The 56,290-nt window shown below is 44.2% G+C and carries 45 protein-coding genes and 1 pseudogene (1 of these 46 cut by a window edge); 32 read left to right on the top strand and 14 right to left on the bottom strand.

What is annotated here, in order from left to right; all coding sequences use genetic code 11:
- The coding region (locus CWO08_RS24355; RefSeq protein ID WP_181360037.1) for a tetratricopeptide repeat protein at positions 1-699 on the bottom strand (699 nt) is incomplete at its 3' end.
- Positions 700-1,158: 459 nt separating this feature from the next.
- Positions 1,159-1,503, bottom strand: a complete 345-nt coding sequence (locus tag CWO08_RS07560) for a multidrug efflux SMR transporter (protein ID WP_108020188.1) — start codon at positions 1,501-1,503, stop codon at positions 1,159-1,161.
- A 322-nt stretch (positions 1,504-1,825) separates the two neighbouring features.
- Here CWO08_RS07560 and CWO08_RS07555 point away from each other — a divergent pair, with 322 nt between their 5' ends.
- From CWO08_RS07555 to CWO08_RS07535, 5 genes are all read left to right on the top strand, one after another.
- Positions 1,826-2,974, top strand: coding sequence for an S-(hydroxymethyl)glutathione dehydrogenase/class III alcohol dehydrogenase (locus CWO08_RS07555; RefSeq protein ID WP_108020187.1), 1,149 nt, complete (start codon positions 1,826-1,828; stop codon positions 2,972-2,974).
- Between the two features lie 156 nt (positions 2,975-3,130).
- Complete coding sequence (gene fghA / locus CWO08_RS07550; RefSeq protein ID WP_102530133.1) at positions 3,131-3,970, top strand: S-formylglutathione hydrolase; 840 nt, start codon at positions 3,131-3,133, stop codon at positions 3,968-3,970.
- Positions 3,971-4,119: 149 nt separating this feature from the next.
- The gene (locus tag CWO08_RS07545; protein WP_048658977.1) at positions 4,120-4,452 is read left to right on the top strand and encodes a multidrug efflux SMR transporter; all 333 of its coding nucleotides are present in this window, start codon (positions 4,120-4,122) and stop codon (positions 4,450-4,452) included.
- A gap of 145 nt (positions 4,453-4,597) precedes the next feature.
- The gene (locus CWO08_RS07540; protein WP_048663815.1) at positions 4,598-4,999 is read left to right on the top strand and encodes a hypothetical protein; all 402 of its coding nucleotides are present in this window, start codon (positions 4,598-4,600) and stop codon (positions 4,997-4,999) included.
- Positions 5,000-5,181: 182 nt separating this feature from the next.
- Positions 5,182-5,919: an NUDIX domain-containing protein gene (locus CWO08_RS07535; RefSeq protein ID WP_102530510.1), complete on the top strand. Its 738-nt coding sequence runs from the start codon at positions 5,182-5,184 to the stop codon at positions 5,917-5,919.
- Between the two features lie 130 nt (positions 5,920-6,049).
- Here CWO08_RS07535 and CWO08_RS07530 read toward each other — a convergent pair whose 3' ends face one another.
- Positions 6,050-7,570 carry an aldehyde dehydrogenase family protein gene (locus CWO08_RS07530; RefSeq protein ID WP_108020186.1) on the bottom strand — a complete coding sequence of 507 codons (1,521 nt, stop codon included), beginning with the start codon at positions 7,568-7,570 and terminating at the stop codon, positions 6,050-6,052.
- A gap of 326 nt (positions 7,571-7,896) precedes the next feature.
- On the opposite strand from CWO08_RS07530, the gene CWO08_RS07525 reads away from it, so the two are divergent.
- The 3 genes from CWO08_RS07525 to CWO08_RS07515 all read left to right on the top strand — a co-directional run bounded on the left by CWO08_RS07525 (position 7,897) and on the right by CWO08_RS07515 (position 13,783).
- The gene (locus tag CWO08_RS07525) at positions 7,897-9,684 is read left to right on the top strand and encodes a sigma-54-dependent Fis family transcriptional regulator (protein ID WP_108020185.1); all 1,788 of its coding nucleotides are present in this window, start codon (positions 7,897-7,899) and stop codon (positions 9,682-9,684) included.
- A gap of 112 nt (positions 9,685-9,796) precedes the next feature.
- Positions 9,797-11,290, top strand: a complete 1,494-nt coding sequence (locus CWO08_RS07520; protein WP_108020184.1) for a cryptochrome/deoxyribodipyrimidine photo-lyase family protein — start codon at positions 9,797-9,799, stop codon at positions 11,288-11,290.
- 378 nt (positions 11,291-11,668) lie between these two features.
- Positions 11,669-13,783, top strand: a complete 2,115-nt coding sequence (locus CWO08_RS07515; protein WP_108020183.1) for a methyl-accepting chemotaxis protein — start codon at positions 11,669-11,671, stop codon at positions 13,781-13,783.
- 101 nt (positions 13,784-13,884) lie between these two features.
- Here CWO08_RS07515 and CWO08_RS07510 read toward each other — a convergent pair whose 3' ends face one another.
- Positions 13,885-14,736: a LysR family transcriptional regulator gene (locus CWO08_RS07510; protein ID WP_102478518.1), complete on the bottom strand. Its 852-nt coding sequence runs from the start codon at positions 14,734-14,736 to the stop codon at positions 13,885-13,887.
- Between the two features lie 98 nt (positions 14,737-14,834).
- On the opposite strand from CWO08_RS07510, the gene CWO08_RS07505 reads away from it, so the two are divergent.
- A complete protein-coding gene (locus CWO08_RS07505) occupies positions 14,835-15,482 on the top strand; it encodes a glutathione S-transferase family protein (protein ID WP_102478519.1) in 648 nt (215 codons plus the stop codon).
- Between the two features lie 71 nt (positions 15,483-15,553).
- Here the strand turns inward: CWO08_RS07505 and CWO08_RS07500 are convergent, their stop codons facing one another.
- A complete protein-coding gene (locus CWO08_RS07500) occupies positions 15,554-15,787 on the bottom strand; it encodes a helix-turn-helix transcriptional regulator (protein WP_061033049.1) in 234 nt (77 codons plus the stop codon).
- 10 nt (positions 15,788-15,797) lie between these two features.
- A complete protein-coding gene (locus CWO08_RS07495) occupies positions 15,798-16,346 on the bottom strand; it encodes a DUF2975 domain-containing protein (RefSeq protein WP_102478520.1) in 549 nt (182 codons plus the stop codon).
- Positions 16,347-16,578: 232 nt separating this feature from the next.
- On the opposite strand from CWO08_RS07495, the gene CWO08_RS07490 reads away from it, so the two are divergent.
- Entirely contained in the window at positions 16,579-18,021 is a 1,443-nt protein-coding gene (locus CWO08_RS07490) for an N-acylglucosamine 2-epimerase (RefSeq protein WP_102478521.1), read from the top strand.
- Between the two features lie 68 nt (positions 18,022-18,089).
- On the opposite strand, the gene CWO08_RS07485 is transcribed toward CWO08_RS07490, so the two are convergent.
- Positions 18,090-18,497: a hypothetical protein gene (locus tag CWO08_RS07485; RefSeq protein ID WP_061015626.1), complete on the bottom strand. Its 408-nt coding sequence runs from the start codon at positions 18,495-18,497 to the stop codon at positions 18,090-18,092.
- A gap of 385 nt (positions 18,498-18,882) precedes the next feature.
- Between CWO08_RS07485 and CWO08_RS07480 the strand changes: the two genes are divergently transcribed.
- The 5 genes from CWO08_RS07480 (at position 18,883) to CWO08_RS07460 (ending at position 25,427) form a co-directional block, all read left to right on the top strand.
- The gene (locus tag CWO08_RS07480; RefSeq protein ID WP_108020182.1) at positions 18,883-20,724 is read left to right on the top strand and encodes a carotenoid oxygenase family protein; all 1,842 of its coding nucleotides are present in this window, start codon (positions 18,883-18,885) and stop codon (positions 20,722-20,724) included.
- Positions 20,725-20,786: 62 nt separating this feature from the next.
- Positions 20,787-22,400, top strand: a complete 1,614-nt coding sequence (locus CWO08_RS07475) for an FAD-binding protein (protein WP_102433424.1) — start codon at positions 20,787-20,789, stop codon at positions 22,398-22,400.
- Positions 22,401-22,480: 80 nt separating this feature from the next.
- Positions 22,481-23,551: a hypothetical protein gene (locus CWO08_RS07470; RefSeq protein ID WP_102433425.1), complete on the top strand. Its 1,071-nt coding sequence runs from the start codon at positions 22,481-22,483 to the stop codon at positions 23,549-23,551.
- Between the two features lie 240 nt (positions 23,552-23,791).
- On the top strand, positions 23,792-24,493 hold the full coding sequence (locus CWO08_RS07465) for a flavin reductase family protein (protein ID WP_102433426.1): 702 nt from the start codon (positions 23,792-23,794) through the stop codon (positions 24,491-24,493).
- A 136-nt stretch (positions 24,494-24,629) separates the two neighbouring features.
- A complete protein-coding gene (locus CWO08_RS07460; RefSeq protein ID WP_108020181.1) occupies positions 24,630-25,427 on the top strand; it encodes a CLCA_X family protein in 798 nt (265 codons plus the stop codon).
- On the opposite strand, the gene CWO08_RS24185 is transcribed toward CWO08_RS07460, so the two are convergent.
- The 4 genes from CWO08_RS24185 to CWO08_RS07435 form a co-directional block, all read right to left on the bottom strand.
- The gene (locus CWO08_RS24185) at positions 25,348-25,854 is read right to left on the bottom strand and encodes a hypothetical protein (protein ID WP_258185280.1); all 507 of its coding nucleotides are present in this window, start codon (positions 25,852-25,854) and stop codon (positions 25,348-25,350) included. The genes CWO08_RS07460 and CWO08_RS24185 overlap by 80 nt on opposite strands.
- A 701-nt stretch (positions 25,855-26,555) precedes the next feature.
- Positions 26,556-27,203, bottom strand: coding sequence for an RHS repeat-associated core domain-containing protein (locus tag CWO08_RS24180; protein ID WP_258185279.1), 648 nt, complete (start codon positions 27,201-27,203; stop codon positions 26,556-26,558).
- Positions 27,127-30,153, bottom strand: coding sequence for an RHS repeat protein (locus tag CWO08_RS24175; protein ID WP_258185278.1), 3,027 nt, complete (start codon positions 30,151-30,153; stop codon positions 27,127-27,129). Before CWO08_RS24175 ends, CWO08_RS24180 begins: the two co-directional genes overlap by 77 nt.
- Positions 30,154-30,173: 20 nt before the next feature.
- Positions 30,174-37,190 (bottom strand): LamG domain-containing protein, encoded by a 7,017-nt coding sequence (locus tag CWO08_RS07435; RefSeq protein ID WP_146161754.1) that lies wholly within the window; start codon positions 37,188-37,190, stop codon positions 30,174-30,176.
- Positions 37,191-37,453: 263 nt separating this feature from the next.
- Between CWO08_RS07435 and CWO08_RS07430 the strand changes: the two genes are divergently transcribed.
- Positions 37,454-37,777 (top strand): DUF4144 domain-containing protein, encoded by a 324-nt coding sequence (locus CWO08_RS07430; RefSeq protein WP_102478899.1) that lies wholly within the window; start codon positions 37,454-37,456, stop codon positions 37,775-37,777.
- A 108-nt stretch (positions 37,778-37,885) separates the two neighbouring features.
- Here the strand turns inward: CWO08_RS07430 and CWO08_RS07425 are convergent, their stop codons facing one another.
- Complete coding sequence (locus CWO08_RS07425; RefSeq protein ID WP_010432780.1) at positions 37,886-39,214, bottom strand: anaerobic C4-dicarboxylate transporter; 1,329 nt, start codon at positions 39,212-39,214, stop codon at positions 37,886-37,888.
- Positions 39,215-39,625: 411 nt separating this feature from the next.
- Between CWO08_RS07425 and CWO08_RS07420 the strand changes: the two genes are divergently transcribed.
- The 16 genes and pseudogenes from CWO08_RS07420 (at position 39,626) to CWO08_RS07345 (ending at position 55,244) form a co-directional block, all read left to right on the top strand.
- Positions 39,626-40,285: an HAD family phosphatase gene (locus CWO08_RS07420; RefSeq protein WP_108020179.1), complete on the top strand. Its 660-nt coding sequence runs from the start codon at positions 39,626-39,628 to the stop codon at positions 40,283-40,285.
- Between the two features lie 211 nt (positions 40,286-40,496).
- Complete coding sequence (locus CWO08_RS07415; RefSeq protein WP_108020178.1) at positions 40,497-41,123, top strand: HD domain-containing protein; 627 nt, start codon at positions 40,497-40,499, stop codon at positions 41,121-41,123.
- Between the two features lie 42 nt (positions 41,124-41,165).
- A complete protein-coding gene (locus CWO08_RS07410) occupies positions 41,166-41,663 on the top strand; it encodes a GNAT family N-acetyltransferase (RefSeq protein WP_108020177.1) in 498 nt (165 codons plus the stop codon).
- Between the two features lie 97 nt (positions 41,664-41,760).
- Positions 41,761-42,447 (top strand): DNA-3-methyladenine glycosylase I, encoded by a 687-nt coding sequence (locus CWO08_RS07405; RefSeq protein ID WP_108020176.1) that lies wholly within the window; start codon positions 41,761-41,763, stop codon positions 42,445-42,447.
- A 194-nt stretch (positions 42,448-42,641) separates the two neighbouring features.
- Complete coding sequence (locus CWO08_RS07400; protein ID WP_048669449.1) at positions 42,642-43,376, top strand: GntR family transcriptional regulator; 735 nt, start codon at positions 42,642-42,644, stop codon at positions 43,374-43,376.
- A 478-nt stretch (positions 43,377-43,854) separates the two neighbouring features.
- On the top strand, positions 43,855-45,300 hold the full coding sequence (xdhA, locus tag CWO08_RS07395; protein ID WP_108020175.1) for a xanthine dehydrogenase small subunit: 1,446 nt from the start codon (positions 43,855-43,857) through the stop codon (positions 45,298-45,300).
- Entirely contained in the window at positions 45,293-47,683 is a 2,391-nt protein-coding gene (gene xdhB / locus CWO08_RS07390) for a xanthine dehydrogenase molybdopterin binding subunit (protein ID WP_108020174.1), read from the top strand. Before xdhA ends, xdhB begins: the two co-directional genes overlap by 8 nt.
- A 47-nt stretch (positions 47,684-47,730) precedes the next feature.
- Complete coding sequence (gene xdhC / locus CWO08_RS07385) at positions 47,731-48,612, top strand: xanthine dehydrogenase accessory protein XdhC (RefSeq protein ID WP_017630713.1); 882 nt, start codon at positions 47,731-47,733, stop codon at positions 48,610-48,612.
- A gap of 59 nt (positions 48,613-48,671) precedes the next feature.
- Positions 48,672-50,006 carry a guanine deaminase gene (gene guaD, locus CWO08_RS07380; protein WP_108020173.1) on the top strand — a complete coding sequence of 445 codons (1,335 nt, stop codon included), beginning with the start codon at positions 48,672-48,674 and terminating at the stop codon, positions 50,004-50,006.
- Between the two features lie 366 nt (positions 50,007-50,372).
- Positions 50,373-50,729: a hypothetical protein gene (locus CWO08_RS07375; RefSeq protein ID WP_108020172.1), complete on the top strand. Its 357-nt coding sequence runs from the start codon at positions 50,373-50,375 to the stop codon at positions 50,727-50,729.
- A gap of 269 nt (positions 50,730-50,998) precedes the next feature.
- The gene (locus CWO08_RS07370) at positions 50,999-52,120 is read left to right on the top strand and encodes a histidine decarboxylase (RefSeq protein WP_108020171.1); all 1,122 of its coding nucleotides are present in this window, start codon (positions 50,999-51,001) and stop codon (positions 52,118-52,120) included.
- Positions 52,121-52,130: 10 nt separating this feature from the next.
- Positions 52,131-52,523 carry a hypothetical protein gene (locus CWO08_RS07365; protein WP_004737501.1) on the top strand — a complete coding sequence of 131 codons (393 nt, stop codon included), beginning with the start codon at positions 52,131-52,133 and terminating at the stop codon, positions 52,521-52,523.
- A gap of 23 nt (positions 52,524-52,546) precedes the next feature.
- Positions 52,547-52,816: pseudogene (locus CWO08_RS07360) on the top strand (amidohydrolase family protein); the annotation flags it as partial.
- A gap of 287 nt (positions 52,817-53,103) precedes the next feature.
- Positions 53,104-53,985, top strand: a complete 882-nt coding sequence (locus CWO08_RS07355; RefSeq protein WP_108020170.1) for an AEC family transporter — start codon at positions 53,104-53,106, stop codon at positions 53,983-53,985.
- 241 nt (positions 53,986-54,226) lie between these two features.
- Entirely contained in the window at positions 54,227-54,754 is a 528-nt protein-coding gene (locus tag CWO08_RS07350) for a hypothetical protein (protein ID WP_108020169.1), read from the top strand.
- Positions 54,755-54,806: 52 nt separating this feature from the next.
- Positions 54,807-55,244 carry a DUF3299 domain-containing protein gene (locus CWO08_RS07345; protein ID WP_219909161.1) on the top strand — a complete coding sequence of 146 codons (438 nt, stop codon included), beginning with the start codon at positions 54,807-54,809 and terminating at the stop codon, positions 55,242-55,244.
- Positions 55,245-55,359: 115 nt separating this feature from the next.
- Here CWO08_RS07345 and CWO08_RS07340 read toward each other — a convergent pair whose 3' ends face one another.
- Both CWO08_RS07340 and CWO08_RS07335 read right to left on the bottom strand, forming a co-directional pair.
- Positions 55,360-55,794 (bottom strand): META domain-containing protein, encoded by a 435-nt coding sequence (locus CWO08_RS07340; protein WP_017105036.1) that lies wholly within the window; start codon positions 55,792-55,794, stop codon positions 55,360-55,362.
- Positions 55,795-55,816: 22 nt separating this feature from the next.
- On the bottom strand, positions 55,817-56,290 hold the 3' portion of the coding sequence (locus tag CWO08_RS07335) for a hypothetical protein (RefSeq protein WP_107898645.1). It continues 279 nt past the right edge of the window; the window shows 474 of its 753 coding nt (coding positions 280-753); its start codon lies beyond the right edge, outside the window; it ends in the stop codon at positions 55,817-55,819.

Here is a 56,290-nt window from a genome sequence, read left to right as displayed (position 1 = left end):
TTCTTCGTACATAACGCCTAGATTGTTTTGAGCTAGCGCAAGTCCTAGTTCAATGGCTTTTCTATACCAAGACACCGCTTCTTTATCATCTTGAGAGGCACCTCTGCCCTCTGCGTACATAACACCTAGATTATTTTGAGCTAGCGTATGTCCTTGCTCAGCGGCCTTTCTAAACCACAACACCGCTTCTTCATAATCTTGAATTACACCCACACCTCGCTCGTAAGATACTCCAAGATTATATTGAGCATCCATAGCACCCTGCTCAATAGCTTTTCTATACCAAGACACCGCTTCTTCATAATTTTGAGAAACACCTCGGCCTTCTGCGTACATGGTGCCTAGATTGTTTTGAGCTAGCGCGTGTCCTCGCTCTGCGGCCTTTCGATACCAAGACACCGCCTCTTTGTCATCTTGAGAGACACCTCGGCCTTCTCTGTACATAACGCCTAAATTGTTTTCAGCATCAACAGAACCCTGCTGAATGGCTTTTCTGAACCATGACACCGCTTCTTTGTCATCTTGAGAGACACCTCTGCCTTCTGCGTACATAACACCTAGATTGTTTTGAGCTAGCACATGCCCTTGCTCGGCGGCCTTTCTATACAAAGACACCGCCTCTTTGTCATCTTGAGAAACACCTCGGCCTTTTTCGTACATTAAGCTAATAGAAACTATTAAGAAAATTAAAATTCGCATCTCTGACTCTGTTGTATAAGTAATAATTATTATTTATGTGTGTAACTTGTGATTTCCACAAAATCTATGACAAGTAGTAGCAAAGTCGCTATAGCGACCTTTAAATAGCAAGTAATAAGATAATGCGATCTTCTCTTTGTGACTTTTTATAAAATCAATAAGTTAGAAGAAAGTCAATCGAGTGAATTGCTTATTGTTGCATATGTTGAATGTTTACTGCGTATGAGTGAATTCTAGTCGGGAAAGGCTCGTCGCTAAATTGTGTAGAGTATTCAATCTGTCAAATAAACGGGCAGGGATGTGACAGTAGAGAATCAACCGACTCGACTATTGAGAAGTTAACTAGGAATAAGTTCTTGAGGGTTAAACTTAACAAGTTCAGTAGCTGAAACTCCTGTGTTGCGTACATAACGAGTCACAAAGTTGTGCCCCCCCTCACGCATAACACAACTAGCTCCCCTAATGACTCACCGACGTTGAAAACAGATTGATAATCATCACGCCCGACAGAATCAAAGCGATGCCGATGATCGCGAAGATATCGAGCTTTTGTCCGTAAACAAGCCAAGACAAAGCTGCGACTAGCACGATCCCTGCCCCACACCAAATCGCATACGCTACGCCTAAAGAGATGGTTTGCACTGTTAGAGACAATAGATAGAAAGCACACCCGTAGCCAGCCAATACCGCGACAGTGGCAGGTAGAGAAGTAAACTGCTGCGTTTTAGGTAATAGAGAAGTAGCGACAACTTCAAGCACAATAGCGAGTGATAGCATCACTGGTGGTGGGAGAGGTAAAAGCATGTTCAAACCTACAACTAGAAAATAGGCGGCAAGCTTATGCTCTATTTATTTCCAGCAAATGTCCCTTCTACTTAGTTACGGTATAGACTTTCGATAGATTCTCTTAGCAACACCTTTCCTTTCGCTACCCCTTCAAACTCCATCAATTATTACAAATAGGTAATAATCATTTTCTATTTAAGGGGATTATCAAAACCTGTGACCACACCTATACTAGCTCCAACAAAACGAGAGAGCGGAAACATTTAAGCTCGACTACTCTTAACGAGTTGAACTTAATTGCAAAGTTATCCGCTGTACTGACATATAAAGGAAGCATCCAATGACTATCGAAATCAAATCTGGTCAAACTCATATCCAATCTAAAGCTATGGTCGCTTGGAAAGCGGGTGAGCCTCTAAAACGTGAAACTGTTGACGTTGAACTGCCAAAAGCAGGTGAAGTTCTTGTTCGTATCGTTGCGACTGGTGTTTGTCACACTGACGCATTCACATTATCAGGTGACGATCCAGAAGGTATCTTCCCTTCTATTCTTGGTCACGAAGGTGGCGGTATCGTTGAGATGATCGGCGAAGGCGTTACAAGTGTCGAAGTTGGCGACCACGTTATCCCACTTTACACAGCAGAATGTGGCGAATGTAAATTCTGTAAGTCTGGTAAAACTAACCTATGCCAAGCAGTTCGTGAAACGCAAGGTAAAGGCCTAATGCCAGACGGTACAAGCCGCTTCTCTATCAATGGTGAGACAATCTTCCACTACATGGGTTGTTCTACTTTCTCTGAGTACACAGTACTTCCAGAAATCTCACTAGCAAAAGTAAGCAAAGAAGCACCACTTGAAGAAGTTTGTCTTCTAGGTTGTGGCGTTACAACAGGTATGGGCGCGGTACTGAACACAGCTAAAGTTGAAAAAGGCGACAACGTTGCTGTATTTGGCCTTGGTGGTATCGGTCTTTCTGCAATCATTGGTGCTCGTATGGCTGGTGCTGACCGCATCATCGGTGTTGACATCAACGAGAGCAAATTCGAGCTAGCGAAACAACTTGGCGCGACTGACTGCATCAACCCAATGAACTACGACAAGCCAATCCAAGACGTTATCGTTGAGATGACAGACGGTGGTGTTGAGTACTCTTTCGAATGTATTGGTAACGTAAACGTGATGCGTCAAGCGCTTGAATGTTGTCACAAAGGTTGGGGCGAATCTGTAATCATCGGTGTTGCAGGCGCAGGTCAAGAGATCTCAACTCGTCCATTCCAACTAGTAACCGGTCGTGTATGGCGTGGTTCTGCTTTCGGTGGTGTTAAAGGCCGCTCTGAGCTTCCAGAAATCGTAAACCGTTACATGGCAGGTGAGTTTGGTCTTCAAGAGTTCATTACTCACACAATGAGCCTTGACGAAGTAAACGACGCATTCGACCTAATGCACAAAGGTGAATCTATCCGTACTGTTTTACACATGGACAGATAATTCTCCTTGGTCTCGGCACTTAGGTGTCGAGACCACAGTTCTGACTTAAGCATCAGAGCGAAACTGTCTTCACCACCTCCTGCCCGGTGGGTGGTGAAACTTTTACTCATATAGACAAATTTACTCCCAAACCATCAACCTAACGGAGCACAATAGATGACAATTGAAAACATTAGCCAAGCAAAGGTTGCTGGTGGTTGGCATAAACAATACACCCACTTTTCTGCAACGCTTGACTGCAACATGCGTTTCGCGATTTTCTTGCCACCGAATGCAAGCAAAGAAAACCCAGTACCTGTTTTATATTGGTTATCAGGCCTAACCTGTACCGATGAAAACTTCATGCAAAAAGCCGGCGTATTCAAAGCCGCGGCTGAGCAAGGCATTGCCATTGTTGCCCCAGACACAAGCCCGCGTGGCGAAGGTGTTGCCGACGATGAAAACTACGACTTAGGCCAAGGCGCAGGCTTCTACGTGAATGCTACTCAAGCGCCATGGGACAGCCATTACCACATGTACGATTACGTGGTAACAGAGCTACCAGCGCTGATTGAGTCTTTCTTCCCAGTGACATCAGTGAAATCAATTTCTGGTCACAGCATGGGCGGACATGGTGCACTAACGATTGGCATTAAAAACGAAGATAGCTACCGCTCTATCTCGGCATTCAGCCCAATCACGAACCCAATGCAATGCCCTTGGGGACAGAAAGCATTCAACCAATACTTGGGCTTAGATATTGAAGAGTGGAAGCACTACGATGCCTCTGAGCTTCTAAAAACCAAAGGCACTAAGCTGCCAATGTTGGTAGACCAAGGCGAAGCGGATAACTTCCTGATTGAGCAGCTTAAACCTGAGCAATTAGTCGAAGCGGCTAAGGTAACCAATGCCGATTTAGAGCTACGTATGCAGCCAGGTTACGACCACAGCTACTTCTTCATCTCTAGCTTTATTGATGAGCACATTGAGTTCCACGCGGCTTACCTAAACAAGTAGCGACACCTATTTAGCCCACACCTTGCAAAAGCGTGAGGTGTGGGCTTTTTTGTGCCTGCAATATGAGTTAATCCGCGATTGGCATCGATTAACACTTTCAAACACTCTTGCTATACCAACACAAACAATACAACGACAAAGGTACGAATATGAGCTGGTTTTTCTTGATGATGGGCGTAATGGCTGAAGCACTTTCTCACGTTGCACTTAAAGCCACTGACGGGTTTAGTTTGTCTAAACCAGTACCAGCTTTACTGGTTATCTCAGGGCACTTGGCAGCGTTTCTATTTTTGAGCCAAGCGATGAAGGGAATGCCAGTTGGTGTGGTGCACTCTTTATGGGCAGGTTTAGCTATCGTGACCGTGAGTCTGATTTCTACATTCGTTTACCGCCAGCACCTCGATACCATGGTTTGGATTGGCATGTTACTAGTGGCAGCCGGTGTTGTGATGATCAACCTGTCGCAAGGTCACTCACACTAGTGTAGATAGTGAGTTATTAACAGTGTGTCAATTCGTTCAAACTTCCTAACAGACAGGTGATGCCTTCACTTATTCATACTCTTACAATCAGCAAATCAAACCTGTTACCATAGCGTCTTCAACATCACCTATTTTGAAGGTTGCTATGAAAGCAATTAAGACTCTTTTCTTCCTGATGGTTTTATTGAGCGGTCTGTTTACCGCTTGGCTGTTTATCCCGATTCCAGCAACAATGGACAAGCAAACGCTCGACGTTCCATTGACGGAACCATTCAAGCTTGTGGCGTATCGCAGCAACCCGAATGATGCGAGCAAGCCGCTAACCTACCACTACTATGTGATTTCAGATGTGGTTGGTGTGGACGACATGGACCCGTTTCTAATTACGACAGACCAGTTTGTGAAGCTTGGCGAATTCGACGAGAACACATTCAACCTTACAGTTAACGGCAAGATTGAGAGCTACACCAACGATTTGTGGATCAAGAAAGCCGATGGCAAACTGCAGCACTGGTACGTAAGTATTAATGCCAACTACATTCGTTAAAGTCGGTATACAATAGAATCTATTATTAGACAGCGCTTGACTTCCAAGCGCTGTTTTTGTTTCTCGCCTCTCGCTTAAAACCTTCTCTCACTTTCCACCGACTACTGCCCTTTCCGCTGGAGATACGATAAGCTCAGCCAATGCTCAACGCCCAATAAATCAAAAATAATAAAGGATCACCCGTGGAATTTACGCTCGACAAATTTAACGGCATCATCATTGCTCCGGCAACCGCCCCTCAAGATGCTGATACATTTCATGCCGAACTTAGTGAAATCACCGAATTTTCAAAACAAAATAACAAAGGCATTATTTGGATTAGCTTACCTATTTCGCTCTCGCACCTCATTCCGGTAGCGACCGAACTTGGCTTTGTGTTCCACAACTGTCTAGAAGACGAGATTACGCTGATCCACAAATCCGAAATCGTCGAGTTTGTGCCTTTCATCCCGACCCATACTTTGGGAGCTGGAGCTCTGATCACCAACGGACACAATCAAGTGCTGATGATAAAAGAGCATGGCATGACAGGCTATAAACTACCTGGCGGCCACATTGAACTTGGCGAGGGTATTGAAGAGTCTGTGGTTCGAGAAACCTTGGAAGAGACGGGTATCAAAGCGGAGTTTGTATCGGTGGTTGGCATGGCAACGCGCCACCCATACCAGTTTGGCAAATCGAACCTCTACTTTGTTTGTCACCTTATCGCTCAAACTCGGGAGATTGCGATTCAAGACACCGATGAAATTGCAGAAGCAAAATGGGTCGATATTGAAGAGTACATTAACAACCCTGACAGTTACCCGTTTAATCGCCAGTTGGTCGGTTCTTTAATAGGGAAACAAGGATTAGAGCTTACTCAGCTAGAAGGTAATTCGGGCCCGAACCACAAGCCAGAAATCTTCTTTTCGAAAAGCTAGAATACTTCAAACATAAAAACGCCCAACTCACATGAATTGGGCGTTTTGCTTTTAATTTCTGTTTTTATTCAAGCCGACTGCGTTGTTAATTTTATCTAATTCAGAACGCTATCTTTAGAACATATCTATGTTAGAAAAAGCCTAGCGGATTAGTATCGTAGCTGATCAGCAGGTTCTTGGTGTTTTGATAATGGTCGAGCATCATCTTATGTGTCTCACGCCCAATGCCAGACTTCTTGTAACCACCAAACGCCGCATGTGCAGGGTAAGCATGGTAACAGTTAACCCAAATACGACCCGCTTCGATATTACGACCCATGCGGTAAGCAAGGTTGGCATCACGCGTCCATACACCTGCGCCCAAGCCATACTCGGTATCGTTGGCAATCTCTAACGCTTCTGCTTCATCTTTAAAAGTGGTGACAGCGATAACAGGGCCGAAGATCTCTTCTTGGAAAACACGCATTTTGTTGTGCCCTTCGAGCATGGTTGGCTGGATGTAGTAACCATTACCTAAATCATCTGGTTGCTGCGCGACTTCGCCACCTGTCAGCACTTTCGCGCCTTCTTGGCGGCCAATCTCAAGATAGCTCAGAATCTTATCGAACTGCTCTTTAGAAGCTTGTGCGCCAACCTGAGTATCGGTATCTAGCGGGTTACCTTGTTTGATGGTTTGAGCACGCTCGACTACTTTCGCAATGAACTTGTCGTATACCGATTCATGGATGAGCACACGAGAAGGACAGGTACACACTTCACCTTGGTTGAAGAACGCCAACAACATGCCTTCAACACACTTGTCTAGGTACTCGTCCTCATGGTCAAAGATGTCTGGGAAGTAGATGTTTGGAGACTTACCGCCAAGCTCAACGGTTGATGGAATCAAGCTTTCAGCCGCACATTTTAGAATATGGTGACCGACTTCTGTTGAACCCGTAAACGCCAACTTAGCCAAGCGGTCACTGGTTGCTAACGCTTGGCCTGCTTCGCTACCAAAACCATTCACGATGTTGACCACACCTGCAGGCAGGAGATCCGCTATCTTCTCCATCATCACCAAAATCGATGTCGGTGTTTGCTCGGCAGGCTTCATCACCACACAACAGCCCGCAGCCAGTGCAGGTGCTAGTTTCCAAGCCGCCATTAGAATCGGGAAGTTCCAAGGAATGATCTGACCGACTACGCCAATTGGCTCTGGGAAGTGGTAGCTTGCAGTGTTTGAATCGAGCTCGGCAGCACTGCCTTCTTGCGCTCGAATACAACCCGCAAAGTAACGGAAGTGATCGACAACTAACGGGATGTCTGCCGCCAGGGTTTCACGCACTGGTTTGCCGTTTTCCCATGTCTCGGCGACTGCGATCTCTTCTAGGTTTGCTTCAATACGGTCAGCAATTTTAAGTAGAATGTTCGAACGCTCTGTCACACTGGTCGCGGCCCAACTTGCACGAGCTGCATGTGCGGCATCGAGCGCTAAGCTAATGTCAGCCTCAGTTGAACGTGCCACTTGGCAATACACCAGACCATTCACTGGAGACGTGTTATCAAAATACTCGCCGCTGACAGGCTTCACCCACTCACCACCGATAAAATTATCGTACTGAGCTTTAAAGTTCACCACTGCGTTGTCACTACCCGGCTGTGCGTAAATCATAGTTAGATCCTTCTTAGATGTGTTGTTCGTTATTGAGCGAGAGCTGTCTTATTTTTGTTGCGACTTCTCTGAGAAAAGGACTCATGACAAGACGCCCATGTTTATTCTTTCTGTTTAAAACACTGATACTTCGTGTTTTCTTCACAGCAAGAACAACGCAAATCACACGCCACAACCTCAAGACTTGTTGTTAATAAATTGTAAAACTATGATTACCAAACATTTACAACCTAAAGTGAGTTGGTATTGAACAGCCGTATGGAAACCACTCCAGTGTTCAACTGTTCCAATTTGGTACACCCTCACTGTTACGACATGGAACAGTCATGCACCTTCAACAAGCAAACACCTCAGATTGGCTTTCGTCTTCTTGGCACCGCAGCACAGAAGCGGGGCTAAAACAGAGACGTCTTCCCGAAGATATTCGCCTGCCACAGTCGATTCTTAAGCAGCGACGTCATCAGTCATCGAGCTTGATTCAAATCGTCGAGCGCAATGCACTGCCTCTGTTCAACCAGATGTTTGCACGTACCGACAGTCGTTTGATCTTGACCGACATTGAAGGGGTGATTCTGGCTAGTTGGGGACAAGAGCGGTTTAGGGAAAAACTGACTTCGATTGCACTCAGCTCTGGTGCGTGTTGGCAGGAGCAACTCAAAGGCACCAACGCCATTGGCACGGCGATCGTGGAAGCTAAACCTGTAACCATCATTGGTGAGCAGCACTTCATCCACCAGCATCGATTTATCAGTTGCTCAGCAAGCCCAGTGTTTGATCATCAAGGGCAAATGGTTGGCGTATTGGACATTACCAGTGAGCAGCAGCAACACGACAGTTCGGTGCAGCTACTCGTTCAAAATATGGTTCAGCTTATTGAGAATCAGCTATTGAGCTATATCCCACAAGGCACGACTCGCATTGATCTCGCTTGTGAAAAATCGCTACTGCACAGTGGTTGGCAAGGGATCGTAATAGCGAATGAGGCTGGTGAGGTGGTGGCACATAATCAGGTCGCCTCTCAACTATTGGATCAAACCTCGATCGTCGGTGAGAGTATCGATACCCTCTTCAACCGAGCTTCAATAGATGCACCCTTTGTGTTTGAAAAACAGCACCTCAAACGACCAACAACCAAGCGCACACGCTCTATATCAGCATCATGTGATTTACACCATGGTGAACAACAGATAGAACACGCTTGGCAGCAGGCCAATAAGGTTATCGACAAAGGCATTAGCCTATTAATTCTAGGTGAAACAGGTGTCGGTAAGGGCGAGTTTGTTAAAGCGTTACACAAGCAAAGCCAGCGTAAATCATCGCCTCTAGTGGCGGTGAATTGCGGTGCGCTGCCTAAAGATCTTATCGAATCTGAACTGTTTGGTTACGCGCCGGGCGCCTTTACGGGAGCAAGCCACAAGGGCTTCCAAGGCAAGATCCGCCAAGCAGATAAAGGGATTCTATTTCTCGATGAGATCGCCGACATGCCTTTAGAAGCTCAGTGCCGACTGCTGCATGTTCTACAAGACAAATCCGTAGTACCTGTAGGTTCAAACCAGAGCTACCAAGTCGATTGCCAGATCATCGCTGCCACTCACAAAAACCTCGAGCAGTTAGTCGCAACCGGAGAGTTTAGGCAAGACCTGTATTACAGACTCAATGGCTTAGCCTTTACCTTGCCAAGCTTGCAACACCGACAAGATAAGCATGCTTTAATCGAGCACATTCACAGTAAATACGCCGAAGGTGAGCAGATAATCTGCCCACATTTGATGGGGTTGCTATGCGCCTATTCATGGCCAGGTAATATCCGCGAGTTAGACAACCTAATCAAAGTCGCCACTTTACTGGCGAGTGACGAACCACAACTCACACTCGAGCATGTGCCCAGCCACCTTGCTCAACATCTCACATCGCTAGCGCAAGGTAATCAGCATCAACTGACGCCTCCTAATACCATCAAAGGTACAGTGAGTAACGATTTAAGAAGTACCGTTGAAGAAACCTTGTTGCAAACGTATCAAGCGAACCAAGGCAACATCAGCAAGACATCGCGAATACTCGGCATCAGCCGCAATACGATTTATCGAAAACTAAAAAGCTTAGGTATTCTCTGATAATGAACACAGGCGCTCATAGCCTACCCTATCATCATCGAAAATAAAATTCACTTCCAGTGAGACATTTTGACCTCTGATTCGTAATGATCCAAAACGAAAGAGGGCTCAGATGCAAACAATCAACATAGTGTGGCTAAAGCGCGATTTAAGACTCACCGACCATGCACCTTTACAACATGCTTTATCAAATCAACACCCCACGATATTGCTCTACATTTTCGAACCCATGCTGCTAAACAATGCCCACTATTCTGAGCGACATTGGCGGTTTGTTTGGCAGTCGCTGCAATGCATGAACCAGTCGCTGAAAGAGTATGGACATCAGGTCTCAATACTTCATGGCAGTGCAGTGGACTGCTTCGAAGTGATCCAATCTCATTACCACATTAAAAACGTCTTCTCTCATCAAGAGATAGGATTAAATTGCACCTTTGAACGCGACGTACAACTCTCTACTTGGTTTAAAGAGCACAACATCCCATGGCAAGAGCTCGCACAGGGCGCTGTCGTGAGAGGGTCGAAAGACAGAATCGGTTGGGACAAGCATTGGAACAGTGTGATGCGTGCTCCCATAGAAGAAAGTCAGTTAACTACAGAATCACTGCATACCCTTGATGCTGAAGAGCTTGAACTCGCTATGGAACCTCCACAAGCATGGTTAGCCAAAGTTAACGGCATACAAACGGGCGGAAGTGCACTGGCATGGGCAACATTACACGACTTCTTTGAGCGCCGTGGTCGCGATTACTATCGCAGTATCTCAAGCCCAGAAGCTTCACGACATGCCTGTACACGTCTATCCCCATATTTAGCTTGGGGCAATATATCGCTGCGCGAAGTTTATCAACACCTATTGGGACACTGGCAAGTCGCTGGATTTCGTCGCAGCTTGATTGCTCTCTCTTCAAGGCTTCACTGGCACTGTCATTTCATGCAGAAGTTTGAATCGGAATGCGGGATGGAGTTTCGCTGCATCAACCACGCCTATGAGACGCTATTGCAGAATGAAACGGTAAAAGATCCGACACATCTTCAGGCATGGAAGATGGGGATGACAGGCGTGCCGTTGGTCGATGCCTGTATGCGCTGCCTGCATCATACGGGGTACATTAATTTCCGCATGCGCTCTATGCTGGTGAGCTTTCTCACTCACCATATGAACATGGACTGGCGTGATGGTGTCACACACTTAGCGCAGCTGTTCCTCGATTTTGAACCTGGCATTCATTACCCACAGTTTCAAATGCAAGCTGGGGTAACCGGCATCAACACCATCCGAATTTACAACCCAACCAAGCAAGCCCTAGAACACGATTCCGATGGGGACTTCATCCGAAAATGGGTACCCGAACTTTCAGACATACCCACTCCACTCCTGTTTGAGCCTTGGAAGATGACGCCTATGGAAATCATGATGCATGAGCTTGAACCAGAATCCCCTTACCTTAATCCAGTCGTCGATCTCGAAGCTAGCGCTAAAGAGGCACGAGTGCGTTTATGGTCATGGAGAAAGCTAACGGAAGTGAAACAAGAACGAAGTCGTATTTTGTCACGCCACGTTAGGCCACCGAAGAAACAGAGCAAAACAAAACGGGCAAGCTAATACAACGCGTTCCCTCTTTAAATCACTTATAAAAAGAGTGGTAATTCATTGGGTTAAATAAAATAATTTGTGACCGCCGTCATATAATGAGTAATAGACTCGCGGTCACAAACTAGAAAAGAAAAATAGTCGCCTTACTAAAACATTAAACTCTCCTAAGTATCATTAAAACGAATAAATACAGAAAGTTAGCGATTGCTAAATGATGATTTCCATCTTCCTCTAAACGTTACGACCAAAGCCAAAACTGCGCACTATGCAATCTTGTTTATATTTTTGATCTCCCTATTCTTTTTGTGTTCATTATTTTGAATTTTCCGTTCACTTATCTTGTTTAAAATCTCTGCAAAACTACCACTATTTAGCTAGAGAGATCATATGTTTAACAGTATACGAACGCGAATTGCGGTGAGTGCAGGCGGGGCGATGGCTTTCACCCTGTTGATCGCAATGGGCATGACCACTAGCGCTTTTACTGATGTGAATAAACAAGTCACAGAGAAAGTAAAACTACAGTTAACCGACGCTACGACAACCGATTTACAAAATACGGCACTTCAGCAAGGGTTGAACATTTCTAACCAACTTAATCCGGTATTAGCCAACTTAAAACAAGCACGTTCAATCATTGAGTTGAGTTCAGAAACGGACGCTAGCTCAGACCTTATCGTTCAACAGTTTACTGCCGCTTTAGAAGCACAAAACAAAGCCGTCTTTGCTGGCTACATGGTGTGGGAAAACAAAACTTGGCCACAACAAACCGATCTCAATGGCGAGATCAGCTTAGACAACAAATTAGGCTTTAACAGTCAGGGCTATCTTGCCCCTTTCTTCTCTCCCAATGACCAAAACAGCTTTGATGCGGTCGCAATGGAGAGCTTCAGCAATACTGAACTGAACAGCAATGGCGAACGCAAAGACGACTGGCACTTAATGCCTTACCAAACAGGTAAAACATTCGTAATGGAACCGTACTTCTATCCGGTTCGTGGTAAGCAAGAACTCATTACTACCATCAGCCAGCCGATCAAACAGAACGGTAAGATCATCGGCTCACTTGGTTTCGATCTGTCACTTCATGAACTGCAAAGCCAGAGTGAAGGTCTTGCTCGTCAACTGTTCGACGGACAAGGTAAAATTCTCATCACGTCATGGAAAGGCATTACCCTAGCCAACAGCAGCGCTAGAAACACGGTCGGTAAAAAGGTCTCGCCAGAGCTAGAAAAAGAATGGTCGCGAGTTCAGTCTATCGCTAAACAGTCTGGGGCTGGGTTGGTTACATTTGGCGGAGAGGAGTACGCCATAACTGCTATCGAGACTAACGCCGCACCGTGGGTAGTCATGGTGTCGGTTCCCAGTAGTCACCTTGCAAAAAGTGTCGACGAATACACCCAGTGGAGTGATGAACAGAATTCGAAAGCGCTTGAAAAAGGTGTGTGGGCGGGGATCGTCGCTGTTCTTCTAGGCATCATCTCTATGGCATTGATTGCCAACTCTCTGGGCAAAGTTCTCAATAACTTGGTCGAGCGCTTTAAAGATGCCGCACAAGGTGAAGGTGATTTAACCTATCGCATCGAAGTAAAAGGGAAAGATGAGACCGCGCAACTTGCTCACTGGTTCAATACCTTCCTATCTCGCATACAAGAGATGCTGCTTACTGTAATGGCGACAGCAGACCAAGTCGATAAGAACTCGACTGAGGGTCAAGCTCGTGCAGAGGTATCCCGTGACCAGTTGAACGCTCAAGTAAACGAAGTGAACTCACTCGCCACTGCAATCAATGAGATGAGTGCAACTGCACAAGAAGTAGCGAACTCAGCCGTTCAAGCCGCTGCGGCCGCTAGCCAGGTACAAAGTAATAGCCTTAACGGCATGACACGCATGGACAATGCCGCCAGCGCAGTTGATAGCTTGGCCACTCAAGTGAATGATGCTCAGCAACAAACGCAAAACTTAGTTGATTCAAGCACCGCCATTCAAGGTATTTTGAGTGAAATTGGCGGTATTGCAGAACAAACCAACCTACTTGCGCTTAACGCCGCGATTGAAGCAGCTCGTGCGGGTGAAGCCGGACGTGGCTTTGCGGTGGTGGCCGATGAAGTGCGTAACCTAGCAAACCGTACTCAAGGCTCGACCGAAGAGATTCGCTCAATGCTGGCGCGCCTAGAGCAAGAGACCCAATCTATCGTGGTATTGATGGAACAAAGCCAACAGCAAGCGAACAATACCAAAGGCGAAACTCAAGCGGCCCACTTAGCCCTATCAGAGATTAACCAAGCCATTGAAGTCATCAACGACATGAACAACCAAATCGCTTCCGCGGCTGAAGAGCAAAGCTCAGTATCCGAGGAGATTAACCGCAACGTGGTCATCATTAACGACACCGCCGTGGAAGTGATGGACACCATGACATCATCGGTAGAAATCAGTAATGAGCTGACAGTAAAAGCCGGAGATTTACACGGCGAGTTGAGTAAATTTAAGCTCTCTTAATTCACTCTATCTTCCATAAAAACAAGGCCGAGAAACGTAATGTTCTCGGCCTTTCTATTTCTTGAACACTCTCAGCAGTGCCTCTCACCAAACAACAAACCCTAATTGGAATCCAACTCAATCAGCTGGTTGATCACCTCTTTATCCAACACAGGATGATGCTTACTCGCAAGCAACAGTACGATGTCCACCGCAGGTAACGGCGGCATATCGTCGAGAACCTTCAAATCAGGCGTGACACTGAGCTTGCCCATCGCACCAATTGCCAACCCAGCTTTGACGATTGCACGCTGCGCTGAAGCCGTATTGCTACACGCCAAAAGCTGATAAGGGGTGTCTTGTTTGGTTAAGCCATTCACCGCCGCTGCATGGTATTTACAATCAGTCTGGAACAGAGCAAGCGGGACAGGTTTAGAATCATCAAACACAAAATCAGGGCTGCTTATCCAAACGCCCACATCACTGGTTAGCCAGTATCCCTCTTCACTATCGGGAGCGCGGGTCACAATCGCAGCATCAAGCCTACCATCATCAAGCCACTCTCTCAGCGTAATGCTTGGCAAGCTAAATACTTGAATGGAACACGTAGGTTCAGCGTTCTGCAACAAACGAATCACTTTCGGCAGAATACTGTCGTTGTAGTCTTCAGGGCAGCCGAGTCGCAGAGGTTGTTTGTCTTCGTAACGCTTTACTTGCTTAAGCGCGGTATTGTGTAGCGAGACCAACTGTTCAGCATGAGAACGCAGCGCTAAGCCTGCTTCAGTCAATACAAGGTTACGTCCTTCTTTTTGGAAAAGGGTGACGTTTAGCTCCTCTTCCAACTTACGCATCTGCGCACTGAATGCCGATTGGGTGCGATTTATCTGTTTCGCTGCACGTGTGAAGCTGCTGGTTTCCACAAACGCGAGAAAGCCTCGCAACGCATCAATATCCATATTGAAATCACCACCCATCGTTTTAATTAATGTATTGCATCAAAATTATCCGTTAGTGCGCCGCAATACAATCCCCTAAGCTCAAATACATACTCACCAAACGCAAGGAAGTACCTATGCAGCTTTATATTGGAAACCAGAACTACTCTACTTGGTCATTGCGCGCATGGCTCATATTCGATAACTACAACCTGAATGCAGACATCATCAAACTTAAGCTTTTCACCTCAGGTTTTTACGACACTCTGGCGAAAGTGACGCCAACGGCCAAGGTTCCAACCTTAGTAGATGGCGACATTGCGGTGTGGGATTCACTTGCCATTCTCGAATACGTTAACGACGCCCACTTGAACGGCGCAGCATGGCCAAAATCCACCAAAGAGCGTGCTCGTGCAAGAGCGATTTCCGCAGAGATGCACTCAGGATTCTTTGCTGTCAGGAATGAAATGCCAATGAATTGCCGAGCTAAAAGAAAGCTTACGCTGAGTGAAGGCGCGCTGAAAGACATCGAACGTATTGATGCGATATGGTCGACGCAGATGGATCAATACCCAGAAGGCTGGCTGTTTGATGAATGGTCGATTGCCGATGCGATGTTTGCACCTGTAGCACTGCGAGTCGAAACCTACGGCATCAAACTTTCGGATAAAGCCCAGCAGTATCAACAACGTGTGTTGAATAGCCCGTCGATAAAGAAATGGTTGGCGGAGGCGAGTTTAGAAAAAGATATCGTTGAAGAAGACGAGGCAGGAGAACCTGTTTAATTTGTAACGAATGAGTCTCGAATAACTTCGAGACTCATTGTTTTCATAAGGGAATACGATTTACGAACTCGCTATTCAGCAGTTGCACTCTCTTGATGAACGTTCGCTTCAAACTCCAATATGTCACCCGGTTGGCAGTCTAACACTTCACACAACTTGTCTAGTGTCGATAACCTTACCGCTTTGGCCTTGCCATTCTTTAACACCGACAAGTTGGCTTCAGTAATCCCAACCTCTTTTGCCAATGTCTTTAATCGCATTTTTCGCTTGGCCATCATAATGTCTAAATTAATGCGGATAGTCATGACAAGTCCTTTAAGTCGTTTGGCTGTGCTCATCAGCCAGAATATAACCTTCTTTCATCACCCATGAGATGATCAAAATAATTATACCTAATATAAGTGTCAAAAAGTCCATTCCCTCAAAACTAATCGCAAAGATACGCTCACCTGGTGGATTATTGAACGACAAAATCACTGACATCAATGAGCCATAGATAACGGAGCCGAATACCCAATAGAACAAGCTATACCCGAGCTTCTGGTAAGACAGTGCATTTTCTAGTGAGAAGATCTCGCCTCGCTCATAGTTGCGGAATAAACGTATCAGAACTACTAGTGCGTATATCAGGATGCTAGACATCGCTAAGCTTGTGAACGCAGCAATCATTCTTGTTGTCATATTAAGCGGCAACATCGTGTAACTCCCGATGTCATAAGTGAGATAAAAAATGCCTGTCGCACTTATAAAGTCATAGGGAGTCTCAACGGTTAACCAAAAGTAGCACACCATGATAGGAGTAAGTACAAGAAAGGACTGCAATAGCATACGGACACGTCGGCTTTGTTTTTGGATTTTAGACATAGTTAATGTTCCTGTTGAGTTGACAGGAGGATACTAAGATCAAAACAAACGATGATCAACAAAAAATTATCGATAAGCGATAACTTATTACTTATTTACAACATTTGACGAGTGAGACCCGCATAGTCCTTCATCTACACCACAATAATTTGGTCGATTGTGATCGCCGAATCACAATGTGCAGATATGATTGTTTATATTCAACTAAATTCAAATAGTTAAGATAAACATCATGTTACGAGCAACGATCGCATTACTCAGTGTTACTAGCTTCGCCGTATCTGCCAACGCACCTCTTCCTTCTGGTGAAGACTGGATCAATCATGCTACTGAAGGGTTAGCACCGTACTGGTTGATGCCTAGCGCTCAAGGGCAACCGATAGGCAACTTCCCTACTTTCCGCTGTGATGACGGTACCTTGCTCGATGTTTCCGATGTGTGCCCTGAGCTGAACAAAGGCTGGATCACGCCACATTTTGGCAAAGAATTTACGCGCATGAAGTCACGTCAAACCTATGCCTATGGCGTGCTCTACCATCTTACCGGAGACAAGCAGGCGTTAGAGTTAGCTAAGCAAGGTGCCTACTACATCATTGACCATCTTGAAGATACGCAAAATGGCGGCTTTATTGGCTACACAAAAGAGGGAAAAGCAGGCCAGGATTGGCAGCAACGTACCTCTCAAGATCAAGCGTATGCGTTGGTCGGCCTTGCCATGTACTACTACCTGACCCAAGACAAAAAGGTAGAACAGGCACTCATCGCCCAACAATCTTTTATCTTTGATAAATATCGGCTTAGCGACAACAGCGGTCTTGCATGGGTACTTGCTGACGGTGAGGATGGCAGTGCAGAACGACGCGAGCTTGTCGCACAACTTGATCAAATTAACGGTTACATGTTGTTAGTCGCCCCTCTACTGCAAGAGCCTGTTAAATCAAAATGGCTTGATGACTTACACTGGCTCACGCAAGCCATGATTGATCACTATCACTCTGAAGATGAACATCGATTCTACGGTGCAATTCACGACAAAGCAGCGATGATGCCGAATGCCAATCACAACGATTTTGGGCACACTATCAAAGCGTATTGGATGACCTACCTAACCGGTCATGCATTAGAAAATGCAGAATGGTCGCAGTTTGGTTTGGGTGGCATGAAACACACTCTCGCTCAGGCGCAATATCAAAAAGACTTTGCCAATGTATCCAACTACTTTGGTGAGCAGCTTCAGAGCGCATGGAAAGGACAAGAGATTACTGGCTGGCAAAGCAGACCGAACACAAACTGGGCTTCATCATGGGAATGGGCAGAGCTCGACCAAGCTGCGATGACGGTATCGCTTATCGATGGTTCAATGAAAGAAACCCTACAATACACCTTACCTACCTTTCATGATGTGTGGGTTGATCATCAATACGGAGGCGTAGGGCTTGAACCTAAGCGCACCAAGGCTTTTCATTGGGGCAATGGCTACCATCAATTTGAGCACGCTTTGATTGGCTATTTATACGCTCAGCAAGTTGCTGCTAAGCCAGCAACCCTTTACTACGCTAGAGAAGCTAACAGCGAAATGCCAATGGAACCGTATTACTATCAAGGAGATGTAGTTAAGCTGGAGAATCAAGGCGATGGAACGCAGAAGGTCAGCTTCAATAACATTCGACCTTAGCGTGGGGGCGCTCTGAATAAGCGGACTAACAGCAAAGCCTGAAAAGCAATTTTCAGGCTTTTGAATGACTACTTTCTTTTACCCTGCTCAACCAGCTTTTCATTCCATGCCGTGTTACCGTCACGCTTGGTCACATCATATTCAGAACAGAACTGAGAGATGGTCATGTTGCTGTCGCCAGTAGCAAGTTTGAGAGCCAACTGAACTTGTTGAAGCTTGCTTTGCAAACGCAGGATCTGACCTGCATTTGGGCTTTTCTCTTTGGCATATTTTAAAGCCGCATGTTTGCGTTCTGCCGCGCCAGCTCTACGATCCGCTTCTGATAACAGATACTTTAACTGCGCAACACTCTTGCCCTTCTTGAAGGCAGGATCAAGCAACTCAACGCATTCATCAAACGATGGTTCGATAACGTATGGGTCAACTTTATGAGCTTGTTGGCGCATCCATTCGAGTGCGAGTTTTTCATCTGACATAATTACATCTTTACCAAAGAAACAGCCCTATATGGTATCGCTCAATAGCGAATGGCTGCAATAGCAAATTAACTTATCTCAAGTCTTTAAATACATTGCTAAAGAAAGTATTGGTGCCACGCATCAAGAAGCACCCTCTCTTCAAATATTGGCGTTAGAAACTAAATAAGAGCTAATCACACCGTTAAAATTCGCCAAACCAAACGCAAGAAAAACGAAATTAAAAACATTTAAATCAATAGCTTATTGATATTAACCCGTGTAATTCACCCGTCAAATTACACGACTTCTTTGCACTCTTTCATAGTTTTGTACATTACTCATTCTAGCCAATAAAACTCACCTACTTTGTTTATATGCATGGGTAAACATATAAGTCAGAGCAATGAAAAGACGTACATTTTTGAAAAGCGTAGCAGGGGCTGCCTTTGTGCCAACCCAACTTTTGGCTTCGCAAGACAACACCCCTTCCTTATTTCCGGTCTCAATTATGCAAGCTGGGCGCAGCGCAACCTCGGGAGATTTGCACCTTATTAGTGGAGAGTTGCCAGCTGATATCCATGGCCATGTGTTTTTTTCTGAAGGAATACCATTAGAGCCAGACCACCTGAGTCCGAACGGTCGCGGCGCTCTAACCCGTCTCGACTTTTCGCCAAGCAAAGTTTCTTTCTTGCGTAAGATGATTGATACCCCGTCAGCCATCATGCAACAGCATATCTCGTATGGCTATGACAGCTTTAAACTACTTGGTGGTATGGCTTATTACAGCCCGACGATGGGATTCGTCAACTATTGTAATACCGCGCCCAACTACCTAGGTGACAACCGATTCGCGCTCAGCTACGAAGGTGGGGTTCCCTACGAATTTGATGCGCTCAGCTTAGACCTGATCACACCGATTGGTCACTATGATGAGTGGCAGAGCAGTCTTCCACCTTGGATGAGCCCTTTTATTCCTGACAAATGGCTGTTTCCACAAGTACGTACCACAGGCCATCCATATTTTGATCTCGAGTCGGATGAATGTTTCACGATTAACTACGGTGGAAACATTTCCAACACGGGTACTAAAAATGGATTTATACGGCTTTTGAAATGGGATAAGCAAAGCCCTTTACAAGGCTGGAACATTATTGGTCGTAACGGTAAGCCCGCCTTTATCGTCGCAACCGCTCACTCGCTGGGTGTAACGCGCCACCACATCCTCGTATTTGAAACTGCAGCGCAAGTCGAACCATTACGTATGCTCAGTATATCGTCGGTTTATGCTCAGCAACATCGAACTCCAACTTGGATAATTCGCAAGAAAGATCTCAATCCCGAGTTCAATTATGTGGTTGCCGACTACCTAGAACTGGATTTCGATACCTCAGACATCATGTGTAACTACGATGACCATGAAAACGAAATCACCCTATATGGCCAATACCTAGGAGCGATGGACAAATCGGAGCCCCAATACACACGCGATAAGCGATTATTTGGTGGAAGAACTCCGAGTCAATTGGCAGGTTATCCGGCAGCACCTATTGATGTCGGCGGCTTAGTACGCGCAAGGATCCAAGTTCAGTCACAATCCGTTCGACAGATAAATGAAGACTTCAGGCTGATACGAGACGACCAACTTTTTTGGGATATGAATGATCCCGCGTACCGTGGACACTTCCAGTTCCCAGAGCAATTTGAACATATTTATTGGGCTGCCGTTGGCTATCGCAAAGACCATGTCATTAAGCGTGTCGCAGAGGCGTATGAGCACTACCCCAATAGAAGGTTCACCAACGATTCATTACCTGAAACCGACCAACCCTCGGCTCTCGTGCACATGGACTGCCTTTCGATGAATCTCGCCGATGCGTATCAATTTCCCTCAGATTGTGTGATGCGAACACCTCAGTTTATGGCTCGCCCTAACAGCACCGCTCAAAACGACGGCTACATATTCACAGCCGTGGTTCGTAGTCACCCTACTCATGGCATTGGAAATGGCAAAGAGATCTGGATCTTTGACGCACAAAACTTAGCACAAGGCCCATTAGCGATCTTAGGGCACCCGCAACTCAACTTTGCGACTACGAATCATGCGCTCTGGGTGGCAGAGATAGGCCCGAGACCTGCCGATGCCTATAAAGCCAACGTAGGAGACTTCTTCAGTTCACGTTTATCAAGTCATCGCAGCGCTGTTCAAGAAGTCATTCAACAACACATTCTGCCTCGATTTGGCTAATCCATTCGATGAAGAAAACCACCTTTAAAAATCAACTTCGACTAAACCACAAGGAAGTCTTAATGAAAATAAAAACCATGGTACTTGGTAACGCTTTGCTTGCTGCCGTAATGGGGACAGCTTTCTCTCTTCATTCCAATGAGCCGGAAAGAGAGATTTCGAACTACCAAGGAACATACACTTGCCACCCCGAAGCGATCTACGACCCAAGTTCTATTGATGAAGTACAAAACATCGTCCAAGACGCTCTGATACGCGGTAAAAAAGTGATGACGGGAAATCGCAAGTTCGCAAGCCAAATCGATGCCGCTTGTGCCGGTGACGACCAAGTTCAAATCACTCTGAAGAATATGAATAAGATCGTCCACTTCGATGCAACAAATAAGACCGTCACCGTTGAAGCTGGTATGCGGTTCAACGATCTCAATGACTTCTTACGCGGGCAAGGTTATGCGATCAACATGGTGACGGAGTTAGCTATCTTTACCGTTGGTGGCATGCTGGGCAGTGGTACACACGGCTCTACATTAGATAGACCAAGCAACATGCTCGCTGACTACGTTACCCAGCTTAAAGTTGTTGATGGGCAAGGCGAAGTCAGAGTACTTGAGGGCGATTTACTGGACGCCGCAAGAGTGAACCTTGGTGTGCTTGGCGTAGTGGTTGAAGCGACATTAAAGCTTGAAGATGCCTTTAAAGTGAAAGCAGAAGTCACCGGTTATCGAGATGATTCCAACCTTGAAGACGTAATACTGGATATTGCACACAACAACTACTCAGCGAACATCGCATGGTTCCCCGGTCTAGGGCGTTACACCACAACACTTTACAACCCCGTTCCAATCGAGACAGAAGGCCAAGCCTACAATGCACAAGCCGATGTCACGGATGCTGAGGAATTTTTCTTCGGGCTACTGTTTAATGCCGCACACGAATTCCCAGGTGCTGGTTTGCAATGTCTTGCTGCCGTCGCTCGTTACAATGGCCGAGCAAAGTCCTACTTCAGAGACAGTGTCACAGGTAAGGCAGTTGATGAACCTATCGGCTATTCTGACCAAATGCAGTACTTCGAATGCAAAGACCCGAACAAATGTATCTGGGATCGTCTGCCTATCGCGCTTCAAGAAGTCGCTATCGACATTGAACGCCTGCCAAACTGGATCAATGATGTCCGCCAAATCGTCGATGCTCACCCACGTACTTGCTTCCCGCTCAATGGTATTTACTTCCGATTTGGTAAAGCTTCCGACAGTTATTTAGGAATGAGCGCAGGACGAGATACCGCTTTCGTCGGCATTGAATACACACTACGTAAAGAGGGCAAGAAAGAGCCTAAAAACTACTTCGTGAACCTAGAAATCGAGCAAATGTCGCTACGAAAATATGATGCGCGACCACACTGGGGTAAAAACTCAGTCGCTATTTTTGAGGACATGCCCTCTCGCTTCCCGATGTGGCCTGAGTTCTTGCAAGCCAAAGCGGAGCTGGACCCTTTCGATACCTTCACCAACCCATTCTGGGAGCGTGTGAGTGGTGAAACGCCATTAGAAGATTATCTAAAACCAGGATGTAACGTGCGCGGCGAATGTTACTGTGAAGAAGATGCTCACTGCCAATCAGGGACGACTTGTCAGTCAGGGCTCTACTTCACTGACGCACGCATATGCCGAAAATAACCGGCTCGTCAGGCATATAGCACTGTGCTCTATGCCTGACACTCGCTTTTCCAAAAGATTCAACAAAGGACATCACTTCAATGAACCTCTGCCAACTACTGCGTTTAGGGCTAGCATGTTGCTGCCTGTTCGTAGCACAAGGGTTTGCTACCACACTCGAGGATATACGCCCTCATACTCCATCATCGCAACAAACTTGGGCTGAACAATGGTTCTATAATATCGCCGTCCCAGAGGTCGGCTACTTTAAAGTCAGCCTACAAACCTACATTGCTCCAGACTTTTCTGACCCAACGCCTAAGGCATACGTGCATCTCGCGTTTACACCGGTCAACGGCAAGACAGTGAAATACGACATCTTTCGTGATGAGTTAATCCTCCGTGGTTTTGACGACTCGGAACAGTTCCATTACGAAATACCGGGGATTGTCGTCGCCAATAAAGAAACACTGAATGTAACTTTCGAAGACTTTCAATTCTCGATGCGTTGGGATGGCGAACATGCTCATTATTGGCGTGGCAGAAATCCGGGACAAACGCCTTTCGGTATTATTCCTGAATTGCCGGGAGTCGGAGGTAAATGGTTTCTTTACACCGTTGGCACGCCGATTCAGTACAGTTTCTACGATGGTGAGCAATCTCTGTTTGGAAGCGGATACGCTCAGCTTGATAAAGGGTGGTACGACAAAGAGTCTAGCGCAGGAATGATCTACACCATGGGACTTTCTGATGAACTCTACTACATGTTTACAGGCGCAAAAGTTGGGAGTTCTAATATTGAACTGTGGGCTGGCCGCTATATCTCACCTAATTATGACCTGATCTTCTACCCGGCGATTGGCAATATTTCACTGAAAAGAGAGGTCGATTCCTGCGCAGGATACTTAAAATTCGAAATGAACAAAATTAAGTACAAGATGGTCATGGAAGTAAAATCCGAACTGGAAAGCTTTTACCCGTTAGCCTTCCCTTCTGTAATTATCTTTGGCGGAGAGCAGAAGTACATGAAATCAATGAAGGCTTCGGTCAATGTTTCTTTATACGAGCACAACGTTTTGGCCGAAACCATAGAGATGCCGCAAGCCTTGTTGGAATTCAGTGGACCTTTCTATTGCGATGCCTTGGATGATATTCAAAATGCATCACTGTAGATCGGTTTGAATACACAACAGGTGCTTCAAACAAAACAACAACGGAGTAGTACTTTCTTGGTGCTACTCCACAACTTAACACCTTCCAATCAGTTCCAGTAACCCCAAAAGACTCACCTTTCATGCAGACGTAATGGTAGCTCACGAAACGGATAATTTTCCTGATCGATAAAAAGCCCATGTTCGTACATATAAGCTCATAAAACGCAGGTTCATTTAATCAAGTAGGAAGAGAAAGATATGAAGGACATGACCCTTTCAAGACAAGATATCCAAACAATGGATCAGCGAGAACGCGCTCGCTTAATCAACTCCTTATCAGGATTCAAAAGCGCCAACCTAATTGGTACGTGCGATAAACAAGGGCTAGAAAATCTTGCTGTGGTGAGCTCTGTTGTTCACCTAGGGTCGAATCCACCTTTGCTTGGCTTCATAGTCCGACCAACAGAAAGTCGCCGCCATACATTAGAGAACATCTTAGAAACTCAGCACTTCACCATCAATAGTATCGGTGCTGACTTTGTTCAAAAAGCCCATCAAACTTCCGCTCGTTATCCTAAATCAATCTCCGAATTTAACGCAGTTGGTCTCACGCCCTATTACGATGATGTATTATCTGCTCCATTTGTTTTAGAAAGCAGTCTCAAAATAGGGTTAGTTTTGAAAGAACAGATATCGATTGAAAGCAATCAAACGCAAATGTTGATTGGAGAGGTCATTACGATTCAAGCACCCAAACGTGCCGTGATGCCGGATGGCTACCTTGATTTAGAAGCGCTAGATTTAGTCACGATTTCAGGGCTAGACAGCTACCATGTCACGCAAAGGCTTCACCGCTTAAGTTATGCCAAGCCAGACAAGTCTCTATTTCCGCTGACTCACGAAGGCACCCCAACCTCGTGGGAAGCTTTCGAACACAACCTAACTCATTTTGTTCGGTAATTTACTCACAAAGGTGCTAACTTTCGTTCTTAAATACGGTTCATAACGGTGTGTTTTAAGAATATGGTTCAATGCCCAGCATCCGATAAAAACGCTCCACTTAATTTCCACCTAACCTCTTTCTCCAAGGACCCCTTTGAAGTTAGCTCACTTTAAATACAAAACGCGCAAAGGCCCAAACTACCGACATGGCGATCAGGTGTCTTTCATGGACATCAAACAGACCTTCGGTATGGGCAGCATTCGTGTGGGCGCTTGGGTAACAAAAGAAGAGAAAGAGCTCGCTGCGAATCTGATATTCGATTCGCTAGCAGATTTGGCTTACATCTTGGCTTTGCCACCAGAAGCAATTGGCTTGCGTGGCACATTAGGCTTAGCGTTCGGCAGTGGTGGCAGAAAGGGTGTACAAGCACACTACGCGCCAAACCAAAGAGAATTAGCCCTCGCTAAAAACGCAGGGGCAGGTGCGTTAGCGCATGAGTTCTGGCATGCGTTTGACCACTACATTGCTGAAAAGGCGTTTGAAATTGGTGATACCTCAGGCCCTCGAAAACACATTTTGTTCGCCAGTGATTGTTGGTTACACGATAGAAAAGTAAGACCTCATTCATTAAACGAAAGTTTGATGTCTCTGTTTGACGCCACATTGCTCAGCGACAACAACTTAGATAAACACGATTACGTGGCGCGCAGCGTTATTGCCGACAAAGCGATGTCTGCTCGTTACTTCTCCTTGCCCACAGAGATGATGGCGCGAGCTTTTGAGTCGGTGATTGAATCCTGTTCAGAGATCAAGAACGCTTATCTAGTCGATGGCACAACCAAGCCTGATATGTACCCCCTCTATCCAGACCTCACGCATAGAGAGGAAATCTACAACGCGATACAAGGGTACTTTGCACCGCTAGGCCGCTCTTTAAGTAAATCGCGCTAAGACAAAACATGGCGCCTTCCTTACAATCAGAGGTTAAGCCAGCACCCCGAACTGGATATATAGAAGCGATAACCAAATAAACTAATCCACTTTCAAAATCTGAGCGTTTGGCCGACACACCAAACGGCTGTAGAGTGAAACCATCACCACTTACTTGCCCGTATGGCGAATAACCTCGTTGGCTGAGTCTTTCGCCTGCTTGGTCAAACACACCATAGACGTGACCGAGATGGTTAGTCATGTAATAGATATTTTGCTGGCTCTGCTGACGCATTAATAACCCAGCGACACCGCCTTTTCTATCTGGTCGCCATATATTGTTTGCTAATACGCTGTTCTCGCTGTCACACTCTTGAAGCTCAATCAGGCCTAAGCGAACAAAGCGTTTCTCTAAGGTTTTAATATTGCTTTCAAAACGCTGATACACTCTTAGAAAATGATCGTGACCATACTCAAATCGTTCCTCAATCTGAGTGCCACTTTTCTCAAAACGAATCGCGGTCAGTCTGTTCTCAGCATCATAGTCTGTGACAAATGGAATCTAATTTGGTAAAAGGCCTCGAATCAAATTCCCATCAGCATCGTAACCAAAAGCGTCGCTGTTGCCATCTCAAGAGGAAATTTGGTTAAGCATAGTACCAATTCGCCAATATAAAAGAGGCAAATACGAGCAATGCAGAGTACTTATTATACCTGTCATAAAAGGAAGCAAAAAAACCAAGTGCGCATACTAAAGATATTAGTAAACTACCTATTTCATCAACGATATAATCATTGTTATACCCCATCAATACTGTTAAGTGAAAAACAGAATTGACTAGACAAAAAATTCTAAATAACAACCACATATTGTTCATAAATAATAACCAAAAAAGACAGCAATGAAATAAGAAATGACCAGTTAATGGTTAGTCGCAACCTTTCCCTAATCAAAATCCCTTGTTCATTCAAAAACTCTTTTTTACTAAACAGCATTGTGAAGTCTCTAGGGCCAACTTTACCTTTGTCAGTTCTAAACATTTTTAAAATAAGTGGGGAAAGAAACAGTACAACTCCACATATAAAGGATGACAATGGAAAAACAAAGCGAAAAATTTCTAAAACACTCAACTTGTTGTTACTCCTATCTTAAAAAACAAATCCACCGTATACATTTACACTCCCTCCAACTGAAACATTCAAATCGTTGACTCCCATCGCATCTGTAGCAAGGTCTAGGTCAAATAAACTATTATCTTTCGATTCACTCACATCCAAACCATCCGACTCTGTTTTACCTCCTACACCGATTCCTCCGATTTTTACATCCCATTGCGCTCTTACTCCACCATATGGGCCGCATTTATCTCTATCATTATTACCATTTGGGTCAACACTTAACTTTCCTCCCATGCCAACACCTAGCTCTCCTTCAAACCATTGCTTTCCTGATTTAGGATCATACCCATAGGTAACCCCACCACCAACCCCACCTGGGTAGTAGCTAACCGTTACAGAAAATCTACCATCCGGATCCACATACCCTAACGGGTCACCATCCACATACGCATAGAGGTTAATCCCGCCTTGCTCTTGCAGTGGGTCGCGGTTTAGCCAGCGGCCCAAGTTTGGCATATAGAAGCGATAACCAAAATAAACTAATCCACTTTCAAAATCTGAACGTTTGGTCGACATACCAAACGGCTGTAGAGTGAAACCATCACCACTTACTTGCCCGTATGGCGAATAACCTCGTTGGCTGAGTGAGTCTTTCGCCTGCTTGGTCAAACACACCATAGACGTGACCGAGATGGTTAGTCATGTAATAGATATTTTGCTGGCTCTGCTGACGCATTAATAACCCAGCGACACCGCCTTTTCTATCTGGTCGCCATATATTGTTTGCTAATACGTTGTTCTCGCTGTCACGCTCTTGAAGCTCAATCAGGCCTAAGCGAACAAAGCGTTTCTCTAAGGTTTTAATATTGCTTTCAAAACGCTGATACACTCTTAGAAAATGATCGTGACCATACTCAAATCGTTCCTCAATCTGAGTGCCACTTTTCTCAAAACGAATCGCGGTCAGTCTGTTTTCAGCGTCATAGTCTGCTTCAAAAGGAGTCTCACCTGGCAATAAGCCTTGTACTAAGTTTCCATCAGCATCATAAACAAAAGCGCTGCTGTCGCCATCCCACGAGGAAATTTGGTTAAGCGAATTGTACGTGGCTTGTGTTTGTGGGCGCTCTAGAAGGAGCGGTTCGTTAGACTCTAATTGGGTGAGTTTACCTGCAACGTCAAAACCGAAAACAAACTTGCCGATTGTATTCACGCCTTTTCGGTATTCGAGCTTGGAGAGATCGCCAATATTGTCAAAGCTCAACACTTGCTTGATACCATTGGGGTAAGTTAAGTCAGCCGAAACATTATCAGGCGAATCATCGTAGGTGAGTTCAAAGACCTGTTCCAGTGCCGAAACTTGCTTTAGTCGACCCAGAGCGTCGTACTTGTACTCACCGTTGTTATCTCCATCCAACATCAATGAAGACAATCGATTCAACTTATCAAACCCAAGTTCAATGGTATCGTTGTCCCAAGGGCCATCAATGCTCTCAACTTTACCGTCCGAGAAATAAGAATATTGTGTCAGACCTTGGCCATCAGAGACTGATGCCAGCTCTCCCAACGAATTATATTGATAGGAAACTTCTGGTGTAGCGTCGCCATAACTTACACGAGTCAGTTGGTTATTTTCATTGTAATGAAAAGACTTTTTAACGCCTCGAGCATTAGTGGTGCTGTTGATATAACCTTGCTGGTAATCAATTTTTAGCGCGCTGCCATCTGCGTAACGCTTCGTTGTAAGCTGACCCACGGCGTTATATTCAAATTCTGTTTTATTTTGATTGGCGTCAATTAAAGCCGTAGTGCGTCCTGCAGCATCTCGTTTTAACCGTGTAACGCCCAACATAGGGTCAATAACCGCTACCAGTTGCTTTGCTGAATTATATTGATATTGGTAAGTTCGACCTCCCGGAAGGGTTTCGCTCTCTACAAGACGAGGACAACTCCCATAAACAATCTCAGTATCACGATTTCCCTCTCCGCTGACATGAGTGAGTTGGTTAATTCGGTCATAACGATACTGCGTGGCGTTACCATGTATATCAATAACTTGTGTTACGCGCCCTAGCTCATCATATTGATATGACGCCAGCGCCTTACCCTGACTAACAATCGAGTCGAGTCGCCCAGATGAATAACCAAAGTCGACAACGTTACCGTCAGCAGCCGTTACTTGTAATAACTGCCCTTGGTCGTTGTATTTATAGCGAGTTTTAACACCGTTTAAATTAGTAGCACCAATCAGTAAGTTATTTTGGCTGTATTCAAAACCCTTTTCGCCTGTCGGCGTGACAGCTTTAATTAAGTTTTGACGATCATCGTAAACATAGATCGTGCTGTTATTGAGCGTATCAGTAAACTCCACAACTTTACCAAACGAGTTATTGCGATACTTTACGGAATTACCATCTGAATAAACAGTTTTGGATAGATTACGATTTTGATCGTATTCGAAACGAGTCCATGTACCATCCGGTCTAGTAACCTGTTGAACACGAGAATAACCTTTGGAGAACCGCTGATAGTCATAGACAGTTTTAGGAACGTCGGGTTGGTCATTGTTAACATTAACATCCACGTAATTGATGTAGTGCTCTGGTGAGATGTACCACGCTTTGCCTGTTTCTGAGTTGTAGAAAAACTCCTCTTTATAACCCAGCGGATTTATCGCAGTCACTCGGCTACTCATTCCCATTGGGTCACCAGGTGCTGGATATTCATCTACCCGATTTGAATCAGCGTTGCCTAGCTCAACAATAAATTGGGTTTGTCCCTTAGCATCAGTGATTGACGAGATTATCCCCATCTCATCATAAGTGATATCTGCGGAGTACCCTTGCATGTCCTCAAGCGAGATTAATTCACCTTTCTGGTTATAGTTGAAGTGAGCTTGATACCCCGTCGGGCCTTTCACCGAGACAATTTGCTTGGCCTGGTTATAACTAAAAGTCAGAGATTGATCTAATGCGTTAGTCACACTCGTTAACTGGTCGTCTTGGTAAGCAAACTTAAGTGCGTTACCGCTTTGATCGACCGTGGAACTTAATCGGTAGTCGCCACTTTCCACGTGAGTGAACGTTTTGTAACTGCCGTCAACGTAAGTCGCCTTAATCACGCCATCTTCAACACTCAACCGAGGCAGCAAAGTCGCTTCTCCTGACAGAAGCGATTGTGAATTTAAAACATAGTTAGTACCAATTTGTTGGTATTCATCGACGCGTCCTGTTCCCGCAAACAGAACTAGCGAATTAGATTCATTCGGTTGGGTTATATAGTCACTGTAACTATGGGACCATCGAGAACCAACCGAATTATTTGTATTTTCTTTTCCAAGCGCATTGTAAGTTAATGTGAATTCAATATTAGGTCCATACGCCGAATCAAACCAGATTGGCGTATCTTGAACAACGAGGTTGAGATTATTGAAGTCAAAGTGCCATATTGGTGCTCCTCTCGGAGAATGGCAATCATCTCCTGATTCCCCCCCTTTTTGAGCTTGACCTTGACCTTGTTCGTATGAACTATTTGGCCCTAAAGGGCCTGTAGGTGGTTCAACAGCAGGCGCACACGACTGCAGTAACGCTAACAATACGATTGCAAGCGCGACAAAAATTGCCAAAAGCATCTAAGTTTCCTTAATCGGATTTATGGGTTTAACGGAGTTTCAATTAGAAGGCTTTCTGCCGAGAGTAACGCATCTAACTTATTGGTAGCTTTGTTCATTATCAAAGGACCCAATCTGAATTCGAAATCGTAGTGCATAGCAAGTGACGACTCAGGTCCACTCGACACCTTCGACCTACGATTTATTAATTCTTCATCCGTAAGCGCTCGGTTCCAGAGTTGCACGTTGTCAATCTGAGCATTTACAGGATAAGCCCCCCCAAATGTAATAGGCTCCGTACTCTGCCCGCTAAAACGAATATTCGATAAGGTCCCAACTAACTGACCATCAATATATGCTTGAGCGTTAGGGGCTTGGTATCGAAGAGTAAAGTGATACCATTGTTCACTATTTAAACTAGCACTATTATTTCGACTTTCATCACCAACGCCGTAACTCAAATCACCGTTTTTATTTAAACCAATGTAAAAACGATGTTTATTATTGTCATCAGAACCAACGTACTGTAATAGCCCCTTAAGTTGGTTAAACTTGATATCAAACATTAATGTTTTGTCTTCAGAATTAGGATAAATCCCCGTTACAACGTGGCTATTTTTGTTACCATCCAATTGCAGTACACCACTCGATATAGATATACCTTGCTCTCCTTGAGCCAACTTTACTGCTTTGTACCAATCAGTAAATGAGTACCAATTGGTGATACCATCACTATTGCTATCTTTGTTGCCATCCCTAACACGCAAAGCGCTCCCTTCTTCAAGCTCAAACCCATCGAACATGCTATCCCCATCTATATCTGGATCGCATGCAGAGACAAGTATTTCTAATTCTTGTCGATCGGATAATCCATCGTGATCGGTATCGTTTGTTGTGGCATCAACACACATTTTCGCTTCAACGTAATCCGGGATAGTATCTAAGTCAGTGTCATTGACTTGATGACTTTCAAGCTCAATATCATCGACCAACTTTAGGTCGAATTGATCATTGGCGTGATTTTTTACCCATTCTCCTTTCACCGACGAAAAGTCATAAGACGCGATTAAACCCTCGATATGCTCCTTAGGATGCAGCGCCATGAAGCGGTGGAGTTCTGGTTCAGACAAGGCTCTGTCCCATATCTGCACGTTATCAATAAGGCCAGTGTAAAAATCAGAAGCCATTCCCGACTTATTCAAAGCGCCCAACCAAAGTGCATGTTCGAAGGGGGCAGAAATCGTCGACCAAGAACGTATTGTTTCTTTTGTTAATTGTCCATTGAGGTATAGTTGAATATGATCATCATTTATGACTAACGCGATGTGGTTCCAATCATCCGTCGAGTATTCCGCCTCTCTAAAAGAATAACCACTCGATTTGTCTTCACCCCATGCGAACTTCTTCTGCGCATACTGAATTCCAACGTAATAATGCTGGTCGGCAGTTTCACTTACACCGGATAACTGTGATTCTTCACTGGTTGATTTAAACCAATACATTAAGGTTGAATCACCGTTTTCTGGGAAGAAAGACGTAATTGCATAACCTTTACTCGCCGACAAGGCGCCAAATTCGACCACTGTTTCAGGCAATTGCTCTGTTTGTATCTTTCGATATTCATCCCAGTTGGAAATACCGTTGCCATTGCTGTCAAAATTAGCATCAGTAATCAAGCCATCACTACCGTGAGAACGCTCAAAGTCATCCGTCAAGCCATCATTATCACTGTCAGGATCGCAAGGGTTAGTAATCAAAATGAATGGTTTGCCAACTGAGAGTTCATCACCATCATTAACGCCATCACCGTCGCTATCAGCCGTTAACCCATCAGTACAAAAAGCTAACTCTAATCGGTTTACAAGGCCATCGCCGTCAGTATCTTCGTCTGTTGGCTCAGCAACTAAGTAAGCGCCTTGCGTTAATTTGAGATCGTATCGTCCTGTTGCTTTATTTTTCACCCAATCACCTTGGGAGTGAGTAAAGTCATACCATGCAGCAAGATTGCTATCCGAAGCTTTGGGCGCAGTAAACATATACTGGTAAATTTCAGTTGCGTTTAATGACCGCTCCCAAATACCAACATTATCAAGTAACCCCTTCATATGTTCTTTAGAGAAGCCTACATCATTAACGGCTCCAAGGTAGGTGGCCCACACATTCGGTAAGTCTGCGCGCGTTGGGTATTTTTCATCTACGAGTTGCCCGTTAAAGTATAATTTTGCTTTTCCTTGATTTGACAAGACGAGAGCTAAATGTGCCCATTCATCCGAATTAAGTTTTGCGGCAGTATATGATGTGCTGCGCTCGTCACCATATTTTACTTTATCGTATGAAAAACCAAGTTTATGTGTATCCATGTTCCCTGATCTTTGCTCTTTACTTGGCTGATACTTAACCCAAAACATCAACGTCATGTCATGCGACAACGAGAAGTGATTGGTAATTGCGTACCCATTGTTATCCGTTAACTGCAAAGAACGTGAGGACTCAATGATGTCGTCTTGTGACAACTGTTCAACTTGATGCTGGGCGTAAGCTTCCCAAAGGCTCAAATTGGGATGATTTACAGAACTTTTCCCTGCGTTACTCTGAAGCGGATCACTGTTTTGTTCTAACTCAAAATCATCCGGAATATTATCCCTATCACTGTCCCATAAACAGGGGTCTGTAATTGTTAAATATTGGGAATTGACCCCATATTCCTGACCATCCAATAGACCATCACCGTCTGTGTCAGCTTGGGTTTCATCTAAACAGCTTGCAAGTTCTAACTTGTCATCCAACCCATCCTTATCTAAATCAACAAAAGGGCGATCTGCTGAAATTTTGGCGCCATGAACGAGCTTCAGATCGTACAGATTAGTCACTTCATTCTTGACCCAACCATTTTTAGTGTCGTCAAAGCGATACAACCATTCTAGGGTACTGTCTGACTCAGGATTCGGCGACGTGATCATAAAACGGCGGACTTCTTCACGTGTGAGTTCACGTTGCCACTTCATGACGTTATCCAATTTGCCATTCATATGTCGCCTAGCTAATCCTTCAAAATTGGCCGCGCCTAAGAAAAAGGGATAAGCAATCGACGTTAGAGTGTTCTTACTTAGCAGTGCTTGTTGCCCATTGACATAAAGCGTTGTGAACTCACCACCAATAGTCAATGCTATATGATTCCACTGCTCATTAACTAAGTTATGGTCATAAGCTTGCTCACCATACTTCTTAGTCCTATACATAACACCGTACATACTTTGGCCCAACGCTAGTGATGAGCTACTGTTCACATCCGTCACACCAGAAAGTGATTGATCGTAAACAAAAAGTTTTTCATCGGGTTTGTACCAAAACATAATAGTGACTGGGTGAGATGCCGGGTAGTAACCTGTAATGGCGTACCCTTTTGAACCTTCGACGTCGAATACTCCCGGCACAGTTTGCTCGCTGGCAGATTGAAATGCATCACTGCGGTTTATATATTCAACATACCTATCCCAGTTTGGCTTATTAACTTCAGCATTAATAAGATGGCCATCGGCTAATGTAGGGTTCATACCATTGCTAATTTCAAACGCATCATCAATACCATCATTGTCAGTATCAGAGGAGCAAGGGTTAGTGGTGAACTTTTGGCCATTGATAAGAAAACCTTGATTGAGTTCGTCACCATCACTAAGGCCGTCACCATCACTGTCTAACACTTCAGGATCAGTACAATAAGTCGCTTCAAACTCGTCGCTTAACCCATCTCTGTCACTGTCGTTAGTTTGCTCAGATTCAATGATATGTGCACCCTTCACCAATTTCAGATCATATTTCCCATTTGCCCTATTTTTAACCCAAGCACCAAGATGATTTGAGAAGTCATACCAAGCGACAAGGTTTTCGTTAGTGCTATCAGGACGCTTACGCATGTAATTGATTATATCCTTTTGGTTAAGAGCCTTATTCCAAAGCTGAATATCATCAACTTGACCATTTTGATGTTTCACATCCAAGCCTTTGTAATTAACCGCGCCAAACCAAAGTGTATAAGAGGACTCAAAATTTTTATTTCGTTTATCAATAATTTGCTCTAATTGCCCGTTAACAAAAAACTTTTGGGTACTTTGAGAGATAACAATCGCCAAGTGGATCCATTGACCTGATTTGATCGTAATATCTGATTGAAGTTCTTGATAATTTGAACGAACTAGCGGTTTATCATTTCCACTAACACCCAGGTAACTGCCTTTATACATATCAGTTTGTACACCACTAAATTGATCTAAACCCTGCTTGCTTGGCTTAAACCAATACATCAATGTAGTTTCGTCGGCGTTCTTCTCTCGTTGAATATCAGAAATTGCATAACCTAAACTGTTCGACAGGTTCAACTCACCATCTAAGTGTTGCACTTTTTTGTCTTGATCTAATAGGCGACTCACACTCTCTTCGGCATAGGTTTCCCAGTTGGCAATCTCTTTATCATTTAATACGTCAAGGTCATGTTTTGTTGGATCCATACCATTATCTTGCTCAAACTTGTCATCAATACCATCGTTATCGGTATCACTAATACAAGGGTCTGTAGACTTTAAAGATGCCAAGGGTGTCAGTTCATTTTTATCTAAAATTCCATCCTCATCACTATCACTACTATATACGTCTAAGCATTTCCCTAATTCAAAAGCATCAGAAAGGCCATCGCCATCACTGTCTCGTTCTTTGTCTTCTGGTTTTAAGCGAGTAACATCGGTCAACTTGAGATCAAAGCGACCACTCACTTGATTCATTACCCAGTCACCACGCGATTTAGAAAAATCATAGGATGCAACAAGCCCTTGAGTGTTTACTTGAGGCGCTTCGGTCATGTAGCGACGAACCTGATGTTGCTCCAGGGTTTGATTCCAAATCTGCACGTTATCAAGAATGCCATTCATGAAATATTTCGGCTGACTCGAATCATTCAATGCTCCGATCCATATCGCGAGTATCTCTTTTCTATTAAACCAAGTTGGCACACGACTCGAGTAAGCTAAATTTCCATCAAGATATACTTGTGTGGTATAAGTGTTAGAATCCCAAACGAAAGCAAAATGATGCCAATTATCAATAGTAATATTTGGGTTGACTCTCCCAAGATAAGAAGAAGTATTAATAATTCCTTTTATGGTGTTATTGAAATCGATTCCTAATTTTGTTTGGTGCCCCCCTTTACCGTTAAATCCAGAATATTGTTCGGATTTGTCCTTAGGTTTAAACCAGTACATTAAGGAAAAGTCTTCTTTATTATTCGACAATCCAGAAATAGCATAAGTATTGCTGCCTGCTACATCGAAGTGCCTATCTTCTTCAATAACCTGAACCTCACTGTCTCTCTTTTCAACATAAGAAACATACTTCTGCCAATAACTGTTCTTTGAACCTAAATTACTTTTCAGCGCATCGTTCAGCGCTGGATTCATTGAGTGGAGATACTCAAAGCCATCTGCAATACCATCGTTGTCAGTGTCCGCATTGCATGGATTGGAAGTCACATCTAACGATGAACCAATACCTAGCTCTTCACCGTCAGGAATGCCATCCGCATCACTGTCTGAGTTATAACTATCACTACACAGAGCACTCTCGAATATATCAGGTATACCGTCACTATCTGAGTCGATATAGTTTTCTTCAAGCTTCAACTTCGCTCCAGCCACTAGCTTCAGGTCAAACTTATTCGTTACTCTATTTTTGACCCATTCGCCGCGGCTTTCATTAAAGTCGTAAAAACCAAGTAAGTTATTACTTGTCACTCTGTCCAGACTAAACATGCTTTTTTCGACATCTTGTTTTGATAGCGCTACATTCCAAACACTAAGATTATCGATCACCCCCTCAATACTTTCTGGTTGCCAAGCTCGCTTGTGATGACGAGCACCAATCCAAAGGGCATATTGGCTGGCTTCTTTAAATGCCAAAGATCTCATCGTGTGTTTTAATTGACCATTAATATATATTTCTGCCACAGAGTTTAAATAGACCAAAGCGACATGCGTCCAATCCTCATCCTCAATCTTCACTTTACTTAACGTGACAGCTTTATTTCCAACACCGAACGTGACACTATTTTCTTGATCAATACCGGCATAGAACCGACGACCACTATCATCGTCACTACCCATTGTCTGTTGTTCGTGACTTTCAGCGTGTTTAACCCAGTAAGTCATACTCATTGCTTCACTACCTGGAGCAAACCCAGAAATTGCATAACCATTGGTATTTCTTACATCTAACAATCTGCGTTCGGATATAACTTCCAGTTGCTGTTGCTCATGTTTCTTCGCAATCCAATCAACATAATGCGACCAGTTATCTCCTCGATAGCTATCAACCACCATAGGATCACTGCCAGCTTCAACTTCATACGCGTCTTCGATTCCATCAAAATCACTATCTTGTAAGCAAGGAAGTGAGGTCATAATTATTGATTCACCAAAACGCATTTCTTGACTATCTAAAAGGCCATCATTATCAGAATCGGGGGTTTGCGAAGACATGCATAGCTTGTCTTCGATGTGATCGGGCAATTGGTCTCGATCACTATCTAGTGCAGAAAAAGTATAAATTGGACTTTTGGAGTTAGCGCCTTTTCCATCATGCGCGACAACGTTCCAATATCTAGAATGGCTATCTGAAATATGAGAAAAATCCAACTTTAGTGAAGTAGCTGTGATACCAGTTTTAAATTGACGTAATTTTCCTGGTTCATCGCCAAACCAAAAATCGTAATAGGAAGCGCCTTTAATTGGTAACCAAGTAAAAGTAATGGATTGTGACAAGTTTTTTATCGAATAATTATCCGGAGCAGTCAGTGTGATAGGGTTAAGGTCTGAAGAAAACTCGCCTTTGCTTATACTTAGACGATTACCAAGAGCATCAACAGCATAATAGTTAAATTCATTATCGGCTTTTTCATTGATTAATTCTCCACGTAGATTGTATCTATATTCTACTTGACTTGCATTAATGTAGAAAAAACCAAGGAAGAGATATAGCATCAACGTCTTTAATGAGATATTAATAAAAGTCACGAATAAAACTCAGGTTAGAATAATCATTGTTAAATGCTATTTAAAAACCTCACAAAATCCCAATCAATTTAATTTATATAGTTATAACTGTTAATTATAATCGAATCATCAACGTTATATTTATCGAAAGTTAATTACAAATCAAACAACGAGCAGTAGTTTATTGTTCTTTCTATAGGATAAATCACTAATACCTGACTTAAGCTTCAAAAGTGTTTATAGTCCAGACATACATTTCAACACACATGATATTAGAGGCAGTATTGATCAGTTGGCCATCTTTGGTAAAACTCGACGGTGACGATGAGCTTATTTACGTCGCGTCAGAACAAGATTTTCAGGCTGAATGCTCAGACATGATCTTGGGCGATGATGATCACCTCATCGACTCAGAGGGAGACAGCTACTCGCTTAAATCGCACTCGAACCAACTGTCTCTAGCTAAACGAGCAGACCAATATTCGGTTGAAAGCGTGACCAAACTGATTCGAAACCACGAGTTTCAGAAAGCTGAAGTGTGCCTGATGAAGATCCACTTTCTGACGATAGAAGAAGCGATTCAGTCACTGGCTTTTGAGCAACGTTAATAGCTCTCCTTAAAGCTAATAAACTAAACCTGTTAAAACAAAAACAGCGCCAATTTAGGCGCTGTTTTTCGTTGTTGTCTTGGCTATTTCAAAAAAAGAGTTAATACATTAAGCGATAAAAATCTGAGCCAGTGCATAACCTAAGCAACATGCGCCGACCACACCAATTAAACCAACCGACATGAATGAGTGGTTGAAGTACCACTTACCAATCTTAGTGGTACCAGACACATCGAAGTTCACCGTAGCGATATCTGATGGATAGTTCGGGATGAAGAAGTAGCCGTACACTGCTGGCATCAAACCGATAAGCAGCGCTGGATCCAACCCTAAACCAAGGCCAACAGGCAACATCATTCGTGCAGTTGCAGCTTGCGAGTTCACCACAACCGATACGATGAATAGCGCCAGTGCGAACGTCCATGGGTAGTTGGTCACCATTTCCACGATGCCAGATTTAAACTGAGGCATTGCGTATTGGAAGTAAGTATCCGACATCCATGCGATACCAAAGATAGCAATCGCTGCCACCATACCCGATTTGAATACCACGCCGTTTGGCACATCTCGCGGGTCAGTTTTGGTTGCCAGCAAGATGATACCGCCGAAGCAGAGCATCATCATTTGAATGATCACCGACATCTTGATTGGCTTGTCGCCGTCTACGATGGTTCTGATCTCAGGCACCATCGCCACGATAACAATCACGACAATTGACAGTAGGAAAATCAAAACCGCATTACGAGCCGAAGTTGGCAGCACTTCATCCAAAGACGTCGCTGTGGTGCTTTCGATACGCTTTTTCCACTCAGGATCTTTTAGACGCGCTTGGTATTCAGGATCATCGTTCAGCTCTTTACCGCGTTTCAAGCTATACAAAGAAAGTAAGAACGTACCAAACAGCGTTGCAGGCACCGTCACCATCAAAATAGAAAGCAGAGTAATAGAGTGTTGAATATCAGAAAGCTGCGCGAGGTAATACACCACAGCAGCTGAAATTGGCGAGGCAGTAATAGCCAGTTGAGACGCTACAGACGCCGCCGCCATTGGGCGCTCAGGACGAATCCCGTTCTTCAATGCCACATCACCGATGATAGGCATGATGGAATACACCGCGTGGCCAGTACCCAATAGGAAAGTCATCGAATAAGTCACAAACGGGGCTATCAAGGTGACGCGTTTCGGGTTCTTTCTCAGCACCCTTTCCGCCACTTGCAGCATGTATTTTAAGCCACCAGCCGCTTCGAGTATCGAAGCACAAGTAACAACGGCGAGGATGATCAACATTACGGTGACAGGTGGAGACGTTGGTGGCATCTTGAAGACAAACACCTCGATTACCAAACCAATACCAGAAACAACACCTAAGCCAATACCGCCATACCGAGACCCGATATAAAGGACGACTAATAAAAATAGAAACTCAAAATACAACATAAGCAACCCTGCTAAAAATGTGGACTAATGTTATTTTCTCCCTAAGCTCAGCCATTTACTTATTGCTTGGTCACACTATGATTGCAGGCTCCCGTTAATTGTTTTTTATAAGATTATGGTCACGCTAACTGAACCGTAAGTTTATGAAATGTAATAGGAAGACAGACTCTGAATCTAAATTTGTTATGTACGATAACCATTATTGTAACTGTTAGATCTGTATGGCCTATAAAGTGCCAGGTTCATAACCTAACGATATTATTTCATCCATAATCAATCATATAGAAAGTCATTCAGAAGCATATTTTCGATCTAACTAAGCATATTCTTACTGAACACCGACTCGCCTATCCCGAGACACTATGTCAAAATACTCGCCCTCACGATGACAACACATAAAGAACCAAGGATATGAATTTTCAAGCTGCTATTTTTGATATGGATGGACTGTTACTCGACACCGAGAGACTTTGTATGCAGATTTTTGAAGAAGCATGTCACGCGCAAGACGTTCCGTTCTTGCAAGATGTTTACTTAGGCATCATTGGTTGTAACGCAAAAACCATCGAACAGATTTTTAGAAAGGGCTACGGCGAAGGGTTAGATTACCCGGCGCTGAACACCGAATGGCGCACTCGCTACAATGCGGTTGTTAAGCACCAAGCTATCCCAGTTAAAGATGGTGTTATCGAACTACTTGAATGGCTTAAAGCAAACGACATTCCAATCGCGGTAGCGACCTCCACTCAGCTCGATATCGCGAAGAAGAAGCTTGAGCTGGCCGGCCTAGATTCTTACTTCACATCATTAAGCACCGGCTGCGAAGTGACTCACGGTAAACCTCATCCAGAGATCTACCTGCTAGCAGCAGAACGCTTAGGTGTTGCCCCTGAAACTTGCCTAGCGTTTGAAGATTCAAACAACGGTATTCGCGCTTCTATGGCAGCCAACATGATCAGCTTCCAGATCCCAGATTTGGTTGAGCCGTGCGAAGAAGTGAAAGCGCTTGGCCACACCATCAGCCCTTCTCTACATCATGTATTGGCACAGCTTCAACAAGCTGCAGCTTAGGCTCTCACTACCGTTGATAATGCTTTTATCTGTCTCGTCCTAAAATACGTAGACAAGCCTCTCTATTAAGCCGACTCACAGAGTCGGTTTTTTTGTTGGTATAGTTTTTATAAAAGATAAAAAATCGCGTTTGAAACTGTTAAAGTCGATGTGAAATAAATGCTAGGTGATCAACAAGATTGCTAACGTCTACATATGGAGAAAGAGACGCGTGAAGGAAAAGTTTGAAGACCAACTGCTTGATTTTGCACAACGAGAAATGACACAAGATGCAGCGCACGACATTAGCCACATTAAGCGCGTCGTTAAAACCGCTAAGGCTTTATGCGTTCAAGAACAGGCTAAGCTTGAAATCGTTCTGCCTGCCGCTTATCTTCATGACTGCTTCACCTTCCCGAAGAACCACCCAGCCAGAGCCAAAAGCTCGCAAATGGCAGCAGACAAGGCGATCTCTTTCCTCAAATCTATCGAGTATCCTGCGTCCTATCTGGATGAGATCCATCATGCGATTGTCACGCACAGCTACAGCGCCAACATCACACCAGAAACTTTGGAAGCTCAAGTCGTCCAAGATGCTGATCGTCTCGATTCTCTTGGTGCGATTGGCATTGCTCGTTGCTTGTATGTGGGTCAAAGCTTTAACGCAGAGTTGTATAACCACGAAGACCCGTTCGCGAAGCAGCGTGACTTAGATGACAAGCATTACAGCGTCGACCACTTCTACGTGAAGCTGTTTAAGCTCGCTGGAACCATGAATACAGAATCCGCCAAGTTAGAAGCCAACAAGCGCACTGACTATATGCGTGGCTTTCTTGAGCAGTTGAGTACGGAAGTTTAATGGTTTAGAAAAAGAGACACACGATAAGGAAGAGACAAGGATATGGAAATAAACCGCTTTAAAGCATCCGACGCCGACGAGATCGTCACTTGGTTCACATCTCTCGAAGACTACGTACTGTGGGGAGGACGAAACTTTGGTTGGCCGTTAGAAGCCTCTTCCATCATCGAACGTTCTCAAGAGCCCCATGTCGAGCTTTACACATTCTCCACGTCTAGCACTAACTCGAATACTAATGACTTGCTCGGTTTTATGGAGTTTCAACGCATGTCAGACAATGAACTTCGTTTCTGCCGAGTTGCTATTCACCCAAACCAACGAGGCAAAGGGTTAGGACAATCGATGCTTGCAACGGCCTTAAAGGCGGCGAAAGAAATACCGAATGTCACCACCATCACCTTGGCCGTATTCAAGCAAAACCACGGCGCAAAACGCTGCTACGACAAAGCGGGTTTTGAGGTCGTCGACAAAGAGCCAAGCGTTAAAGAATTTAATGGTAAAACATGGCCCTTGTATCAGATGGAATTAAAGATCTCTTAATTGGCTTTCATTTGATTTGAAGACAATGGCTTAAGCTCCTTTTCATATAGAAATTAATCCCCATATCATAAAGAATCGCTTTAGTTTGGAACCTCCAATGACCCAAGAAAAATTCGACACCATTTACCAACGTGCCGCTCACCGTAAAGGCGGCGCAGCTGAGCTCGAAAAGATTGTTCGTGCGCCTCTTTCACAAGCTGAGTTATCACAAATTACCGACGACCGTTGGCTAGCCGCCTTTACCGAGAAGGTATTCCAGTGTGGGATTTCGTGGAATGTGGTGAGGAAGAAATGGCCGCAATTTGAAGAAGTGTTCTTTGAATTCGACATCGAAAAGATGCTAATGCTACCGAATGAGATGTGGGAACAGAAAGCGCAAGACCCGCGTATTATTCGTCACCTTACTAAGGTGATGACTATCCCTGCCAATGCCACCATGATTCATAATGCCAAGCGTGAAGCCGATTCATTCTCACAAATGGTTGCCGAATGGCCATCAGAACGCATTACAGAACTTTGGGACTACCTGAAGAAACACGGTAAGCGATTAGGTGGTAACACCGGTGCTTACACCTTGCGCCAGATGGGTAAAGACACATTCATCTTATCATCGGACGTTGAAGCGCACCTGCGCAGCACAGATGTGGTTGATAGCGGTCGTAACACTAAGCGAGCACAAGTTGCGGCAAGTAAGGCTTTCAACGAGTGGCAGCAGCAATCAGGTCGCAGCCTGAGCGAAATCAGCCAGATCGTGGCATACAGCTGCGGCGATAATCGCGTCTAGTTTTAGGGCTAATAACTTAAAGCTCTAGATTGCACACAGTTCCTTGCAAACTAAATGTTATAAGTCATTAACAAATAAGCGTGCATCGCACTTTCATCCGGTGGAATTGTATAGATAAATGTATACAATATAGGGTAATACTCATGAATTATTCTCAACCAACCCAACTCGACTAAACAAGGGTCCTTATCTCTATGACAGTTCTCAAAAACTCTGTCTCCAAAGGTGTAAAAACGAAAGTAACAGGCCAGACTCAAGACGATGTTGTTTACTGCCATATCTTCGATGCGATACTAGAACAAAGGCTGCCACCAGCCACCAAATTAAGCGAAGAAGCATTAGCAGAAATCTTTGGTGTTAGCCGTACTATTATTCGTCGTGCCTTGCTGCGCCTATCTTTAGAACAAGTTGTGGTGATCCGTCCTAACCGAGGTGCCGTGATTGCAGCACCCACAGTAGACGAAGCCAAACAGATATTTAAAGCACGCGAAGTGATGGAAATTGCTATCACAGAGCTAGCGGTTAAAAACGCGACCAAAGCTCAAATCGAAGAGTGTAGAAAACTGGTCGCGAAAGAGAACTGCGCCTTCGACCAAGGTGACTATGGTTCTGGCTTACGTTTGTCTGGTGAGTTCCACATCAAACTGGCTGAAATGGCTGAGAACGCGCCACTGCTGGCTTTTCAACGCAGCTTGGTATCGCAAACTTCTCTGCTTATTGCCCAGTACGAAACCGGCAGCCACTCAAACTGCTCTCTCGATGAGCATGAAGGATTGCTTGATGCGATAGAGTCTGGAGATGAAGAGCAAGCCGTTGACCTAATGCGAGAGCATTTAAGCCACATTCGCTCTAAGCTAAACCTAGACAGCAGCACCGCATCGAGCGACCTACATGTTGTGTTCTCAGATCTGCTTAAGAACAAGTCATAATCGCTTCTATAAGCTATTAATGACTAACTGCTAATAGTTTCTTGTTGGCAACTATCAGTTAACAACTTTTTGTTAACAAGACGGGAGAGAAGTAAGCCTCTGCGATTACTTCTCTTTTTTTACCCTCCCCATAATGATAGACGCGAAGATCGACTCATTTCACCTCAAAACACTCTCGTTTCTGAGCAGAATAGTGCTCTTAGCCTCTATAACATTTACTCCCTAATGCCAAAATTATTGTCTTTATTTTGTATACATAGCCATTAATTCATTCACACCACAAAACTCAACACTTCCAATTTAAATCCCAATAAAACAAACAACTACATCCAAAATTTAATTGTACACAATCCACCAAAGTGCAATGTTGTTGCATTTTTGTAAATAAATAGTTGACCACAGGGTCAGGATGGATAATTATTGACCTAGAAGTCAAAAAGAATACACATGGAAATATGTCGATATACAAGGAGGTCTCTTGATTACTTTTTTGCTCAATCAGGAAATAAGACGTGAAGACAATCTGTCACCTAACATGACAGTGCTCAACTACCTTCGTACCAAGGTTAATAAAACCGGTACCAAAGAAGGTTGTGGGTCAGGCGACTGCGGCGCATGTACGGTCGTTCTAGGTGAAGTAGTTGATGGGCAACTGCAATACCGTTCGGTGAACTCTTGCCTTACATTTGTGTCAGCGTTACACGGTAAGCAGCTGATCACAGTAGAAGATCTGCAAAATCGAGATAAGTCATTACACCCGGTACAGAAAGCGGTCGTCGATTTTCACGGTTCACAGTGTGGTTACTGCACGCCGGGCTTCATCATGTCGATGTTTGCCCTAGGCAAGAACAAACCCGATGCGAGCAAAGAAGACGTCATGGAATCACTGGCGGGTAACCTATGTCGTTGTACAGGCTACCGACCAATCGTTGATGCCGCGATGTCGCTTTCAACAGACCAACCTTTGATCGACCAATTTGCTGAGCTTGAACGCAACACCATCAAGAAGCTAGAAGATATTCAAGACACCGAGGCCAACTTACGCCTTGGTCACCTCACCGCTTTTTCCCCGAAAAGCACTGACGAGTTGGCCAAGCTTTTTCAAGCGCATCCGAACGCGAAGCTGGTTGCTGGCGGCACGGATTTAGCATTGGAAGTGACACAATTCCATCGCGAGATTGAAACACTGATCAGCGTAAACCTTGTTGAAGACATGAAGGTATGCGAAGAGACCGACACCGATTTAATCATTGGTGCCAACCTACCTATCAGCGATTCTTACTCACTACTGAAAAAACACTACCCAGATTTTGGGGAACTATTGCACCGCTTTGCTTCACTTCAAGTTCGTAACCAAGGCACCATCGGTGGCAATGTTGCCAACGCTTCACCTATCGGTGATACCCCTCCTCTACTGATTGCCCTGAACGCGAAGATCAAACTTCGTTGTGGTGATGAGTCACGCACCATGCCGATTGAAGATTACTTCATCAGCTACAAAGTGACAGCGCAAAAAGAGAGTGAGTTCATTGAACAGATCATCATTCCTAAGCCAACCAACGACAGCTTCCGAGCTTACAAACTGTCTAAACGTTTAGACGATGATATCTCTGCGGTATGTGGTGCGTTTGATATTCAAATCGAAGATGGCAAGGTTTCTTACGCTCGTATCGCTTTCGGTGGTATGGCTGCAACACCTAAGCGCGCGGCGCGTTGTGAAAATACGTTATTAGGCAAACCGTGGACAGACGCTAATATTAAGTTAGCAATGCAGGAACTGTATAACGACTTTGAGCCACTATCTGATTTCCGTGCAAGCCAAGAATATCGTTCATTGTCGGCAGCAAATATGTTGCGTCGTTACTTCATTGAACAACAGAACAAAAACAACCAAATCGAAACAAGGGTAACGTCTTATGTCTAAATCACACGAGCATGCGATGACCCACGAAGAGATGGTTACCATTGCAAAACAAGACCTAAAAACTGGCGTAGGCAAAAGCGTTAAACACGACAGTGCAGCCAAGCAAGTCACGGGCGAAGCGGTATACATTGATGACCGCCTTGAGTTCCCAAATCAGCTGCACGTCTACGCACGCCTGAGCACTCAAGCGCACGCAAACATCATCAAGATAGATTTATCACCGTGTTACGAATTTGAAGGCGTGGCGATTGCTATTCAAGCCAAAGACGTACCGGGTGAACTGGATATCGGCGCAATTCTTCCGGGTGACCCACTGCTTGCAGACGGCAAAGTAGAATACTACGGCCAACCTGTGATTGCCGTGGCAGCTAACGATTTAGAGACAGCACGCAAAGCCGCACATGCAGCCGTTATTGAATACGAAGAGCTACCTGCGATTCTTGATGTAAAAGAAGCGCTAGAAAAAGAGCACTTCGTAACAGAAAGCCACACTCAACAGCGTGGTGATTCGAAAGCCGCACTGGCAAAAGCAAAACACGTAATCTCTGGCGACCTAGAGATCGGCGGACAAGAACACTTCTACCTAGAAACCCAAATCAGTAGCGTAATGCCAACCGAAGACGGCGGCATGATCGTGTACACCTCGACGCAAAACCCAACCGAAGTTCAAAAGCTGGTTGCGGAAGTGATTGGCGTACCGATGCACAAAGTCGTGATTGATATGCGTCGTATGGGTGGTGGTTTCGGTGGTAAAGAGACTCAAGCAGCCTCTCCAGCGTGTATGGCTGCGGTTATTGCTCACCTCACTGGTCGCCCAACCAAAATGCGTTTGCTGCGCAGTGAAGACATGCAGCAAACCGGTAAACGTCACCCGTTCTACAACCAATACACAGTTGGTTTTGACGACAATGGTGTGATTCAAGGTGCCGACATTACCGTTGCAGGTAACTGTGGTTACTCACCAGACTTATCAAGCTCAATCGTAGACCGCGCGATGTTCCACTCAGACAACGCCTATTATCTAGGTGATGCAACTGTGGTCGGTCACCGATGCAAAACCAACACAGCATCGAATACCGCTTATCGTGGCTTTGGTGGCCCGCAAGGCATGATGACTATTGAACACATCATGGACGAGATTGCGCGTTACCTGAAAAAAGATCCTTTGGAAGTACGTAAGGCAAACTACTACGGCGAAGAAGGCCGTAACGTGACCCATTACTACCAAACCGTTGAAGACAACTTTTTACCTGAGATAACCGAACAGCTTGAGCGCAGCAGTGACTATCACGCACGTCGTAAAGACATTGCTGAGTTCAACAAGCAAAGCCCTATCTTGAAGAAGGGCCTAGCAATCACACCAGTGAAATTCGGCATCTCGTTTACTGCGACTTTCTTGAACCAAGCAGGTGCGCTCATCCATATCTACACCGATGGCAGTATTCATTTGAATCACGGTGGTACGGAAATGGGGCAAGGCTTGAACATCAAAGTTGCACAAATCGTTGCACAGGAGTTCCAAGTCGATGTCGAACGTATCCAGATCACCGCTACAAACACAGACAAAGTTCCGAACACATCACCAACCGCAGCCTCATCGGGCACCGACCTCAACGGTAAGGCCGCGCAAAACGCCGCAATGACCATTAAGCAGCGCCTGATCGACTTCGCTTCTTCGCACTTCAAAGTGTGGCCTGAAGAGGTGGTATTTAAGAACGGCATGGTGCAGATCCGCGATGAGATCATGACCTTCAACTCATTTGTTGAACTGGCTTGGTTTAACCAAATCTCGCTATCGAGCACTGGTTTCTACCGCACTCCGAAGATCTATTACGATCACGAGAAAGCGCGCGGTCGCCCGTTCTACTACTACGCATACGGAGCATCTTGTTCAGAGGTTATCATCGATACTCTAACCGGCGAAAACAAGATTCTGCGTGTCGATATTCTGCATGACGTGGGCGCTTCATTGAACCCTGCGATTGATATTGGCCAAGTCGAAGGTGGCTTTGTGCAAGGTGTAGGTTGGTTAACCACGGAAGAGTTGGTTTGGAACCAGCAAGGCCGCTTAATGACCAATGGCCCAGCGAGTTACAAGATCCCTGCGATTGCTGATATGCCGATTGATTTCAGAACGCATCTTTTGGAAAACCGCAGTAACCCAGAAGACACCGTCTTCAACTCGAAAGCCGTGGGGGAACCCCCTTTCATGTTGGGTATGTCGGTATGGAGCGCACTAAAAGACGCCATTAGCTATGTCGCCATCGACGGCACGATTCCAAAGCTCAACACACCTGCAACGCCAGAGCGTATTCTGATGGCGATACAGGAAGTAACTGAAACGGCTCCGACTTCGGTCGATGCACAATCAGAAACGGCTTAGGACGTAATAGACCGCTAGGGAAGCATAAAAGGGATTTAGGAGGACGTATGTTTAAGGATAATTGGATTCACGAACTGGCAAAACTGGAAGAGAACTACGAACCATGTGTGATGGTGACAGTGCTTGAAGACAGAGGCTCAGTGCCACGTGATGCGGGCACCAAAATGCTCGTCACTCGTGACCGAATCATCGCTACGATTGGTGGTGGTCACCTTGAACATGTGGCCACTAAAATGGCTCGCGAGATGCTGATTGCCAGCGAAAAATCACTCAAAGTAGAACGCTTCAACCTAGGCGCTCGTCTAGGCCAATGTTGTGGCGGAATGGCTACGTTAAGCTTTGAACCGATCGGCACTCAGCAGAATCACCTTGTGCTGTTTGGCGCTGGCCACGTTGCCAAAGCGCTGCTGCACATTGTCGCGACTCTGCCCTTCCGTGTGACCTGGATTGATGAACGTGAAGAAGTGTTCCCTGAAACGCTGCCACACGGTGTTAAAAAGCTTGTTTCAGACGATCCGGTTGGCGAAGTGAAACACATGCCACCAAACAGCTACTACCTTGTGATGACCCACAACCACCAGCTCGATTTTGACCTAACCAAAGCCATTATCGACCGTGAAGACAGCCGTTACTTCGGCATGATCGGCTCGCTTACCAAGCGTAAGAAGTTCGACTTCCGCTTAGAACAGCGCGGCTACAGCCAAGAACAAATCGAAACCATGATTTGCCCGATTGGTATTAGTGCTGTGAATGGCAAACACCCAGCCGAAATTGCGGTATCGGTTGCGGGTGAACTGATCGCACACTATCAAGGCCAAGCGCTTGAACAAAAGCGCCCAACCAAACAATATCGAAATCAGGATTTGACCGATCAACACAGTCAACCAAGCGACGTAGGCGAACCACCATTGGAAGAGAAGATCGCCTAACACAAGTCGCAAAGCTTTAGCGGCCATAACGTCGCTGAAGTCATTAAAAGGAAGTAAACATGACAACGCAACGCAAAGCTTATCGCGCCAGTATTTTACACAGCGTCGCCGACCCAAAAGACGTCGGTATCGATGAGTCTTACGACTATTTTGAAGACGGTGTTTTAGTGGTTGAGAACGGCCACATCGTCGATTTAGGCCATGCCGATGACGTATTGGCTCGCCAGCCTAAAACACTCGAAGTAAAAGAATACAAAGATAAGCTGATCACCTCTGGCTTTATTGATACGCACATCCACTACCCTCAAACAGGGATGATCGCGTCTTACGGTGAGCAGCTACTTGATTGGTTAGAGAACTACACCTTCCCAGAAGAGAAACGCTTCAAAAACCCAGTTTATGCACACAAAGTGGCGAAGCTATTCCTAGACGAACTAGCAAGCAACGGCACCACCACAGCACTCGTGTTCGGCACCGTGCACAAAGAGTCGGTTAACGTTTTCTTTGAAGAAGCTGAGAAGCGCAACCTACGTATGATCGCAGGTAAGGTTTTAATGGATCGCAACGCGCCAGACTACCTCACCGACACTCCAGAATCTGGCTACGCTGATTCCAAAGAACTGATTGAGAAGTGGCACAACCGCAGCCGTTTGCTTTACGCGGTGACACCTCGTTTTGCGCCAACCAGCACACCAGAGCAATTGGCGACCGTTGGTAAACTTCTAGAAGAATACCCTGACGTATACATGCACACGCACCTTTCTGAAAACGAGAAAGAGATTGAATGGGTAAAAGAACTGTTCCCAGAGCGTGACAGCTATTTGGATGTGTATGACCACTATGGCCTACTGCACAAACGTTCGGTATTCGCCCATGGTATTCACCTGTCTGACTGCGAATGTAAGCGCCTAGCGGACACCGAATCCGCCATCGCTTTCTGTCCGACCTCTAACCTGTTCTTAGGGTCAGGTTTATTCCGATTACCCGAAATGGAAGAGCACGGTATTCGTGTTGGAATGGGAACAGACGTTGGCGCTGGTACCAGCTTCTCGATTTTGCAAACCATGAGCGAAGCGTACAAAATCATGCAGCTTCAACAAGAGAAACTTCACCCTGCTAAATCGCTGTTTTTGGCAACTTTAGGTGGCGCACGTTCTCTGCATTTAGAAGATAAAATCGGTAACTTAGAAGTAGGCAAAGAAGCCGATTTCGTCGTGTTGGATCTGCACGCGACACAACTGATGCGCTTTAGAATGGAACAAGCGACCAAGCTTGAAGAAAAACTATTTGTACTAATGAGCTTAGGTGACGACAGAACCGTCAGCGAGACTTACATCTACGGTGAGAAAGCCTACGACGTGAATTTCAAAGATTACAAAAAGCTTGTGAGTTAAGTTGCGAGAAATAATCACACAGCGGCTTAACTTAACGATGGCACGCTCTCGTGCCATCGAAAAATAGCGAAAAAGTTCAAGATTAACAAATACCTTTAGATATTGGCTTATAAAAAATAGACAATATATCTAGTTGAAACGAACTTCCTTTAGTTGCACATCAAAACTTCATCAAGTCACGAACAAAGATATAGCATCGAAAAATCCCTACTCCCCCCATCAAATAATGATAAATAAAATTATAAACAATTAAATCACCCCAAAATATAAAATATGCAAGTGAGATCTATTTTAAGATAATAAAAACAAAAAAAACTTTTTATTATCTTTTTTTATACTATATTGGGCCAAAAGAGGTAACTAGTTATGAAACTCAAAGAAATAAAAACTGGAATTTCCCTAATGTTGTTTGCTTCATCGGCCTGTGCAGGCCCGCTAGATGAAATCATCACCACGGATGAAAAAAAGATATCAACTATTACTGTTGGCGTTGACGGTAGCTGGTTTATTAAATCAGAAGATAGCTGGAACTTACAAGGATGTAATGAAATAGAAGTACTAAAAATAGAATCAAGTCACCCAAATAAAGTAGATTACATAAATTTACTGTCCACAATAAATGACTATTCAAAAGCACAAATAAAAGCCCATGCTTATTGTGGGAAATATGACAACTCCGTCATTACTGCTGGTAAATTTATATCTATCAGCTTCAGCCAGTAGTTATATTTAGATAAATTAAAAGTGGACTAATTAATAGAACAACACTGTAATATTTGGTAAAAAACCAAACCATAGCTTAATCTTCGACATTTAATTAGCAATTTAAATATATATTAATTATAAGTATGAAAAAATATTATTATAAAAATTTCCTTTTCCAAATCTCTATAAAAGTTTAATTAGAAAGGCTGATAACCATACCCCGAGAGAAAACCAGAAAAGTGTAATTTATATTTAATACTGGCTAGGACGATTTAAAAAGGTAGAATATGTCTTTAAATGCTCATCAACAAGAGAAATTAAAAATTTTCATAAAGGATATTCATAAAAAAGCAACAAGCTTTATGGGTTATCCAATTTCAACAGACTTTAACTATCAACAACTAAAAGAATTAATCAACTTTCCTTTAAATAACCTTGGGGATCCTTTTGCTAAATCTACTTGGCAAGTTGATAGTAGAGAGTTTGAATGTGAAGTAATAGAATTTTTTGCAAAACTATTACGAGCACCTGAAAAAGATTGGTGGGGGTATGTCACAAATGGCAGTACTGAAGCTAATCTATATGCTTTATATTTAGCTCGTGAGCTCTACCCTAATGGTATTTGTTATTTTTCCAAAGAAACTCATTATTCTGTCGCCAAAAATTTACACTTGCTCAATATGCGTCATATAATGATCCGATGTGACGATAAGGGGGTAATTGACTATGATGACTTGCGAGAAACGCTAAAAGTCAATAGGGATGTGCCTGCTATTATTTTTGCGAATAGTGGCACCACTATGACAGAAGCCAAAGATGACATAAAAAAAATTCGTACTATTTTAGACGAGTTTTCTATTTCAAAAAGTTATATACACAGTGATGCCGCATTATGCGGAGCTATAAATCCTTTTTTAACACCCAGACCGTCGTTTGATTTTGAAGACGGTGCCGACAGTGTTTCACTGAGTGGACACAAATTTATTGGTTCTCCAATTCCTTGTGGGGTTGTTGTAGCCCGTAAATCAAATGTTGATCGTATTGCACGCTCTATTGCTTACATTGGCTGTTTAGATACTACTATTACAGGCTCACGTAATGGCTTTACACCGATGGTACTGTGGTATGCCATTAACAGTTTAGGGTTAGAAGGCCTGGCTAAACGTGTACTACACAGCCTAGAAGTTGCAAAATACACGGAAATTCAATTACAAAATATAGGTATAAAAGCTTGGCGAAACCCAAATGCGATAACTGTTGTTTTACCAGCTGTGCCAGAGGAAATAAAGCAAAGATATCAATTAGCAACAGCAAATGGTATGACACATATTATATGTATGCCACATATGAAATTTTCAGATATTGATGCGTTTACTTCTGCATTAAAACTAGACATGAATGACCTATGAGGATATTTAAATGGAAAAGATAATATTAATATCTGAAGACTATATCGGATTGATCACAGACATAACGGAAATCTTATCGAAAAATAAAATAAAAATAAAAAATATAGATGCTGACAAAATAAATAACACCGCATTAATAAAGATAAGTTCAGACAATAACAAATACACGTATGAAATATTGATTAAAGCGGGATTCAATATTATTTTCAACACTGAGATAATAATGGTAAAAATCGATGATGAGCTTGGAGCGTTGGCAAAATTAGCAAGGAAATTATCAGAGAATAATATTGACATTAGAAGTCTTAATATTGTCGAACAGGATGAAAACCATTTGATTTTATCTATCACATGCTCAGATCCAGAGAAGACTAAAAAATTGATGAGTCACATGTTGATATAAACAAAACCTGACAATACCAAATTTTATTTTTGGCAACTTTAGGTGGCGCACGTTCTCTGCATTTAGAAGACAAGATTGGTAACTTGGAAGTCGGCAAAGAAGCGGATTTCGTGGTGTTGGATCTACACGCGACACAGCTGATGCGCTTTAGAATGGAACAAGCCACCAAGCTTGAAGAAAAACTGTTTGTACTAATGAGCTTGGGTGACGACAGAACCGTCAGCGAGACTTACATCTATGGCGAAAAAGCTTACGACGTAAACTTCAAAGATTACAAGAAGCTCGTTAGTTAGACTTAAAACCGAGTAACAATCGCTAGACAGCGACAGCCGTCGTTAATTAAAAATCCGTCCAGATTTATCTAGCCTTTAAAGACCAGTTGCTGATGCCACTGGTCTTTTTTGTGCTTCATTCAAAGAAATATAAATTAACCGCTCACAGACAACGATCTTCGGTGACGCCAAGTCATTATATTGATAGGTTAATGTTTATACATTTCGACTTCATACTTCACTTTAGCGTCTCTCTCGAACATTCGTTTCTCAGCTAAATGGAAGCACTACATCTAGAAAGGAATTCTATGTTCGAACAGGTCGTTAGCATTCTGTTTCCCGTTTTTGCACTCGCCAGTGCTGGCTTTGCAGTCGGTCGTTGGCTTAAGCCCGATTTCAAGCCAATCAATCGCATTAACATGGATGTCTGTATTCCTGCTTTGGTGTTTGCATCGCTGACCACCATGCCACTCGACACCGAACAACTGCCGCTGATTTCTGCCTCTTTGGTTGCGGTGTTAGTGCCCGCACTGCTGATGATTCCGATCTGTAAGATCTTTAAGCTCAACTTCAAAGCTTGGGCTCCGCCACACATGTTTCGCAATAGCGGCAACCTTGCGATTCCTCTGTTCACTTATACCTTTGGCGAAAGTGCATTAGCTCCAGCAGTACTGCTGTTTGTGGTATCAGCGTGTGTTCATATCAGTGTAGGCTTAGCGTTATTAAGCGAAGGTAACCCGATCAAACAGATCTTCAAGATGCCAATATTCTTGGCTGCTTTATTAGCAATGACACTAAATCTGTCCGGTATTGCAGTGTGGACTCCTATCTACGAAGCCACATCGCTACTTGGGCAAGCTGCTGTCCCGATCATGCTGTTGTCACTAGGCTCACAAATGGTCAACTTGAGGCTGAGTGGCCTGAAAGTCGGCTTATTATGTACAGCGCAATCTCTGTTCACTGGAGCGATCGCTTTTACGATCATCTACTTCTTCATTCCTCTACCCACTCTACACTTGCAGATGATGGTGCTGTTCACCATGCTGCCACCTGCAGTGATGAATTACCTGTTTGCAGAAAGGTTCAACGTAGAGCCACCTAAGGTCGCCTCTATGGTGTTGTTCGGCAACTTCTTAAGCGTGGTAACGCTGCCGATACTGCTATCTTTTGCCTTGTCGATATCAAGTTGAAATCCAGGATTTATCTTACTTATCAAAGCAAAAAAATGGGAGCACGCCTCTCTAAAAGTGGATGACAAAAATCGAGTCTACCATTCAGTTTTCCATTCAAGGCCTTACTCCCTGAACAAAGCAGCGAAAGTGTGCAACGAAAAAATATTCTTACTTTGACTTTATTCCCATCGAACTTCATCTTCCTGAGATAACAATATATCTACGCATCACTCCACTGCTCTTAGTCTTTATAAGTCATATGAAAATTAAAAATTTAATACCTCTGCTGCTATGTACCTTCTCTCACCAAGCATTGTCTGCTGCAAATTTCACTACAGATTTTGTAGAGCTTGGGATTCAAACAAAGCCAAATGGTATTAGTTTGGAAGGGGGACGAGATATCAATGACAGCCTTGCGCTTCTGGGTGGGGTAAGCTCAAATGCCGATCTCGATGAGGACAACTATGACGTCTATATCGGCCCTCAAGTTTACGGGCCTATCAACCAAACCATCGATCTCAATACTCAACTATTGCTTCACTACAACAAAGGATCTTACGCTCCGGGGAAAAGCAAAACCTTTATTGAATTCAACGCGGGACTTCGTGCTTGGATTACTCAACGAGTAGAGGCAAATGTCATGGTGGGGGCAAATGGAGAGCATTCGATCTTTACGTTTGGCGCGAGATTCCATGCAACGGATAAAGCCGCGTTCTCGATATCTTCTAAGAATAACGGGATTTATGGGCCTCAACTACAACTTGGGGTTAGATACAATTTTAGTTAACTGACTGTAAGTAAATGTTCTTAAAAGCAAAGTAGCCATTTGATGAGACATCTTGTATTCAACATACTTAGCGCAGCAAAAATTAACATCAGAAGGGCTAGGCGCCGATGAATTACTGAAGCTGCGTTCGAAATACATCGCGAATCAACAGCGAGCATCAGAGACATTGACTCAAGACTTTGACGGTAAGAAGGTGCGTATACCTGGATTCCTGGTTCCAATTGCTTTCTCAGCGCCCCTCGTTGCTACCGAATTCTTGTTAGTTCCTACAGCAGGAGCGTGCATACATATGCCACCACCACCAGCGAACCAAATTGTCAGAGTCTCTTACCCCGAAGGCTACAAAGTAGAAACCGTTCAGTACCCAGTTTGGGTAGAAGGCGTGATTTCGTCAAAACTGACCACCGACAATGTATATCTTGTCGATGGCGATACCGATCTGACCATGGGGTACGATATGAATGCTTCGTTGGTAGTGAATTACCACTAACTAAAACGGCGTGAACCACGAAGTGCTAATGCTAGCTTTGGTTTCACCGACAACTCATAACCTATAACAAAAAGAGCCGCATCGAGGCTCTTTTTAACATCCAATCAATCCCAGACTAGCTTGACGGTTCGAAAATCAACGTATTGTCATGCCCGATAATCGTCAGCTGTTCACCTACATCGTCGTAAGCCACAGTAACGCTCTCTTCGAATGTATCAAAAATCAAATTCTCTTGAATCGCTTGAGTTCCACTACAGCCCATTCTCGTGCTGACAATTGGGGTGAATGCCAAATAGCCCTGCTCAAATGTCGTCACGTGGGTGAAAAAATGGTTACACCCCGTACGGCCATAAATGTTGTCTCGTGCTATTTGTATTGATGCTTGGTGTGTCGGCTGCTCACCATTAACACGAATAAGATTCCAAGGCCCCATAACAGCCTGGTGCATTGGTGATAACTCATGAGAGGTTTCTATTTCTTGCGCTTGAACGGCTGTTCCTAACACTCCAGAAAATAACAACACACTAAGCGATAAAATTACTTTTTTCATTATTCTTTCCGTTACTTATGAATTACCAACGTGTGAATTTAATTGAGACTGCTTCACCCATTCCCAGCCCTAACCCGCCAGCTTTAAGGTCAAAAATCTCTCCAGCTTCTCGGTCCCAAATTTTCACCTCATGGTAAAATAAGCCGCTGAAATAATGCCCCTTATTATCGAGTAATTCGATCTGTTTCCCCTTCTCAAGCTTATCGAAGAATCGCTCATCAATATAAGATGAACCAGAGAAAACAGGGATTGTTGTAATACCAGCGAAACGCATCACTAGCTCACCATAATCACCAACAGCACAGGCAATCACAATACCGGCACCGCCACAGGTCGTGACACGATATTGCCAGCCAGAATCGGTAGTAAAGGCACGCTTGATCGTTCCTCGCCCTAATACACCATCTATTTGAATATGAACTTCTTCTGGCAATGTCGTGCCTTTAATTTCAAACATATGAGGTTGAGAGTTACGGAAGTAAGGTATAGACATACC

The organism is Vibrio sp. 10N.286.48.B8, assembly GCF_003050085.1.
Classification (GTDB): Bacteria; Pseudomonadota; Gammaproteobacteria; order Enterobacterales; family Vibrionaceae; genus Vibrio; species Vibrio crassostreae.
This window is presented reverse-complemented; position numbering and strand designations above follow the sequence as displayed.

What these genes read in the sequence shown, in the direction of transcription:
- CWO08_RS07540 (WP_048663815.1), top strand. Translation starts at nt 4,598, where the DNA reads ATGAAAGCAATTAAGACTCTTTTCTTCCTGATGGTTTTATTGAGCGGT.
- CWO08_RS07530 (WP_108020186.1), bottom strand. Translation starts at nt 7,570, where the DNA reads ATGATTTACGCACAGCCGGGTAGTGACAACGCAGTGGTGAACTTTAAA.
- fghA (WP_102530133.1), top strand. Translation starts at nt 3,131, where the DNA reads ATGACAATTGAAAACATTAGCCAAGCAAAGGTTGCTGGTGGTTGGCAT.
- xdhB (WP_108020174.1), top strand. Translation starts at nt 45,293, where the DNA reads ATGTCTAAATCACACGAGCATGCGATGACCCACGAAGAGATGGTTACC.
- CWO08_RS07560 (WP_108020188.1), bottom strand. Translation starts at nt 1,503, where the DNA reads ATGCTTTTACCTCTCCCACCACCAGTGATGCTATCACTCGCTATTGTG.
- CWO08_RS07485 (WP_061015626.1), bottom strand. Translation starts at nt 18,497, where the DNA reads ATGTCAGATGAAAAACTCGCACTCGAATGGATGCGCCAACAAGCTCAT.
- CWO08_RS07420 (WP_108020179.1), top strand. Translation starts at nt 39,626, where the DNA reads ATGAATTTTCAAGCTGCTATTTTTGATATGGATGGACTGTTACTCGAC.
- CWO08_RS07490 (WP_102478521.1), top strand. Translation starts at nt 16,579, where the DNA reads ATGTTACGAGCAACGATCGCATTACTCAGTGTTACTAGCTTCGCCGTA.
- CWO08_RS07470 (WP_102433425.1), top strand. Translation starts at nt 22,481, where the DNA reads ATGAACCTCTGCCAACTACTGCGTTTAGGGCTAGCATGTTGCTGCCTG.
- CWO08_RS07545 (WP_048658977.1), top strand. Translation starts at nt 4,120, where the DNA reads ATGAGCTGGTTTTTCTTGATGATGGGCGTAATGGCTGAAGCACTTTCT.
- guaD (WP_108020173.1), top strand. Translation starts at nt 48,672, where the DNA reads ATGACAACGCAACGCAAAGCTTATCGCGCCAGTATTTTACACAGCGTC.
- CWO08_RS07555 (WP_108020187.1), top strand. Translation starts at nt 1,826, where the DNA reads ATGACTATCGAAATCAAATCTGGTCAAACTCATATCCAATCTAAAGCT.
- CWO08_RS07495 (WP_102478520.1), bottom strand. Translation starts at nt 16,346, where the DNA reads ATGTCTAAAATCCAAAAACAAAGCCGACGTGTCCGTATGCTATTGCAG.
- CWO08_RS07480 (WP_108020182.1), top strand. Translation starts at nt 18,883, where the DNA reads ATGAAAAGACGTACATTTTTGAAAAGCGTAGCAGGGGCTGCCTTTGTG.
- CWO08_RS07510 (WP_102478518.1), bottom strand. Translation starts at nt 14,736, where the DNA reads ATGGGTGGTGATTTCAATATGGATATTGATGCGTTGCGAGGCTTTCTC.
- CWO08_RS24175 (WP_258185278.1), bottom strand. Translation starts at nt 30,153, where the DNA reads ATGCTTTTGGCAATTTTTGTCGCGCTTGCAATCGTATTGTTAGCGTTA.
- CWO08_RS07405 (WP_108020176.1), top strand. Translation starts at nt 41,761, where the DNA reads ATGACCCAAGAAAAATTCGACACCATTTACCAACGTGCCGCTCACCGT.
- CWO08_RS07520 (WP_108020184.1), top strand. Translation starts at nt 9,797, where the DNA reads ATGCAAACAATCAACATAGTGTGGCTAAAGCGCGATTTAAGACTCACC.
- CWO08_RS07410 (WP_108020177.1), top strand. Translation starts at nt 41,166, where the DNA reads ATGGAAATAAACCGCTTTAAAGCATCCGACGCCGACGAGATCGTCACT.
- CWO08_RS07375 (WP_108020172.1), top strand. Translation starts at nt 50,373, where the DNA reads ATGAAACTCAAAGAAATAAAAACTGGAATTTCCCTAATGTTGTTTGCT.
- CWO08_RS07350 (WP_108020169.1), top strand. Translation starts at nt 54,227, where the DNA reads ATGAAAATTAAAAATTTAATACCTCTGCTGCTATGTACCTTCTCTCAC.
- CWO08_RS07355 (WP_108020170.1), top strand. Translation starts at nt 53,104, where the DNA reads ATGTTCGAACAGGTCGTTAGCATTCTGTTTCCCGTTTTTGCACTCGCC.
- CWO08_RS07515 (WP_108020183.1), top strand. Translation starts at nt 11,669, where the DNA reads ATGTTTAACAGTATACGAACGCGAATTGCGGTGAGTGCAGGCGGGGCG.
- CWO08_RS07425 (WP_010432780.1), bottom strand. Translation starts at nt 39,214, where the DNA reads ATGTTGTATTTTGAGTTTCTATTTTTATTAGTCGTCCTTTATATCGGG.
- CWO08_RS07465 (WP_102433426.1), top strand. Translation starts at nt 23,792, where the DNA reads ATGAAGGACATGACCCTTTCAAGACAAGATATCCAAACAATGGATCAG.
- xdhC (WP_017630713.1), top strand. Translation starts at nt 47,731, where the DNA reads ATGTTTAAGGATAATTGGATTCACGAACTGGCAAAACTGGAAGAGAAC.
- CWO08_RS07365 (WP_004737501.1), top strand. Translation starts at nt 52,131, where the DNA reads ATGGAAAAGATAATATTAATATCTGAAGACTATATCGGATTGATCACA.
- CWO08_RS07400 (WP_048669449.1), top strand. Translation starts at nt 42,642, where the DNA reads ATGACAGTTCTCAAAAACTCTGTCTCCAAAGGTGTAAAAACGAAAGTA.
- CWO08_RS07505 (WP_102478519.1), top strand. Translation starts at nt 14,835, where the DNA reads ATGCAGCTTTATATTGGAAACCAGAACTACTCTACTTGGTCATTGCGC.
- CWO08_RS24180 (WP_258185279.1), bottom strand. Translation starts at nt 27,203, where the DNA reads ATGGTGTGTTTGACCAAGCAGGCGAAAGACTCACTCAGCCAACGAGGT.
- CWO08_RS07370 (WP_108020171.1), top strand. Translation starts at nt 50,999, where the DNA reads ATGTCTTTAAATGCTCATCAACAAGAGAAATTAAAAATTTTCATAAAG.
- CWO08_RS07525 (WP_108020185.1), top strand. Translation starts at nt 7,897, where the DNA reads ATGCACCTTCAACAAGCAAACACCTCAGATTGGCTTTCGTCTTCTTGG.
- CWO08_RS07340 (WP_017105036.1), bottom strand. Translation starts at nt 55,794, where the DNA reads ATGAAAAAAGTAATTTTATCGCTTAGTGTGTTGTTATTTTCTGGAGTG.
- CWO08_RS07475 (WP_102433424.1), top strand. Translation starts at nt 20,787, where the DNA reads ATGAAAATAAAAACCATGGTACTTGGTAACGCTTTGCTTGCTGCCGTA.
- CWO08_RS07500 (WP_061033049.1), bottom strand. Translation starts at nt 15,787, where the DNA reads ATGACTATCCGCATTAATTTAGACATTATGATGGCCAAGCGAAAAATG.